This window comes from Mesobacillus sp. S13 (genome assembly GCF_020422885.1).
GTDB lineage: Bacteria > Bacillota > Bacilli > Bacillales > Cytobacillaceae > Mesobacillus > Mesobacillus selenatarsenatis_A.
The window spans coordinates 981,027-1,038,697 of the sequence record NZ_CP084622.1 but is presented as its reverse complement, the minus strand read 5'-3'; the positions used below and the strand labels follow the sequence as shown (position 1 = coordinate 1,038,697).

General features: G+C 44.4%; 59 protein-coding genes and 1 riboswitch (2 of these 60 cut by a window edge). Of the genes, 23 read left to right on the top strand and 36 right to left on the bottom strand.

The window, feature by feature from the left end; genetic code table 11:
* The 4 genes from LGO15_RS05270 to LGO15_RS05255 form a co-directional block, all read right to left on the bottom strand.
* Positions 1 to 712, bottom strand: partial view of an Mrp/NBP35 family ATP-binding protein gene (locus LGO15_RS05270; RefSeq protein WP_167833366.1) — the 5' portion only. The gene continues 29 nt to the left of window position 1, outside the view; 712 of the gene's 741 nt are visible here — the first part of the coding sequence; the start codon lies at positions 710 to 712; the stop codon falls past the left edge of the window.
* A gap of 439 nt (positions 713 to 1,151) precedes the next feature.
* The gene (locus tag LGO15_RS05265; protein ID WP_226087005.1) at positions 1,152 to 1,697 is read right to left on the bottom strand and encodes a 4Fe-4S dicluster domain-containing protein; all 546 of its coding nucleotides are present in this window, start codon (positions 1,695 to 1,697) and stop codon (positions 1,152 to 1,154) included.
* A gap of 14 nt (positions 1,698 to 1,711) precedes the next feature.
* Complete coding sequence (gene fdhF, locus LGO15_RS05260; protein WP_167833365.1) at positions 1,712 to 3,841, bottom strand: formate dehydrogenase subunit alpha; 2,130 nt, start codon at positions 3,839 to 3,841, stop codon at positions 1,712 to 1,714.
* On the bottom strand, positions 3,822 to 4,991 hold the full coding sequence (locus tag LGO15_RS05255) for an MFS transporter (RefSeq protein WP_226087004.1): 1,170 nt from the start codon (positions 4,989 to 4,991) through the stop codon (positions 3,822 to 3,824). The genes fdhF and LGO15_RS05255 overlap by 20 nt, the downstream gene beginning before the upstream one ends.
* Positions 4,992 to 5,372: 381 nt before the next feature.
* Here LGO15_RS05255 and LGO15_RS05250 point away from each other — a divergent pair, with 381 nt between their 5' ends.
* Positions 5,373 to 6,362 (top strand): NADPH:quinone oxidoreductase family protein, encoded by a 990-nt coding sequence (locus LGO15_RS05250; RefSeq protein WP_226087003.1) that lies wholly within the window; start codon positions 5,373 to 5,375, stop codon positions 6,360 to 6,362.
* 54 nt (positions 6,363 to 6,416) lie between these two features.
* Here LGO15_RS05250 and LGO15_RS05245 read toward each other — a convergent pair whose 3' ends face one another.
* From LGO15_RS05245 to LGO15_RS05220, 6 genes are all read right to left on the bottom strand, one after another.
* Positions 6,417 to 7,049 carry a histidine phosphatase family protein gene (locus tag LGO15_RS05245; RefSeq protein WP_226087002.1) on the bottom strand — a complete coding sequence of 211 codons (633 nt, stop codon included), beginning with the start codon at positions 7,047 to 7,049 and terminating at the stop codon, positions 6,417 to 6,419.
* A gap of 108 nt (positions 7,050 to 7,157) precedes the next feature.
* Positions 7,158 to 7,601 carry a threonine/serine exporter family protein gene (locus LGO15_RS05240; RefSeq protein WP_167833362.1) on the bottom strand — a complete coding sequence of 148 codons (444 nt, stop codon included), beginning with the start codon at positions 7,599 to 7,601 and terminating at the stop codon, positions 7,158 to 7,160.
* 15 nt (positions 7,602 to 7,616) lie between these two features.
* A complete protein-coding gene (locus LGO15_RS05235) occupies positions 7,617 to 8,375 on the bottom strand; it encodes a threonine/serine exporter family protein (protein WP_167833361.1) in 759 nt (252 codons plus the stop codon).
* 114 nt (positions 8,376 to 8,489) lie between these two features.
* Positions 8,490 to 9,641, bottom strand: coding sequence for an MFS transporter (locus tag LGO15_RS05230; RefSeq protein ID WP_226087824.1), 1,152 nt, complete (start codon positions 9,639 to 9,641; stop codon positions 8,490 to 8,492).
* A gap of 168 nt (positions 9,642 to 9,809) precedes the next feature.
* Positions 9,810 to 10,409, bottom strand: coding sequence for a DUF421 domain-containing protein (locus tag LGO15_RS05225; RefSeq protein WP_167833360.1), 600 nt, complete (start codon positions 10,407 to 10,409; stop codon positions 9,810 to 9,812).
* Positions 10,410 to 10,509: 100 nt separating this feature from the next.
* Entirely contained in the window at positions 10,510 to 10,965 is a 456-nt protein-coding gene (locus LGO15_RS05220; protein ID WP_226087001.1) for an OsmC family protein, read from the bottom strand.
* A gap of 255 nt (positions 10,966 to 11,220) precedes the next feature.
* Between LGO15_RS05220 and LGO15_RS05215 the strand changes: the two genes are divergently transcribed.
* The 5 genes from LGO15_RS05215 (at position 11,221) to LGO15_RS05195 (ending at position 17,107) form a co-directional block, all read left to right on the top strand.
* Positions 11,221 to 12,873: a M20/M25/M40 family metallo-hydrolase gene (locus LGO15_RS05215; RefSeq protein ID WP_226087000.1), complete on the top strand. Its 1,653-nt coding sequence runs from the start codon at positions 11,221 to 11,223 to the stop codon at positions 12,871 to 12,873.
* 150 nt (positions 12,874 to 13,023) lie between these two features.
* Positions 13,024 to 14,682 (top strand): glutamine--tRNA ligase/YqeY domain fusion protein, encoded by a 1,659-nt coding sequence (locus LGO15_RS05210; RefSeq protein ID WP_226086999.1) that lies wholly within the window; start codon positions 13,024 to 13,026, stop codon positions 14,680 to 14,682.
* Between the two features lie 422 nt (positions 14,683 to 15,104).
* The gene (locus LGO15_RS05205) at positions 15,105 to 15,602 is read left to right on the top strand and encodes a GNAT family N-acetyltransferase (RefSeq protein WP_226086998.1); all 498 of its coding nucleotides are present in this window, start codon (positions 15,105 to 15,107) and stop codon (positions 15,600 to 15,602) included.
* Positions 15,603 to 15,692: 90 nt separating this feature from the next.
* Positions 15,693 to 16,043 (top strand): hypothetical protein, encoded by a 351-nt coding sequence (locus tag LGO15_RS05200; protein ID WP_167833355.1) that lies wholly within the window; start codon positions 15,693 to 15,695, stop codon positions 16,041 to 16,043.
* Positions 16,044 to 16,162: 119 nt separating this feature from the next.
* The gene (locus LGO15_RS05195) at positions 16,163 to 17,107 is read left to right on the top strand and encodes a Gfo/Idh/MocA family protein (RefSeq protein ID WP_226086997.1); all 945 of its coding nucleotides are present in this window, start codon (positions 16,163 to 16,165) and stop codon (positions 17,105 to 17,107) included.
* Positions 17,108 to 17,130: 23 nt separating this feature from the next.
* Here the strand turns inward: LGO15_RS05195 and LGO15_RS05190 are convergent, their stop codons facing one another.
* The gene (locus tag LGO15_RS05190; RefSeq protein WP_226086996.1) at positions 17,131 to 17,940 is read right to left on the bottom strand and encodes an alpha/beta fold hydrolase; all 810 of its coding nucleotides are present in this window, start codon (positions 17,938 to 17,940) and stop codon (positions 17,131 to 17,133) included.
* 4 nt (positions 17,941 to 17,944) lie between these two features.
* On the bottom strand, positions 17,945 to 18,457 hold the full coding sequence (locus LGO15_RS05185; RefSeq protein WP_226086995.1) for an NUDIX hydrolase: 513 nt from the start codon (positions 18,455 to 18,457) through the stop codon (positions 17,945 to 17,947).
* A gap of 155 nt (positions 18,458 to 18,612) precedes the next feature.
* Between LGO15_RS05185 and LGO15_RS05180 the strand changes: the two genes are divergently transcribed.
* Both LGO15_RS05180 and LGO15_RS05175 read left to right on the top strand, forming a co-directional pair.
* A complete protein-coding gene (locus tag LGO15_RS05180; protein WP_226086994.1) occupies positions 18,613 to 18,987 on the top strand; it encodes a coiled-coil domain-containing protein in 375 nt (124 codons plus the stop codon).
* Between the two features lie 170 nt (positions 18,988 to 19,157).
* Positions 19,158 to 20,819 carry a PAS domain-containing sensor histidine kinase gene (locus tag LGO15_RS05175; protein ID WP_226086993.1) on the top strand — a complete coding sequence of 554 codons (1,662 nt, stop codon included), beginning with the start codon at positions 19,158 to 19,160 and terminating at the stop codon, positions 20,817 to 20,819.
* A 74-nt stretch (positions 20,820 to 20,893) separates the two neighbouring features.
* Here LGO15_RS05175 and LGO15_RS05170 read toward each other — a convergent pair whose 3' ends face one another.
* Together LGO15_RS05170 and LGO15_RS05165 are read right to left on the bottom strand one after the other, a co-directional pair.
* Complete coding sequence (locus tag LGO15_RS05170; protein ID WP_226086992.1) at positions 20,894 to 21,124, bottom strand: excisionase family DNA-binding protein; 231 nt, start codon at positions 21,122 to 21,124, stop codon at positions 20,894 to 20,896.
* 6 nt (positions 21,125 to 21,130) lie between these two features.
* Positions 21,131 to 21,715 carry a DUF1836 domain-containing protein gene (locus LGO15_RS05165; protein ID WP_226086991.1) on the bottom strand — a complete coding sequence of 195 codons (585 nt, stop codon included), beginning with the start codon at positions 21,713 to 21,715 and terminating at the stop codon, positions 21,131 to 21,133.
* 131 nt (positions 21,716 to 21,846) lie between these two features.
* On the opposite strand from LGO15_RS05165, the gene trhA reads away from it, so the two are divergent.
* On the top strand, positions 21,847 to 22,494 hold the full coding sequence (gene trhA / locus LGO15_RS05160) for a PAQR family membrane homeostasis protein TrhA (RefSeq protein WP_226086990.1): 648 nt from the start codon (positions 21,847 to 21,849) through the stop codon (positions 22,492 to 22,494).
* Between the two features lie 33 nt (positions 22,495 to 22,527).
* Here the strand turns inward: trhA and LGO15_RS05155 are convergent, their stop codons facing one another.
* The 6 genes from LGO15_RS05155 to LGO15_RS05130 form a co-directional block, all read right to left on the bottom strand.
* Positions 22,528 to 23,142, bottom strand: a complete 615-nt coding sequence (locus tag LGO15_RS05155) for an exonuclease domain-containing protein (RefSeq protein ID WP_226086989.1) — start codon at positions 23,140 to 23,142, stop codon at positions 22,528 to 22,530.
* A 104-nt stretch (positions 23,143 to 23,246) separates the two neighbouring features.
* Positions 23,247 to 23,750, bottom strand: a complete 504-nt coding sequence (gene thiW, locus LGO15_RS05150) for an energy coupling factor transporter S component ThiW (RefSeq protein WP_226086988.1) — start codon at positions 23,748 to 23,750, stop codon at positions 23,247 to 23,249.
* A 3-nt stretch (positions 23,751 to 23,753) separates the two neighbouring features.
* A complete protein-coding gene (gene thiE, locus LGO15_RS05145; RefSeq protein ID WP_226086987.1) occupies positions 23,754 to 24,404 on the bottom strand; it encodes a thiamine phosphate synthase in 651 nt (216 codons plus the stop codon).
* Positions 24,401 to 25,219, bottom strand: a complete 819-nt coding sequence (thiD, locus tag LGO15_RS05140) for a bifunctional hydroxymethylpyrimidine kinase/phosphomethylpyrimidine kinase (protein WP_226086986.1) — start codon at positions 25,217 to 25,219, stop codon at positions 24,401 to 24,403. The genes thiE and thiD overlap by 4 nt, the downstream gene beginning before the upstream one ends.
* A complete protein-coding gene (thiM, locus tag LGO15_RS05135; protein WP_226086985.1) occupies positions 25,220 to 26,029 on the bottom strand; it encodes a hydroxyethylthiazole kinase in 810 nt (269 codons plus the stop codon). It lies immediately after the preceding gene.
* A gap of 223 nt (positions 26,030 to 26,252) precedes the next feature.
* Positions 26,253 to 26,362: riboswitch (TPP riboswitch) on the bottom strand.
* 145 nt (positions 26,363 to 26,507) lie between these two features.
* Complete coding sequence (locus LGO15_RS05130; RefSeq protein WP_226086984.1) at positions 26,508 to 26,645, bottom strand: DUF3951 domain-containing protein; 138 nt, start codon at positions 26,643 to 26,645, stop codon at positions 26,508 to 26,510.
* 126 nt (positions 26,646 to 26,771) lie between these two features.
* On the opposite strand from LGO15_RS05130, the gene pepT reads away from it, so the two are divergent.
* The 7 genes from pepT to LGO15_RS05095 all read left to right on the top strand — a co-directional run bounded on the left by pepT (position 26,772) and on the right by LGO15_RS05095 (position 34,630).
* Complete coding sequence (pepT, locus tag LGO15_RS05125; protein WP_226086983.1) at positions 26,772 to 28,004, top strand: peptidase T; 1,233 nt, start codon at positions 26,772 to 26,774, stop codon at positions 28,002 to 28,004.
* A gap of 231 nt (positions 28,005 to 28,235) precedes the next feature.
* Positions 28,236 to 29,099, top strand: coding sequence for a LiaG family protein (locus tag LGO15_RS05120; RefSeq protein WP_226086982.1), 864 nt, complete (start codon positions 28,236 to 28,238; stop codon positions 29,097 to 29,099).
* Positions 29,100 to 29,395: 296 nt separating this feature from the next.
* Entirely contained in the window at positions 29,396 to 31,129 is a 1,734-nt protein-coding gene (locus tag LGO15_RS05115; RefSeq protein WP_226086981.1) for a sensor histidine kinase, read from the top strand.
* A gap of 3 nt (positions 31,130 to 31,132) precedes the next feature.
* A complete protein-coding gene (locus LGO15_RS05110; protein WP_226086980.1) occupies positions 31,133 to 31,864 on the top strand; it encodes a LytR/AlgR family response regulator transcription factor in 732 nt (243 codons plus the stop codon).
* A gap of 162 nt (positions 31,865 to 32,026) precedes the next feature.
* Complete coding sequence (locus tag LGO15_RS05105; RefSeq protein WP_167833337.1) at positions 32,027 to 33,478, top strand: carbon starvation CstA family protein; 1,452 nt, start codon at positions 32,027 to 32,029, stop codon at positions 33,476 to 33,478.
* Between the two features lie 2 nt (positions 33,479 to 33,480).
* Positions 33,481 to 33,636, top strand: coding sequence for a hypothetical protein (locus LGO15_RS05100; RefSeq protein WP_226086979.1), 156 nt, complete (start codon positions 33,481 to 33,483; stop codon positions 33,634 to 33,636).
* A 67-nt stretch (positions 33,637 to 33,703) separates the two neighbouring features.
* Positions 33,704 to 34,630 (top strand): ketopantoate reductase family protein, encoded by a 927-nt coding sequence (locus tag LGO15_RS05095; protein ID WP_226086978.1) that lies wholly within the window; start codon positions 33,704 to 33,706, stop codon positions 34,628 to 34,630.
* Positions 34,631 to 34,699: 69 nt separating this feature from the next.
* Here the strand turns inward: LGO15_RS05095 and buk are convergent, their stop codons facing one another.
* The 9 genes from buk to LGO15_RS05050 all read right to left on the bottom strand — a co-directional run bounded on the left by buk (position 34,700) and on the right by LGO15_RS05050 (position 45,454).
* Complete coding sequence (gene buk, locus LGO15_RS05090; RefSeq protein WP_226086977.1) at positions 34,700 to 35,761, bottom strand: butyrate kinase; 1,062 nt, start codon at positions 35,759 to 35,761, stop codon at positions 34,700 to 34,702.
* An 11-nt stretch (positions 35,762 to 35,772) separates the two neighbouring features.
* A complete protein-coding gene (locus LGO15_RS05085; protein ID WP_264163886.1) occupies positions 35,773 to 36,693 on the bottom strand; it encodes a bifunctional enoyl-CoA hydratase/phosphate acetyltransferase in 921 nt (306 codons plus the stop codon).
* A gap of 19 nt (positions 36,694 to 36,712) precedes the next feature.
* A complete protein-coding gene (locus LGO15_RS05080) occupies positions 36,713 to 37,765 on the bottom strand; it encodes a Glu/Leu/Phe/Val family dehydrogenase (protein WP_226087823.1) in 1,053 nt (350 codons plus the stop codon).
* A gap of 406 nt (positions 37,766 to 38,171) precedes the next feature.
* The gene (locus tag LGO15_RS05075) at positions 38,172 to 39,296 is read right to left on the bottom strand and encodes an NADH-dependent flavin oxidoreductase (RefSeq protein ID WP_226086975.1); all 1,125 of its coding nucleotides are present in this window, start codon (positions 39,294 to 39,296) and stop codon (positions 38,172 to 38,174) included.
* A gap of 157 nt (positions 39,297 to 39,453) precedes the next feature.
* Positions 39,454 to 39,912, bottom strand: coding sequence for a DUF1259 domain-containing protein (locus LGO15_RS05070; RefSeq protein ID WP_226086974.1), 459 nt, complete (start codon positions 39,910 to 39,912; stop codon positions 39,454 to 39,456).
* A gap of 78 nt (positions 39,913 to 39,990) precedes the next feature.
* Positions 39,991 to 42,231, bottom strand: coding sequence for a GGDEF and EAL domain-containing protein (locus tag LGO15_RS05065; RefSeq protein WP_226086973.1), 2,241 nt, complete (start codon positions 42,229 to 42,231; stop codon positions 39,991 to 39,993).
* Positions 42,232 to 42,399: 168 nt separating this feature from the next.
* Positions 42,400 to 43,704, bottom strand: coding sequence for a DUF2254 domain-containing protein (locus tag LGO15_RS05060; RefSeq protein ID WP_226086972.1), 1,305 nt, complete (start codon positions 43,702 to 43,704; stop codon positions 42,400 to 42,402).
* A gap of 154 nt (positions 43,705 to 43,858) precedes the next feature.
* Positions 43,859 to 44,929 carry a lipocalin-like domain-containing protein gene (locus tag LGO15_RS05055; protein ID WP_226086971.1) on the bottom strand — a complete coding sequence of 357 codons (1,071 nt, stop codon included), beginning with the start codon at positions 44,927 to 44,929 and terminating at the stop codon, positions 43,859 to 43,861.
* A 90-nt stretch (positions 44,930 to 45,019) separates the two neighbouring features.
* Positions 45,020 to 45,454, bottom strand: coding sequence for an SRPBCC family protein (locus LGO15_RS05050; protein ID WP_226086970.1), 435 nt, complete (start codon positions 45,452 to 45,454; stop codon positions 45,020 to 45,022).
* A 164-nt stretch (positions 45,455 to 45,618) separates the two neighbouring features.
* Between LGO15_RS05050 and rluF the strand changes: the two genes are divergently transcribed.
* Complete coding sequence (rluF, locus tag LGO15_RS05045; RefSeq protein WP_413231392.1) at positions 45,619 to 46,326, top strand: 23S rRNA pseudouridine(2604) synthase RluF; 708 nt, start codon at positions 45,619 to 45,621, stop codon at positions 46,324 to 46,326.
* 283 nt (positions 46,327 to 46,609) lie between these two features.
* Here the strand turns inward: rluF and LGO15_RS05040 are convergent, their stop codons facing one another.
* The gene (locus LGO15_RS05040) at positions 46,610 to 47,878 is read right to left on the bottom strand and encodes an MFS transporter (RefSeq protein ID WP_226086969.1); all 1,269 of its coding nucleotides are present in this window, start codon (positions 47,876 to 47,878) and stop codon (positions 46,610 to 46,612) included.
* Positions 47,879 to 48,355, bottom strand: coding sequence for an ArsR/SmtB family transcription factor (locus tag LGO15_RS05035; protein ID WP_226086968.1), 477 nt, complete (start codon positions 48,353 to 48,355; stop codon positions 47,879 to 47,881).
* A gap of 178 nt (positions 48,356 to 48,533) precedes the next feature.
* Between LGO15_RS05035 and LGO15_RS05030 the strand changes: the two genes are divergently transcribed.
* The 4 genes from LGO15_RS05030 (at position 48,534) to LGO15_RS05015 (ending at position 52,191) form a co-directional block, all read left to right on the top strand.
* The gene (locus LGO15_RS05030; protein WP_226086967.1) at positions 48,534 to 49,442 is read left to right on the top strand and encodes an ABC transporter permease subunit; all 909 of its coding nucleotides are present in this window, start codon (positions 48,534 to 48,536) and stop codon (positions 49,440 to 49,442) included.
* A 13-nt stretch (positions 49,443 to 49,455) separates the two neighbouring features.
* Positions 49,456 to 50,352 (top strand): ABC transporter permease subunit, encoded by an 897-nt coding sequence (locus tag LGO15_RS05025; protein ID WP_226086966.1) that lies wholly within the window; start codon positions 49,456 to 49,458, stop codon positions 50,350 to 50,352.
* Between the two features lie 180 nt (positions 50,353 to 50,532).
* Positions 50,533 to 50,979 carry a MarR family winged helix-turn-helix transcriptional regulator gene (locus LGO15_RS05020; RefSeq protein ID WP_167833324.1) on the top strand — a complete coding sequence of 149 codons (447 nt, stop codon included), beginning with the start codon at positions 50,533 to 50,535 and terminating at the stop codon, positions 50,977 to 50,979.
* A 15-nt stretch (positions 50,980 to 50,994) separates the two neighbouring features.
* Entirely contained in the window at positions 50,995 to 52,191 is a 1,197-nt protein-coding gene (locus tag LGO15_RS05015; protein WP_226086965.1) for an MFS transporter, read from the top strand.
* 211 nt (positions 52,192 to 52,402) lie between these two features.
* On the opposite strand, the gene LGO15_RS05010 is transcribed toward LGO15_RS05015, so the two are convergent.
* The 5 genes from LGO15_RS05010 to LGO15_RS04990 all read right to left on the bottom strand — a co-directional run bounded on the left by LGO15_RS05010 (position 52,403) and on the right by LGO15_RS04990 (position 56,209).
* Entirely contained in the window at positions 52,403 to 52,918 is a 516-nt protein-coding gene (locus LGO15_RS05010; RefSeq protein WP_167833322.1) for a CBO0543 family protein, read from the bottom strand.
* Between the two features lie 102 nt (positions 52,919 to 53,020).
* The gene (locus tag LGO15_RS05005) at positions 53,021 to 53,962 is read right to left on the bottom strand and encodes a 5-oxoprolinase subunit C family protein (RefSeq protein ID WP_226086964.1); all 942 of its coding nucleotides are present in this window, start codon (positions 53,960 to 53,962) and stop codon (positions 53,021 to 53,023) included.
* Positions 53,959 to 54,726 (bottom strand): LamB/YcsF family protein, encoded by a 768-nt coding sequence (locus LGO15_RS05000; protein WP_226086963.1) that lies wholly within the window; start codon positions 54,724 to 54,726, stop codon positions 53,959 to 53,961. Before LGO15_RS05000 ends, LGO15_RS05005 begins: the two co-directional genes overlap by 4 nt.
* A 5-nt stretch (positions 54,727 to 54,731) precedes the next feature.
* On the bottom strand, positions 54,732 to 55,448 hold the full coding sequence (gene pxpB, locus LGO15_RS04995) for a 5-oxoprolinase subunit PxpB (protein ID WP_167833319.1): 717 nt from the start codon (positions 55,446 to 55,448) through the stop codon (positions 54,732 to 54,734).
* A gap of 128 nt (positions 55,449 to 55,576) precedes the next feature.
* Positions 55,577 to 56,209, bottom strand: a complete 633-nt coding sequence (locus LGO15_RS04990; RefSeq protein ID WP_226086962.1) for a pyroglutamyl-peptidase I — start codon at positions 56,207 to 56,209, stop codon at positions 55,577 to 55,579.
* 190 nt (positions 56,210 to 56,399) lie between these two features.
* On the opposite strand from LGO15_RS04990, the gene LGO15_RS04985 reads away from it, so the two are divergent.
* Positions 56,400 to 56,792, top strand: coding sequence for a GNAT family N-acetyltransferase (locus LGO15_RS04985; protein WP_167833317.1), 393 nt, complete (start codon positions 56,400 to 56,402; stop codon positions 56,790 to 56,792).
* Positions 56,793 to 56,948: 156 nt separating this feature from the next.
* On the top strand, positions 56,949 to 57,671 hold the 5' portion of the coding sequence (locus LGO15_RS04980; protein WP_226086960.1) for a glycerophosphodiester phosphodiesterase. Its footprint extends 105 nt past the window's final position; only the first 723 of its 828 coding nucleotides appear in the window; it begins with the start codon at positions 56,949 to 56,951; the stop codon falls past the right edge of the window.

Here is a 57,671-nt window from a genome sequence, read left to right as displayed (position 1 = left end):
CTGCCAGGTCTACGTATTCCTTGAATAGCGCAGTATTTTCTGCTGCGATTGCAGGCGTTTCGCTATTCTCATCGGCTTCTTGAATCGGCAGCTGTCCCAGTAAATCTGTGCCAAGCTGTGAAGCCAGTTCCTCGCCGCCGCCTTTTCCAAAAATATAGTACTTCTGATCACTGTCCTCAGGCTTGAAATAGGACATATTCTCGACCACGCCGATGACTTCATGCTTGCTCTTGATTGCCATCGATCCAGCGCGTTCTGCAACGAAAGAAGCTGCCTTATGAGGCGTCGTCACGACGATTTCCTTGCTCTGCGGAATCATCAGGTGCATATCAAGGGCAACATCACCGGTGCCAGGAGGCATATCGAGAATGAAGTAATCCATTTCTCCCCACAGCACATCCTCAGTAAAATGCTGAATCATTTTTCCGAGCATTGGGCCGCGCCAGACGATTGGCTCATTATCCTTGACTAGGAAACCCATGGACATTACCTTAATGCCATTCGCTTCAACCGGAATGATTTTTCCGTTGAACGTCTTTGGCTTGGAATCTATATTCAGGATTTTCGGTACGCTGAATCCGTATATATCAAGGTCGATGATTGCGACAGACTTGCCAAGCTTTTGCAGCGCGAGTGCAAGGTTCACTGATAATGAAGACTTGCCAACTCCGCCTTTTCCACTTGTCACCGCCAGCACATTTCCTTTTAACATTTGAAAGCACCTCTTTTTTGGATGGGTTATTACTCCCTACCTTATCTAAAATTGGTTAAAACCTTAACTGGAAAAAATCGTTTGAAATTTCCAGTTCGCCAATTTATTTTTATTTTCGCCAATAAACATGTGGTTTTCGCCAATAAAATCGAATTATTGCCAATAAACCTGTGAACTTCGCCAATAAAATTGATTTTTCGTCAATATCGTAAAGATCGATTCAAAAATAGAGCCGGCCCTAATGAACTTAGCGCTCTTTTCCGGCCGGCTCGTATGAATTTTCTTGTAAAAATATTTACTCACTTCGAGAATATCCAGCTCCAGCGCCTAGCCCCTCGAGACGCTTCGGTCCGCCCAATGAAGTCAAAGAACGACTTCACCGGTCGGCCCTCCAGCGCTTGTCGGGGCTGACCAAGGCACTTCCGCATTTCAATTATGATTATGAATCAGTATAAACTCCGAAGAACTCAGGTACGTAATCCCATTTATTTCCCTCTTGCGGCTTTTTGCCTTCAACCAGGTTCATCTGGGTACGTTTTCTGCGCAATTGCTGCATTTCATCGAAGTCGATGAAGCGGATCGCGTCACTTGGACAAACAGATGCACACATTGGCGCAATATCATGACGAGTTCTGTCATAGCACATGTCACATTTGTACATTTTATTTGTCTCGAAATCGAATTTCGGGATACCGAATGGGCAGCCGAATGTACAGTTGCGGCATCCGATACATTTCTCTTCCATCGCTGACAGCACGACGCCCTCATCGGTGATCTGGATCGCGTTTGCCGGGCAGACACGAGCACAAGCAGGGTCTTTACATTGCATGCACAGCATCGGGAAGGTCTGGCGTGATTCGGTAAAATCAACATATTCTACATAGTTCCGTTCTTTTGCATCATGGTCTCCGCACTCACGGCAGGCTGCCTGGCAGGCACGGCATCCGATACAGCGTTCAAATTCAAGGTACATTATTTTATTCATAATGGCCGTTCCTCCTATTTAGTCAGTTTTTCAAGTTTTACAGCACAGACTTTAAATTCAGGCATCCGTGAGATTGGGTCCAAAGCTGGACTCGTAAGCTGGTTGATGGACAACTCCTTGCCCCAATGGTAAGGTACGAATAAAGTATCCTTGCGAATCGCTTTCGTGATTTTCACAGGTGCAACCATCTCTCCACGAGGTGTAGAGATTTTGACTCTTTCTCCATTTTCAATCTGGTACTGGCTAGCTAGCTCTGGATGCATTTCGACGAATGGTTCCGGGCACTGTTCCATCAGGAATCCTACACGGCGAGTCTGGTTTCCTGAAAGGTAGTGGAATACAACGCGTCCAGTAGTCAGCCATAGAGGGTACTGAGTATCTGGCACTTCCCCTGGCTCTCTCCAGTCACAGACTGCCAGGTTAGCTTTGCCATCTTCAGTAGCAAACCGCTCTTTGAAAACGTGTGGAGTTCCATTATGATCCTCTGCTGGAGCTGGCCAGAAGACTCCATCCTGTTCATCGATTTTTTCATATGTGACACCGAAATAGTCTGCTTTTCCACCCTTGGAAGCAATTCGCAATTCATCGAAGATTTCACGCGGCTCATTGTAAGGGAAGAAGTTTGCTTTACCCATCCGGTCTGTAATCAACTTAATGATTTCCCAGTCAGGCTTCGACTCACCAATTGGGTCTACAACCTTGCGAATACGGATGACACGGCCTTCTATATTAGTAGTCGTTCCTTCATCCTCAGCCCATGTTGTTGCAGGAAGCACAACATCAGCGAGTTCAGCAGTTTCTGAAAGGAAGAAATCATTCACGACTAAGAAATCCAATTTTTCCAGAGAGTCTTTTACATAGTTAATGTTTGGTGATGATACTACCGGATTCGAGCAGATGACATGCAGTGCACGGATTTGTTTGCTTTGCATTAAATGGAACATTTCATATGCTGAAACGCCTTCTTTTGGCATTTCCTCAGGCTTGATGCCCCATACTCCGGCAACATACTCAACATCCTTAGGGTTTGCGAGCTTGCGGTAGCCTGGAAGTGCGTCTGCCTTTTGTCCGTGCTCACGGCCTCCCTGGCCGTTTCCCTGGCCCGTGAATGTCGCTACACCTGAAGCGAACTTCCCGATTTGACCCCTTAGCAGCGCCATTGATGTATAAAGACTGACATTGTCGACTCCCTTTGTCTGCTGTTCCGCTCCGCGAGCGAACATAACGACTGAGCGAGGCGACTTTCCAAAGATGTGTGCAGCCTTGATGATTTTTTCCACTGCTACACCTGTAATTTTCGATGTATATTCTGGTGTGAACTTTGCTGTCATTTCTTTTAATTCTTCAAAGTTGTTGCAACGCTCCTGTACATATTCGTGATCAACATAATCATGCTTGATCAATAAGTGCATGATTCCGTTCGCGAGAGCTGAATCTGTACCTGGAAGTAAGTCCAGATGCACATCCGCAACACGTGCAGTAGCTGTTTCACGAGGGTCTGCGACGATGAGTTTTGCCCCTTTATCCTTCGCTTTCCAGAACCACTGGATGCTAGTTGGATGGCATTCAGCAGTGTTGGTTCCAGCCATGAAGAATGTATCTGTATGCTCCAACTCTGTCCATGGCAGCGTAGATCCGCGGTCCATTCCAAGTGTCTTGTTAAATCCGCCAGCAGCAGAACTCATGCAATAGCGGCCATTGTAATCGACATAGCGTGTACCAAGTCCTACACGGGCATACTTCCCGACAAGATAGCACTTTTCATTGGTCATCGACACTCCGCCGTATACACCAATTGAATCTTTCCCGTATGTTCCCTGAAGCTCTTTGTATTTTTTTTCAATCAAATCCAGCGCTTCATCCCAGCTGGATTCAACGAATTTACCGTTCTTTTTGATCAAAGGACGTTTAATCCGGTCCGGATGGTCAATCGTCTGGTAAGCCGTAACCCCTTTAGGGCACATTTTCCCTCTTGTTAAAACCCAGTCGTAACGCGGTTCGACACCGACAACCTTGTTGTTCTTTTCATCGACGCGTATGTGCATGCCGCATTGCATCCCACAGTAGCAGCAATGCGTTGTGACTAGCTTTTCACCTTTGCGGATCTGGTTTTTTACGCCTTCTTTAACGAGAAACTGGCTCATCTACTTTTTCCTCCTTTGAATCCTGTTCAAGTCCGTAGAAATCTTCCGAACGTTTTTTGCTGAAGCCTGATATATGAATTCCGTTGTTTGTGTTTACTGGTCCGTATGGGTTGCCTTTTGGCGCTTCAAGATTCATTTGCTTCAATGCTCTCATCCTGCGGCGGCAGCCTGTGCAATAATCTGAAAGATATGAGCCGTCCGCAAGCTGCAGGTCGAAGTTCTGGCTTTTTAAAATGGCCTGGACATCCGCAATCTGGTCATCGTTGCTGTAGACTTGGCCGCAGCTTTTACATGATTTCGTATCCACTTTGACCACCTCTTGATAACTCATTGGAACGGCTGTAGCCAGCGGCCTGATCGGCACGTGGAACAGTTTTCCGAATGGGAAGTACATCAGCATGATGATGACTGTTACCTGATGGATGAGTGACATATAATGATGCATCCAGCCATCAAGGAATGTGTATTGGATTGTCAGGATCAACCCTGTAACGGTGACTGCCAGCAGAATGATCAATGGCAGGATATCAAATTCGAATCGCTGTGTTACTTTTACATCGTAGTCAGTGATGCGTCGGTATAAGGCCATCCCTGCTCCGATCAACACCATGATCGCGCCGATGTTCAGACCGTTATAGACAATCTCGGCGAATATCCCGTGAGCCGCCATCGTGATGGTTGGCATATCGAACACGATGATCTGGTATGTTTCCGGGTCGATCAGATCAAATCTCATCCATCCGAATGTTAATCCGAATGTAATTGCGAAGGAAATGATACAGCCCCATGAAATCATGAAGTGCTGGATTCCGCGGTAGAGCCCGCGCTGGAAAATGAATTTTTGCAAAATGATATTATCAATCAATGTTTTGATGAATGCTTTTGAATTACGTTTCAATCTTTCTTTATTAAAAAGGTTATCAACGCTTCGCTTCGCCACCCTGTTAGTTGCTTTACGCCACATCCAGAAGCTCATCCTGATTGTCAGGCCAATCGCGAAGACCGCTGATGAAATCGCATATCCCAGAAGCGCCATATCAATATGGACAAACTTCGAAGTTGAATACCACATTGAGAAGAACAAGATCATCACAACGACAAAGGAATACATGCTTGTTTTTGAGTAAAAAGATTTCTCGAATTTGTACAACTTTGCTACCTCCCTGTAAATCGTTCCCGATTTCAAAACTCATCTTATCATGGAAAAACAGTCATAATAGGGTGAAATTGTAAACACTTTGTGAATAGTGATAAATTGATTTGATAATGTTTTTAAAGCCCTAACCACCACTGTGTACCTTGCTTACCTAAATCTTAAGGGAGGCAGATTAAAAGATATGTGAAGTCCGTCACACCAAAAGAAGTGGACACAAAATCGTAATAAATTTGTGAGGGGGTTAACTTTTTACAATGAAATCTATAGGGATGAATCCTGAAAGGTAAAAAGAATCCCTGGGTAAGTTAAGTTATTAGAAGTCTGGTACGCCTATGCCCTATACTAAAACTATCAAGCCAGGAAAGGTTGGGAGATATGGAGAATTTCAGAGCTTTTATGGTAAACAAGATTGAGGAAGATTTTTCTGCTGAAATAAAGACGCTCAGGCTGGAGGACTTGCCTGCTGGAGATGTGCTGATCAAGGTGGCCTATTCTAGTGTCAACTATAAGGACGGACTGGCAAGCATCCCGAATGGAAAGATTGTAAGGTCCTATCCTTTCATTCCAGGGATCGACCTTGCCGGGACGGTTGTACGGTCTGATGACAACCGCTTCAAAGAAGGCGACGAAGTTATTGCTACTAGTTATGAGATAGGGGTTTCCCACTATGGTGGATTCAGCGAATTTGCCCATATTCCGAGAGACTGGATTGTCCCATTGCCAGATGGTCTTACATTGAAGGAAGCGATGATTTTCGGGACTGCTGGATTCACAGCAGCCTTGTCCGTCCATCGACTTGAAGAAAACGGCCTTACACCAGAAAAGGGAAAAGTTCTCGTAACTGGAGCAACTGGAGGAGTCGGCAGCGTGGCTGTGGCGATGCTGGCGAAAAGAGGGTATCAAGTTGTTGCAAGCACGGGAAAAGAATCGGAGCACGAATACCTTCGCAAAATAGGAGCAGCAGAAATCATCAGCCGTGAAGAGTTAATCGGTGAAAAAGTGAAGCCGCTGGATAAGCAGCTATGGGCAGCGGCCGTTGATCCGGTTGGCGGCAAGACTTTATCCGCCATCCTTAGCAAGCTCGAGTACAACGGTTCAGTCGCAGTCAGCGGCTTGACTGGCGGAACAGATGTCCCAACAACTGTATTCCCATTCATCCTCAGAGGAATCAATCTCCTTGGCATTGATTCGGTTTACTGCCCGATGGAAACAAGAAGGCTTCTCTGGCAGCGAATGGCTTCAGACTTGAAGCCTGAGGGATTGCTCGAAACCATTCAAAATGAAGTGGAATTAGAAGAACTGCCTAATGTCCTTTCCAGCATCTTAAAAGGCGAAAACCGCGGGCGGACGATTTTGAAGATGTAAAACAAACAGCCCGAACTCAGTCGTCACTGTGTTCGGGCTGTTCTATCATTCAAATTAATTTTGTGCTGCCAGCTGCTCTGAGTCCACTTTCGCCAGATGTCCGCAATCATTCATGAACATTATGACTTTCTGGCTGCCATTAAGTCTTAGCAAGTGGATTCCGGTATCTCCAGTTGGGAAATAGGTATCCGATAACACTGGCAGATTCAAAAATGTCCTCAGCAGATTGGAGATCATTCCGCCATGAGAGACAATCGCAATTCTCTTCTTGCCTGAGCTTTCTGTTAGAATCTTTGAAAATACCGTCTGGGCGCGGAAGCGGAACTCCAGTTCAGACTCCCCTTCCTCTATTGGTTCATGAGGTTTTCTGCCACCCTCTGGCTCCGGATAGCGCAGCTTGGCTTCTGCATAAGGCAAACCTGCCAAAACGCCATTATTGAATTCTCTTAATTTCTCATCCTCAATCACTGCAATCCCTGTTTCCTTGCTGAGTATTTCTGCCGTCTCCCTTGCACGCTTCAATGTGCTGGACCAAATTACTTCCGGCATAAATTTTTCTTTTACGACTTTCGCCATTTCCTTAGCCTGCCTGCGGCCATGTTCCGTTAACAGCAAATCCGCCCGGCCTTCATGGACCTGGAGGATATCCCCCTCCGACTCACCATGCCTGATCAATAATATTTCCATTTCCTCACCCTTTTTTTGTCTTTTTATCTACAATTCTCCGCAGACGGCAAAATCACCTTTTTGACCGAAAAAAAAAGACCCGCAACAGTACGCGAGTCTTCCCAATCATTATTTTACCGGCCCCAGGTTTGACCTTCTGATCACCTGGTTGATTACTTCAGAAAAAACAAGGCCGACCGCAATTGCGCCTGATATCATCGATGCTTTCGCAGCGAGCGAAAGGGCGACACCATAATCATTCTCCACGAAGTTCCTCATTGCATCATATGCCAGTCCGCCCGGAACCAGCGGAATGATTCCAGCGACGCTAAAAATGATGATGGGCGTCCGATATGCCTTCGCGAACACCTGGCTGACAACCGCAATCAAGAAAGAGGCCATCAATGTCGCAAAAATCGTGCCGAACCCATTCGTATCAAGTGCAAAATAGACGATCCAGCCAACCATCCCGGAAATTCCGCATTTGACGAGAGATTCCCTCGGTGCGTTAAAAATGATTCCGAACGCTGCCGAAGCAATAAAACTCGTAATAAGTTGTTCTATATAAACCATCGCCACTTCTCCTGACTACAACAAAGATAAGATTGCCGCAATGCCTGAACCAATCGCAAAAGCGGTCAACAGCGCCTCTGCTCCTTTTGAAAGCCCTGAGACCAAATGGCCGGCCATCAAATCCCGCACCGCATTCGTGATCAGCAGTCCGGGAACAAGCGGCATTACGGAGCCGATAATGATTTTATCCAGTTCCTGTCCAAGTCCCAGTTTTACAAAGAAAAACGAAATCATCCCAATCATAAAAGAGGACAGGAATTCAGCGAAAAATTTCACCGGGACAATCCTGTGAAAATAAACGACCAGAAAGAATCCAATCCCACCTGCAGCCATCGAAGGCAGGAAGTCGAGCCAGCTCCCGAGGAACATGATGGTGAAACAACCGCTCGCAATCGCTGCTGCAAGTATTTGAACCATGAACGAGTAGGTTAAGTTGGCTTCTTCAATTTCTCCGAGGAGCCTGCAAGCCTCCTCAAGCCCTACCTCACCACTGCTGATTCTCCGGGAAACGCTGTTTACCATTGCGACCTTCCGTAAATCTGTCGTCCGCTCGGAGATCCGCACAAGCTTTGTACGTTCCCGGCCCACTCCTTCAACTGAAAAAATAATGCCGGTGGGTGTCACATAGCTGTGCGTCTGGTCAATCCCGAAAGCCGAAGCCATCCGCGACATCGTGTCTTCCACCCGATATGTTTCCGCGCCGCTTTGGAGCATGATTTTTCCGGCAAGCAAACAGGCCCGCATCACTTCAAATGTTTGATCCTGATTATCCATAATGTCCTCACATACCAATCCGTACTCTGTAAATTTCTTTATCAGTTTAAATCATAAGAGTGCTGTTCGCAACCATAGAAAAAGCCAGCCCATATACCAGGCTGGCATCCTGCCTCAGGAAAGAGCTTCCTTTGGCTGTTGTACTTCTTTCGTCTGTCTTCCTTTTACAATGGTCAGGATCAGGGCTAACACAATGAACCCGCTGGAGATCCGGAATAATGTTCCCAAATCGATGAATTGTGCAAGCACCCCGAAAATCAGTCCGCTTAATCCTATTCCCAGGTCGATGGATGAAAAGAACATTCCATTTGCGACACCTCGGCGATTTGGAGGTGTCAGTGACAATGTCCACGATTGCAGGGTCGGGATCAGGGAACCGAATCCGATTCCGAATAATACGCCGGCAATCGCAATCATGATGTTAGAATGGGCGAAGCTCAGCACCCACATCCCCATGATCGTAATAGAGATGGTTAGTATGACAAGCCCGACAGGCCCTTTCTGGTCAAACCATTTTCCGGCAACCGGACGCGACAAGGACGCAAGGATAGCATTGCACAGGTAGAACAGGAAGATTTGGTCAATCCCGCGTTCATCCCCGAAAATCACGATGAAGGTGACAATCGTTCCATAGCCAAGGTTAATGAGCAATGTGAGCATTGCCGGGAACCAGCCGGATTTTTCGACAAGTGACCCTAAATAAGTGAATTTAAGGTCTTCCTTTTTGGTCGTTAACACCTGATTGGGCGTGTTGTACTTAATCGTCCCCAGGAGCACCAATGCAATGACTCCAAGAGCCCCGGAAATGTAAATGAGATTATCGAAAGACGTAACCTGGAACAAGAAAATTCCAAGACTTGGCGCAATAATCATCCCAATAGTGATGGACAAGCCGAAATATCCCATCCCCTCGCCAAGGCGTGAGTTAGGGACAAGGTCAACAGCAGCTGTACCATTAACCGTCGTTGACCATCCCCAGGCAAGGCCATGGATCAGGCGTATTGCCAGGAAAATCACGACTACTTGTGAAAGTGGATATAAGAATGTAATCAATAGGAGCATTACAGCACCAATCAAAACGAGCGGCCCCCGCGCTTTATACTCAAGCATGAAGCCAATGAACGGCCTGCTCAAAACAGCACCGATAGAGAATAGTGCCGTGACCAGCCCGATTTCCGTTCCGCTGGCACCGATTGATTTTATATAAGGCGGCAGAGTCGGAATCAGCATCTGGAAAGACATGAAAATGAATAGATTCCCTACCATCAATTTAATGAACGAAGAGGTCCATAATGGTTCTTTTGGTTGTGACAAAGTATATCTCCCCTTTTTGTTAAAAAAGAAAAAAATCTTCTGCAAAGAAGATTTTTACATGTATTTCGCATTTCTAAATAATAGCATAGGCCACTGGATAAATAAAAGGGAAATTTTGTTTTATTGAAGGTATTTCGGGTTATCTTGCGGATTTGATTTATTAAGTTCTTCAAAGATATCTGGATTTGCTGATTGCGATTTTTCTTCCATTTTCATGAGCATTGCTGGAAGATAGTCATTCAATACCCTTTTAAACTCCCCGACCGTGAGCGGTTTTGCGTCATCCGTGAGCTCATAGCCAAGCTGGCCGTTAGGTTCGATCGTCGCATATTTAACATCTTCCAGCTTCGTAATCCCTTTATTCCTAAGTCTCATCTCCAACTGGTCAACCGTCAGCCGCAGCTTCTTCAAGGTCTTGATATTTAGCTGACCATTCTGAATGATGATCTTTGATTTCCCTGTGATGAATTTCTCGAAGAAATTAAATTTCAGCTGCAAATACTCAAGAATTAAAATGGCAGCGACAAAGATAGCTGCACCGGCGATTGCCTTCCACATGCTTTTTTGCACAATGGGCTGGACGATGATGGTACCAAGTGAAATCATAACGACTGTTTGCGCCAGCGTCATTTGTGAGATTGATTTTCTTCCTGCGATTCTCAACAGCAAAATCCCTGATAGAATCAATAGAGCCGTTTGCCATATAAAAGTGAAATCCATAAGCTGCCTCCTAAAAAATTTTTACCTTTAACTTCCCCATTGCTACAGTTTTTATGAGGCAAAAAAACGGCACCAGATTGGCGCCGTTTGTTGTTCGTCTTTATAATGCAACTGGTTTCTCGATGATGATTTCTGATCTGGTGACATTCACTGGATTTGAGATGGTATCATCCACCGGACAAGTTTTCGCAATGAAATCTGCTAGTGCCCTGATGTTTTCCTCTGGAGATGGGGACTTTATATAGTAGGTATATCGAATATCTGAATAGCCCCGGCGCACATCTGACTTGTTCATGAATCCATCCGTATCAAGATCCCCTTCCAATTCAACCCGGAAATCCTCTAACACCACACCGAATTTTTGGCTGTAGACCCTCGCCACGATTGATTGGCAGGCTCCTAACGCACCAAGAAGCATTTCCACCGGATTCATCCCCTGGTCGGTTCCTCCCAAATTGACAGGCTCGTCAATCGTGATATGGAAACCCCTGGCCTGAACATCAACCTTTACACCCTCCTGCAATGCAGCACTGGCTTTGAAAATTTCTTTTGGCATGATATTCCCTCCTTATCTATTACACCTTTATTTTCAATTATTTTTTCAAAAAAACATACAGTTAAGAGCAATCGTCATAAAAGGTTCTTCATGTTATGTCTGGATTGTGAAATACTTAACAATCTAAACAATGCACACCTTTTTTCAACTATTACAATAGAAGAATTCCCTTAGTCATTTTTTTCTATTGTATTTCACAACGATATACGTTAGCTTGATAGTAAATCCTGAATATTCTGAAAGGGGATGCTTTGGATGCTTAATTGCAGGGATGAGGTTTTATTTTATACGAAGCAGCTTGTGAACATCGGGAGCATTGTCAATACCAATGGAGAAAACGAGATTGCTCAGGCACTTTATACGATGATTTCATCGTTTCCTTATTTTATAGAGAATCCGACACATGTAATCAAACCTCAAACCCAGAATGATGTACTCGAACGATATAATGTCATGGCTTTTGTAAAAGGAACAAAAGGGACCAGCAACCGCACTGTCATTTTGATGGGCCATCTTGATACAGTGGGAATTGATGATTTTACACAGTTGGCCGACCTGGCCTTTGACCCGGACCAGCTGCTTGTTGAGTTAAAAAAAGAAAAGCTGCCTCCACTTGTCAGCGAACAAGCGAGATCCGGAGACTGGATGTTCGGACGCGGGGTCCTTGATATGAAGAGCGGCGTCGCTTCTAATCTTTATCTACTGAAATACTTTTCCGAGCACCCGGAGGAACTTGATGGCAATCTTGTCTTTTTGGCAGAGTGCGATGAAGAGGACAGCTCGTATGGAATCCTCTCTGGTGTCAAGGACCTCAAGACCTGGAAAGAAGAGCATGGTTTTGAATATGTCGCGGCGGTAAACAGCGACTTTGTTTCCCCAAGATATGCCGGAGACAAGAACCGCTATATCTATAAAGGAACTGTCGGAAAGCTGCTGCCTTCATTTTACATCACGGGATCTGAAACCCATGTTGGCTCTGCTTTTGAAGGTCTCGATCCCAACTTGATTGCAGCTGAACTGACCAGACAAATCGACTATAATCCTGAACTCTGCAATGAGGCGTTCGGCGAGACGACGATGCCGCCCGTATCCCTTAAGCAGATGGACCTCAAACCAAACTATACCGTCCAAACGGCACTGGCTGCTTATGTATATTATAATTTTTTCATCCACTCCTGGACTCCAAAGGATGTTTTAGGAAAGCTGAAAGAACAAGCTCATATTGCTTTTGGAAAAGCCTTGAAGTTGTACGAGGAACGTTACCTCCAATTTTGCAAAATCATCGGCGAACCATGCAGGGAACTGCAATGGCAGCCGCGGGTGATGACGTATGAAGAAATGGAAGCCGAACTCATTAAGGCCCATGGATCTGAGTACACCGCCCATATGGTGGAATTCAAGGATGACCTTCTTCTCGATGCCAGCCTCGACCTGAGAATGTATGCTGCAAGAGTCGTTGAGGAAGCCTGGAAGTGGATGCCCGACCAGAGTCCGGCCATCATCGTCTTCTACTCCTCCCTCTACTCACCAAGGATTGAAGTCGCTGGTGATACCGAGGATGAACGAAATCTGATTGAAGCTTTGGACGCTGCTGTTGAAGCGGTTCAGCCTGAATACGAGGAACCGATTGTCGTCCGCAGTTTCTTTCCTTATATATCTGATATGAGCTTTGTCGCATTAAGCGATGATGACGAAGCGCTGGACTCTGCGTCACGGAACAACCCTAGCTGGGGATCGAAATTTTTCGTGGATTACCAGGAAATCCGTGAGTTGAACGTACCAGTCATCAACATAGGGCCATACGGGCTTGACGCCCATAAACGATACGAACGAATGGAAATCGACTACTCTGTTAGAATCGTTCCAAATCTGACATACGAAGTCATTCGGAATCTTTTAGCCAAATAATCTGCAGGTGCCTTGATTCAAGGCACCTTTTTCCTATTTCACCACTTGTTTTTCCGCTTTTTTCTTATTACTATATAGTTCAGTGGAAATATATTATAGTAATCATTAAAATAAAGATAATGAGACTGATCAAAGGAAAGGCTGATTTAATTGGAAGAGAACTCTAATTTTATAAAAACAATCATTAAGGAAGATTTGGAGAGCGGCAAGCGCGATCAAGTCGTGACCCGATTCCCTCCTGAACCAAATGGATACCTACATATCGGTCATGCAAAATCCATCGTCATCAACTTTGGCCTTGCAGATGAATTCGGCGGCAAGACAAACCTGCGATTCGATGACACGAACCCGCTGAAGGAAGACCAGGAATACGTGGATGCCATCAAGGAAGATGTTGAATGGCTGGGCTATGAGTGGGAAGGCTTGTTCTATGCATCTGACTATTTCGATGAAATGTACGACCGAGCTGTCCTGTTGATCAAAAAGGGATTGGCGTATGTCGATGACTTGTCAGCGGATGAAATCCGCGAATACCGCGGGACACTTTCTGAACCGGGAAAAGAAAGTCCATATCGTGATCGTTCGGTAGAAGAGAACCTTGAGCTGTTCGAAAAGATGCGCAATGGTGAATTCGCAAATGGCGAAAAGGTATTGCGTGCGAAAATCGATATGTCATCACCAAATATCAACCTTCGTGACCCTGTCATTTATCGTATTTCTCATGCATCACATCACAACACAGGTGACAAGTGGTGCATCTACCCAATGTACGCTTTTGCCCATCCACTCGAGGATGCGCTGGAAGGTGTTACCCACAGTTTGTGCACGACCGAGTTTGAAGACCAGCGTCCGCTATACGACTGGGTTGTTCGTGAGTGTGAAATGGAAGCAACACCGCAGCAGATCGAATTTGGCCGTCTCAACTTGACGAACACGGTCATGAGCAAGCGCAAACTGAAGCAGCTTGTTGAAGAAGGATATGTCGATGGCTGGGATGACCCTCGCCTGCCGACAATTTCCGGTTTGAGAAGACGCGGCTTCACACCAGAAGCAATCCGTGAATTTGTAAAAGCAGCTGGAGTTTCCAAAGGCTACTCAACTGTTGACGCACAAATGCTTGAGCACTTTGTTCGTGAAGACCTTAAGCTGAAGGCCCCACGTACGATGGGCGTGCTTCGTCCATTGAAAGTCGTCATCACGAATTATCCTGAAGGCGAAGTGGAATGGCTGGACGCAGATATCAACCCGGAAAACCCGGAAATGGGCACACGTAAAATTCCATTCTCACGTGAAATTTATGTTGAGCAGGACGACTTCATGGAAAATCCGCCAGCGAAGTACTTCCGCCTCTTCCCTGGCAATGAAGTCCGTCTGAAGCATGCATATTTCATTAAGTGCAATGACGTCATCAAAGACGAAAATGGTGAAGTCGTCGAGCTTCACTGCACCTATGATGTAGAAACAAAGAGCGGATCCGGCTTTACTGGCCGCAAAGTAAAAGGAACACTGCACTGGGTAGACGCAACGCATGCACTGCCTGCAGAATTCCGCCTGTATGAGCCGCTTATTCTTGATGATGAAGAAGAAAGCGAAAATGAGGCAGAAAAAAAATCATTCCTGGATCAGGTTAATGAAAAATCATTGGAAATCGTGAACGGCTACATCGAGCCAAACATGAAGGACGCCAAACCGCAGGACAAATTCCAGTTCTTCCGCCACGGCTACTTCAACGTCGATCCAAAGCACACAACAGAAGACAAGAAAGTCTTCAACCGCATTGTTTCGCTGAAGAGCTCGTTTAAGCTTTAATATTTTGTGTAACTTTGACCTTCCCGGGTTTGTCGGGAAGGTTTTTGTTTGGTGCTGATTCGGACTTATGACAGCTTTTCTCCTTTTGATGCTGAACCTGTCTTAAGTTTGCTCTTCTTTTGACAGCTTTTTGTGCTTTTCCTCCAAACCTGTCTTAAGTTAGCTCTTCTTTTGACAGCTTTTCTCCTTTTGATGTCATACCTGTCTTAAGTTTACTCATCTTGTGACAGCTTTTCTCCTTTTGATGGTGAACCTATCTAAATTTCTCACATCTTTTGACAGCTTTTCCAAGCTCGCCTCCAAACTATCACACGAAGGATCCCTGCAATTCACTCTCTCCTAAATACAAATTCTCTTTTTTAAAGGAAATTGGTAATAAATCTCGAACTCTATACATCAACAATTTTACAGAGGTGAGCATAATGGAAATTCGACGATTAAATGGCGGGGATGCTGAAGGTTATCGGGTCCTGCGCCATGAGGCTTTGCTTCAGAACCCTGAGGCATTCAGCTCGAGTTATGAGGATGAGATGTATTATGAAGCATCAGATTACAAGCAAAGGCTAGATAGTAAATTCACTTATACATTTGGCGCGTTTGACGAAAACCTACTGGTCGGGGTCGTGACACTTGTTCCAGAAGGAAAAGTGAAGCTGAAGCACCGGGCGTATATCTTTGCCATGTATGTGACCTCCTCACAACGTGGTCGGGGTCTTGGACGGGAACTTGTAAAAACAGCCATTAAACAAGCGGCAGAATTAAGCAGCGTGAAACAGATTCACCTCACAGTGACCTCAAGCAATGAGCCTGCAAAGAAACTTTATGCTTCTCTAGGCTTCGAACCATATGGAGTCGAAAAGAATGCTTTGCGGATTGATGGAACTTATTATGATGAAGATTTAATGGTGTTGTTTATGTAAAAGGCCTGAATTGGCCTTTTTTTCATGTTTATTTTTTGCTGAAAAAGGAAGTAGGTAAAGGATGAGTTTTTTATTGAAAGGAGATTGCTCATGTTTTTAGATGCTTATGTTAACCAGAAGGTCCAGATTAAACTTAAAAATTTTCCCGATAGCATGATTGGCGATATTACGGGAATTTACCAGCCAGATGAATGGTATCTTGTAAAAATTGTACATGCTGAGAATATGGGGATTTGGGTCGAGAACCCTTGCTATAAGCGGACTCCAGTCCAGAAGGAAGATGGAACCGCGATTCCTGACGAAGACCAGGTGGAGGAAACCTGTATCACCCACATGTTCTTGCGATGGGACTATATCGCATCCGTGATTACCTTCCCAGACGCAGATCCTAAAGCTGATAAAAAGGCCAAGTTGATCGGGTTCCAACCTGATATTGATTAACAATGAATAGGAACGCTGCCGAAAACTGGCAGCGTTTTTTATTGCTTCGACTCACTAAACTATTTAATAATTAAAATTATCTGTATAATAGTTTTCAAATGAATTATTGGAGGTCCCTCATGATAAAAGTTGGAGTAATCGGCCTTGGAGCAATTGGCCAGCGTTTGATTAAAGGTTTTCAAGAACACCCGGAGATGGATATTGCGGCTGTCTGTGACGCGGCTGAAGATAGAGTGAAGGAAACGGCAGCCGAACTTGGTGGGGTTCCGGCATTCACGAACCATCAAGAAATGCTTGAGAACTCGCAGTTGGATCTTGTTTATGTTGCTGTTCCCCCTAAGTTCCACCATGCCGTAGCATCTGATGTAATTGCGAAAGGAATACATATTCTTTGCGAGAAGCCGCTGGCAAACTCTGTAGAGGAAGCTGAAAGTCTATTAAAACAGGCGCAGGATGCAGGTGTCCTTCATGCGATGAACTTCCCGTTGAACTATAGCGCTGGCAGCAAGACGTTCGAAAAATTAATTAAGAGTAACTATGTTGGCAACCTGAGAAGGGTTCAATTGAAGATGCACTTCCCGCAATGGCCACGTCCATGGCAGCAGAATGCATGGGTTGCGAGCAAGGAACAGGGTGGCTATGTTCTTGAGGTTGGCGTCCATTTCATCCAGCAGCTGCAAAAGATTTTCGGATCGGTAGAGGTAAAGGATGTCCAGATTCAATTCCCTGATGATCCGCACGCGAGTGAAAGTGCAATCCTAGCAATCTTGAAGCTGGCAGACGGGACTCCGGTTCTGATTGATGGCATGAGTCAAATTGCCGGCAAAGAGGAAATTGCGTTCACAGCTTATGGTGATGAAGGAACATTATCACTCCTAAACTGGGGGCAACTCGAAGGCGGCAGACTTGGCGAGGAAATCCTGCCATTGGAAGCTGACCACTCCCTGACAGATTCATTGGTTGATAATCTTGTAAAAGCAATCAAAGGCGAAGAAGCGACAATCATTGATTTTGCCGCCGGTTATGAAGCACAAATTATTTTGGAACAACTCCGGAAAGGTTGAGAGCGCATATTCGCGCTCTCTTTTTAATGACTGCCACTCAACCAATCCGCCATTAAATTCTGAACAACTTCACGCTTCTCAATTTGCAGCATATGCCCTGCCCGATCCAATACAGCCAGTGTGGAATTCGGGAACTTTTCTAGTAAAAACAAATGATCTTTATAGCCGCAAATATAATCCTGCTTCCCGAGAATAAACAACGCAGAATTTGGAAGAGTCTGCACATTGTGAAAAGGTTCCTCATCCAGGTAATAGCGTTTTGCCTTCCAATCCGAAGCAAGGAATTCACGATTGGCTAAAAGCCTGCCAGGCTGGATTTCCTTCATGAAGGCAGTTAATGCCGCTTCATTTTGATAGATGAATAGAGTCTCGAATGCAGCCCGGATATCAGGCTCAAGACTGGAAAGTAAGTCTTCATCCCTCTCTAAAATGACTCTTTCAGGTACATCCCTCTTCTTTAGGTGAAGTGCCGGTGCCAATAGACAAATCCCTTTTACCTGGGACCTCCTGTCATGAAAAATCCCTTGAGCTAAATATCCGCCAAACGATACACCGACAAGTGAAAATTCTCTCTCCCCAAAAGTATCATCAATAAAATCAAGCAGGTTTTCGAGCATGTCATCGGTCGATTTCACATGATCGTCAATAGCACTTCTACCATGCGCTGGTACATCAATATATACTCTTTGAAAACCTTCGACTTTATTAAAAACAGGTTCCAGCCAGGCTTTCATGGAACGATGGTCCGTACCCATAGCATGCAGGACCAGCAAGGGAAATCCTTCCCCAATGACTTCATAATGAATAGTGCCCTTTCTTACTTTGCAATCCACAACTTCATCTCCCCCGGCCTTGAAGGCTCCTCATCCATCCATCGTCCCACTGGAACTCAGTCTTTTCACTATCACTTTTCACAAAAATGCTCTCAGGATAAGGCAGTGCCAATTCTGGCTTATTTTCCGAACTGAAGTAACGTAGTTCCGCAGTTTCGCTGTCGATGGGATTATGCTCTCCCCCAACGGGTTTGCAATCGAATACGAACACCACATACTCAACTTTGTGGCCATTCGGATATTCATAACGGAACTCTTTCCCGCCAAAGACACCGAGTAATTTTTCTGGTAAAATATGAAGCCCTGTTTCCTCCCAGACTTCACGGACAACGGCTTCAGCCGGTGCTTCTCCTAGTTCGATCGCTCCTGCAGGCAAGCTCCATTTTTCACCATTCCCTTTGTTCTGGAATAAGATTTCTCCAGCTTCATTCCTGACGATCCCTGCCACACTCGGCATAAAAATAAGGTCACTTCCCACTTTATCCCTAAGATTCTGATAGTAATTCGACATTTCCATAATTTGTGCACACCCCCTGGTTATCCATTCGGCGTAACACCAGTTTTTTCCTTCTTTAGGCAAATGCCTATCACTCTCCGCTTTCACCTACATACTTTATAGAGAATTTATCGCCAGCTCTCAGGCAGATTTTTTACAAAAAGGAGTGTGCCCGCATGTATCAACAACACTATGGCTACAACCCGAATCAATTTGATCCTTATACTCATTATGATTTTAACTATTATGCGCATCAGCAGGATCCGTATGATTACGAAAGACAGCCTGCTCTCGAGCGAAGAGTGAATCAGCTTGAAAGGCAATTACAAGTTCAAAAGACAGAGCTGGATAGGCAGAATAAAGAAATTGGCCGCCAAAACAGAGAGATTTCCCGGCTTAACAGAGAGATTGGCCGTTTGAACAATGAAATTACCCGATTAAATCAGAACGATGAACGTCATACACGCCGTTTAAACCGTTTGAACCAGAGGCTGCGCACTGTTGAAAACCGTTTGAATATTCCTTTTCAAGCAACTGATGGAGATTTTTAAGAAATCCCCAAAGGATCGGATTCGATTTCGGTCCTTTGTATAATTTTCCAATTAGAACAGAAGATATATTGAAAATAATCCTAATTTTATAGAACAAAATTGTGCTACTATAGAAAAGTAACACTAATTTCAAAATGCGTGAGCTTGATGCTTACTTTAGGAGTCAAGAGATGAAGAAAAAGCAATATGTCCTAATCTTTTTCATAATGAGCCTGGCCTGGATTTTTGGTACAAACTATTTGCTGAATTTATACGCTCCTTCTGAATTTGTTGCCGTTATCGAACATACGAAGGAAGTCCTATATGTATTGCTGGCAGGTTGGTTTTTCTATTTTTTCATCTCGAAGATGGAGGAATTGAGTGCCTCCAAAGAAGAAGAAGAGCGTTTATCCACATTGATCAATTCAATGGTCGATTTCGTCAACTTCAAGGATGGCGAAGGCCGGTGGATTCAAGCCAATGATTTTGGCTTGAAATTGTTTGATATCGAAAATGTTGATTATAGAGGAAAGAAAGACTCGGAGCTTGCGGAGTATAGCAATTATTTCAGCGATGCATTGAGATATTGTGAGATCTCCGATGAAGAAGCATGGAAAGCAGGAGGAATCATCCGTGTCGAAGAGGTACTTCCGCAGCCTGATGGAACGACTAAGACGTTCGATACGATTAAAGTTCCTCTTTTTAATGAAGATGGAAGCCGACAAGGACTTGTCATCATCGGCCGGGATATTACCGAACGAAAAAATGTTGAAACTCTTCTCGAAGAGAGCAGGCAGCAATACCGATCATTATTCGAGTACAGTCTGGATATTGTTTCTATGCTCGACTTAAATGGAACAATTACCAACCTGAATCCTCAGTTCGAAAGAATTACTGGGTTCAGCAAGGAAGAGTTTATCGGAAGGAACCTGGCAGACTTGCTTCCTGACTCCCAAAGACAGATGATCTTAGAAAAGGTAGCCAGCGTGGTGGAAAATCATCGTCCACAAATGTTTGAGCTCGAATTACTTCACAAGAACGGTAAGCCATTGATTTTCCAAAGCACGTCCCTGCCGATCATTGTAAATGACAAAATTGCCGGAATCATTTGCAACTCAAGGGATATTACCGAGCTTCGCCAAACAGAGGAGCGCCTGCGAAGAACGGACAAGCTATCCGTAGTGGGTGAACTATCCGCGAGCGTGGCACATGAAATCCGTAACCCGCTCACTTCCCTGAAGGGCCTTGTCCAGCTGTTGCAGATGGAAGATGAAAAGCACCAGCTGTATTATCAGATCATGATCGACGAACTGAACAGGATCAATCATATCGTCAGCGAATTGCTGTTGTTGGCCAAGCCGCAGCAAATCAAATATACGGAAGCCGATATGCAGGTCATTTTGCATGATGTTATCTCTCTTTTAAAATCAGAAGCGAGCCTGCATAATATCCAAATCGAATTCCATGTCCAAAGTCATCCTGTCATGATTGAATGTGAGCCAAATCAGCTCAAGCAATTGTTCATCAACATCGTAAAGAATGCAATTGAAGCATCTTCAGCCGGAGATGTTGTCACAATCTCACTTCAAAACCATGACAACATGGTAACGGTTATGGTCAAAGACCAGGGAGTAGGAATATCGAAAGAGCTTCTCGAAAGAATCGGTGAACCTTTTTATTCATCCAAGGAAAAAGGTACTGGCCTCGGTATGACAGTCAGCTTCAAAATCGTTCAGTCCCATAATGGCACAATTAAGTTCAAAAGCGAACCTGATATAGGGACAGAAGTGGTCGTTCAATTGCCAATCAAGCATGAAGATAAAGTGACCGGGCTACAAGGCAATAAAAGCTAAAGCTCATTGGTTAGCCAGAAAATTAACCCATAAAGCACAAAAAAACGCGAAAGGATCAGTCCTTTCGCGTTTTTTTAATCCTCATCTTTAATGTCGATATCCTCCGGCACAGGTTCATTCATTATTTCCTCAACAAGCTTTTTATACTTCTCTACCTGTTTCAAATGGGTGTTGAATTGATCCTTGTAGATTAAATATTGTTCTCCATCGTGAATGGCTCTTATTTTTCTTTGGAAAATCATATTTTCCACCTGTTTCTCCGGAATCGATAAGTATTCTGCTGCTTCAATTACTGTCAAATACACCCTTGTTCAGTCCTTTTTCTTTTTTTCAGCTGCAAGTCTGTCAACAAGCTTTTCCGCTGTCCTTCTGTAAAAGTTGCTTATATTAATGAGCGATGCAATCAGAAGGATCGTTTCAAGCTCGTCTGGTTCCTCTGCCTCAAGGCTCTTCACTTCTCGTTTCACTTCATGCTGAGTTTTAAGAACATCCTCATTAAAAATCTCTATGTTTTTCTCATGCAGATTCAAGAAACTTTTATAAAAAGGGCCAAGTGGAATTTCACCCGACAAAGCCTTCTCATTGATCCCTTCGAGAGTCTGCTTAATATCCTGTATGGACAAACCGCCCTTCAGCTGATAAATCAGGCTGATCAGGATCAAGTGTTCCTTCGAATACTTTTTATTCTTGATTGGAAAAAACAGCTTCCCCTTCGCGTAATTATTGATCATTGTTTTCGTGAGGACCTTTTCATCCTCATTTCTCGTGGAACTGCCGAAGTTCTTTTCGAATAGCTGGATAACCTGATCCATATACAAATCGATCTCCGGAATGTCTTCAAGCGAGATATTATTTTCAAGATTGAGTTCAGTTAACAACTGTTCTAAATTATCCACTATAAACTCCTCATGTTTTTATATTATTATAATGCAAAAGAACAAAGACGTAAATATTGACTACATATCGTTATGCATATATTATTATATATAGTTATTAAAACTACATTTAATGATATGGAGGTTTAAAAATGAACAGCTACATCCGCGAACCAATCAACGGCCTCACCCATCTGGCTGGTGCCTTATTATCCTTTGCAGGACTCCTTGCCCTCGTGATCAAAGCTTCGATCAAGACAGGTTCGGCACTCGCTATTACTTCCGTCACGATTTTTGGTATCAGCATGATCCTTCTCTATACGGCATCCGCTACCTATCATATGGTCATCAGCAAAGATAGCGTCATCGCCTTCCTTAGGAAAATTGACCATTCGATGATTTTCGTCCTGATTGCCGGTACCTATACTCCATTTTGCCTGATCAGTCTCAATGGAGTGACAGGCTGGACATTATTCGGCATCATCACTTTCGCTGCACTATGCGGAATTCTTTTTAAGATGATTTGGTTCAGGAGTCCGAGATGGCTGTCGACCTCTATCTATATTGTCATGGGCTGGATGGTTATTTTCGTCGTTTCTCCCCTCTCCTCTGTGCTCAGCAAAGGAGGAATTTCCTTGCTGGTAATCGGGGGGATCATGTACACGATTGGCGGCGTCATTTATGCTTTGAAGCCTGATTTCCTTCGATCCAAACACCTGGGCTTCCATGAAATCTTCCATATCTTCATCATGCTCGGAAGCACCGCCCATTTTCTGAGCGTATATGTGTATGTCCTATAAATAGTGAAAAGGTGCCTGAATCAGGCACCTTTCCTAGTAAAACATTCTTCTTCTCTGTTTTTGGGCAGGCTGGTATTTGCGCATCGGGCCATATTCCAGCACTTCTTTTAAATAATAATCACCGTTCGGATTTTGCTGTTTCAAGAGTTCCGTCAAATATGTAATATCATCCATCGCTCTGTGTGTCTGGAATTTTGAAATATTATGCGCCTGCAATAAAGTGAGCAGCTTGCTATTAGGGAAGCCATGATTCTTCCATTGGACATTCTTCATCGTGCAATACCACTTCATCTCATTGACTTCCGGATACATCCTGAATAAAAAGCTTCTGTCAAAGGAAGCATTATGCGCAAAAATCGCATCGGTGCGATTGAAGAAATCCATAATCTTCTCATCGTAAAATGTTTTTCCGCGGACCATATCATAATGGATTCCATGAATTCGGTACGCCCTGTCATAGTTTCTCTGTGCCGTTGTCGACAGTGGCTCCCTCAAATATGAATCTTCATCTACTATATCAATAATTTTCCCTGTCTCTTCATGAAAAGAAAACAGCTTAAGCGCTAATTCTATGATTTCATCCGAATCCGGACCCAGTCCAGTTGTCTCAACGTCCACTACCAATCCAAGCTTGTTCTCTGTGCTCAAGAATTGTCACCCTTTTCAGCTGGTATATATGAATCTATTTATAATCATATAGCAGGAGTTCTCCGTTTTCCAGCTAAAGGCTACAGGATGAAATCATTTCCAGACTACATCCTGTTGGTCATCTCCAATCTTCCTGCTGCATTTTTCATGAAAACTTTCAGAAGAGCGAAGCCAATTGCCGCACCTGCAAGCGAGCTGGCAAAGAATACCGGTACCATTCCAAATAAAGCTGCTTCTTTACCAAGGAACAATGTAGCAATCGGATAGCTGGCAATCGCTCCAATAATACCGGTGCCGACTACTTCTCCCGCAAAAGCAAACTCCATTTTCTTTGTCTTTTTATACAAATAGGCAGCCAGAAGAGCACCGATCATGCTGCCAGGAAAAGCGAAAACTGAACCTGTGCCCATCATATTCCTTAGTAAAGAGATGCCAAATGCCTGGGCAACAGCGTAATAAGGTCCAAGCAGCACGGCTGACAAAACATTGATAAAATGCTGCACCGGGAATATCTTGACGATTCCGAGCGGGATGAATAACATATGGCTGGTCAATGTACCTATCGCCATCAACATGGCGGTGAGGGTAAGCTTTTGTGTCTGTCTCATTTTCTACCTCCGTAGTACTTTTTCCTTAAGTCTGACTGCTGCTTCTTTGACATCTTCAGCTTGGCTGATCGCTGTGATCACTGATACTCCATCCGCACCGGCAGCCATTACGGCCCCTGAATTGTCCGCGTTGATACCGCCGATCCCGACAATCGGTACGCCAAAGTTTTTTAGCTGCTCTAGAAATACTGTTCCCTGCACTGCTCTTGTATCCTTCTTTGTTGCAGTTGGAAAAATCGGCCCAACCCCAAAATAATCCGCACCTGCAAGCTTTGCTTTTTCAGCTTCCTCCAGATTGTGTACAGAAACTCCAAGTATCTTATTTCCAATTTTTCTGCGGACCTGAGCAGTGTCCTCATCCTCCTGGCCGATATGAACACCATCCGCATCAAGCTCGAGGGCAAGTTCAATATCATCGTTCACAATGAAGGGAATGCCATTGCCCTGGCAGAGTCTTTGTAATTTCTTGCCCAGCTCCAGCTTTTCAATTTTCTCTAGACAGCCTTCTCCTTTTTCACGGTACTGAAAAATCGTGATGCCCCCGCGAATCGCTTCTTCAAGCACTTTAACAGGATCCTTAAAACAATTCGTGCTGCCAGCAATAAAATAAAGCTTCAGCATGCTTCTCATTTGTTCAGGACTGATTCTTGTCATGAGCTGACCCCACTTTCCATTTGCATATTGTAGGCCCAATGGTTGGTAGGTCCATGTCCATTCCCGATAGGCAGCGGGTTGGCGATGGCAGCCTGGATGAACTCCTTTGCCACAGAAACTCCTTCTTGAACCGAAGCCCCTTTCGCCAGCTGTGCCGTAATCGCAGCGGAAAAAGTACAACCCGTACCATGGGTGTTTTTCGTACTGATTCTTGGAGAGGAAAAAAAGGTGAAATCCCTGCCGTCGAACAGGACATCAACAGATTGAACCGCCTCCTCATCATGTCCGCCTTTTATCACCACATTTTTCGCGCCAAGCTCATGGATTCGTTTTGCGGCTTCTTTTTTCTCATCCATGCTGTTAATTGACATGCCTGTTAAAACTTCAGCTTCAGGAATATTCGGAGTGATGATGAGACAGAGTGGAAGCAAATGTTTTTTCAGAGCTGAAACAGCCTGCTGCTGAAGCAGTGAAGCTCCACCTTTTGCGATCATGACTGGATCGATCACGACCCTTTCCCAGCGGAACTCCTTTATTTTTCCAGCGACCGCTTCAATGATTTCCGCGTTAAAAAGCATCCCTGTCTTTATGGCATCTGTCCCAATGTCCTCTCCAACCGATTGGATTTGTTTCGCCACAGCCTCTGCGGTCATTGGAAAAACTCCCTGCACACCAAGAGTGTTTTGCGCTGTTACTGCTGTCAATGCGGACATTCCGTATACACCCAGCTCCTGGAACGTTTTCAGGTCTGCCTGGATTCCGGCTCCTCCTCCGCTGTCCGATCCTGCGATTGTCAATGCTTTGTTCATCTTCATTTACCTCCTTTTATCAAAAGAACACTTATTGTAAATTTCCTCAGCATCCAAAAGGTACAGCTGATTCAGGAGCTCCACTTGAAATCTTCCCGGTCCAAGCATGGCGCTTTTATCAGCGGCAGCCTCGGCTGCTACTCCATATATGACCAGTGCAGCAGTTGCTGCTTTGAGAAAATCCTTTTCCACTGCTGTGAATGCCCCAATAACTGATGTCAGCAGACATCCAGTGCCTGTCACCTTCGTAAGGATGGGGTGTCCATTGTGGACGACAAACGTTGATTTCCCATCTGTAATAACATCTTCTTTCCCTGTCAAAGCCACAATCGTGTTCAATTTTTGAGCAGCTGATTCAGCCAGTTCGATTACATCCCTATCTGATTCTCCGGCATCAACACCTCGTATGCTCCAGGTTTCACCGGCAACATTCGCTATTTCCGCAGCATTTCCCCTGATAATCGAAATCTTTAATTCTTGCATCAGCCTTCTTGCTGTTTCGGTCCGATAAGCAGTCGCCCCCGCGCCCACTGGGTCAAGAATGACTGGTACTCCATGTTTATTTGCGGCACTCCCTGCAAGCAGCATCGACTCTACAACTTCCGGGCGCAATGTTCCGATGTTCAGTACAAGGCTCCCCGCCATGCCTGCCATATCGGCAACTTCCTCGTGTGCATAGGCCATCACGGGAGATGCGCCTAACGCCAGCAGTCCATTAGCCGTAAAATTGGTGACCACAACATTGGTGATATTATGTACAAGCGGATTCTCACTCCTGACTTTTTCTAGCAAGCCAGCAATCTCTCTTTTTTCCATCCTGATCCCTCCTTGAAATAACACGCAAGCGCCTTGGTCAGCCCCGACAAGCGCTGGAGGGGCGACCGGTGAAGTCGTTCTTTGACTTCATTGGGCGGACCGAAGCGACTCGAGGGGCTAGGCGCTGGAGCTGGACAATTCTCGAAGTAGAAAATATACTTTCTTATCTCAAAATAAAAAGCCAGATCCATAAATGGACCTGGCTTAAAAGCAAAGTAAGAAAACTTCTCTCACACTACTTTCCTACGCTGGTATTACCCAGATCAGGTCCGAAGGGTTAAAAGACTTAGCGTCTTCCTCTCAGCCCGCAGCAGGGCACCCCTAGTAGTACATCGATATTCATTTGTCTTTATCCTAGCCTTAACTCTTATATATGTAAAGTGAAAAGTACATATTCAGCCATTTTTCCAGTCTGATTGATTTTTCAGAGAAGCTTGAGATATTTTTGATTGTGATTGACTCTTTCACATAAACAGGATCAATCCTCTTTCTTTTTCCCTTCCGTGAGGTCGTCAAATGGGGTGTAGTTATTGCTTGGCATTTTCCCTGACCGTATCATTTTAAAAATCGAATAAAACACCACAAACAGCACAATAGCCGTAAACACGTAACCCATCTTTCCCAGCCTCCTTTTCTATATATTATACTCACAAAAAATGGAATTTTCATTCTTTTTAAAATGGTGTTCCAGTCGATCTGTGCTAATATGAAAATATACATAGTAAATAGGAGATGACAGGAAATGAAAAACGAGATTATCGAAAGATTTACCTCATATGTAAAAGTGGATACTCAATCGGATGAAAGCAGTGAAACCACCCCATCGACAGCAGGACAGCTAACGCTTGCCAATATGCTGGTCGAAGAGTTGAAAACAATCGGCATGGAGGAAGTCAGTATTGACGACCATGGTTATGTGATGGCCACCCTTCCTGCCAATACGGATAAAAATGTGCCAACGATCGGTTTCCTCGCTCATGTTGATACAGCAACTGATTTTACCGGCAAAAATGTAAATCCACAGATTGTTGAAAACTTCGATGGCAATCAGATTGTCCTGAACATGGAACAGAATATCATCCTGTCTCCTGCTGATTTTCCGGAGCTGCCTCAGTATAAAGGACATACCCTGATCACCACTGACGGAACGACGCTGCTTGGAGCTGACAATAAAGCTGGAATCGCCGAAATCATGACAGCGATGGCTTATTTGATTCAGCATCCGGAAATCAAGCATGGTAAGATTCGTGTTGCATTCACACCAGATGAGGAAATTGGCAGAGGCCCTCATAAGTTCGATGTTGAAGCTTTCAATGCGAAGTTCGCTTATACTATCGATGGCGGACCGCTTGGCGAGCTGGAGTATGAAAGCTTTAACGCAGCAAGCGCGAAGGTGACTTTTAAAGGCAAGAACGTCCACCCGGGAACAGCAAAAGGAAAAATGGTGAACTCAGCCAAAATCGCCATGGATTTCAACAGCAAGATTCCTGCAGAAGAAGCACCGGAACACACCGAGGGATATGAAGGCTTTTTCCATCTTAGCTCGATCAACGGTGATGTCGAGGAAACAACGCTTCACTATATCATCCGAGATTTTGACGGTGACAGCTTCCAGGCACGCAAGGACTTGATGCAGAAGATCACCAATGAATTGAGACTGACTTATGGCGAGACCCGCATTGATCTTGAAATGAGTGACCAGTATTACAATATGAAGGATAAAATCGAACCGGTGAAGGAAATTGTCGATATCGCCTATGAAGCAATGGAAAACCTCGGCATCAAACCGATCGTCAAACCGATCCGCGGCGGTACAGACGGTTCACAGCTAAGCTATATGGGACTGCCAACACCGAATATTTTTACAGGCGGAGAAAACTTCCATGGAAGGTTCGAATATATCTCTGTTGATAACATGATGAAATCAGTCGAAACCATTGTAGAAATAGCTAAACTTTTTGAAGCAAAGTCCTAACCTTAAATCAACCAGAAGTCAGATTCCCAAGCAGTACGGAATCCGGCTTCTTTGTTCATGCTCATTTGGCTTTCTTAATCTAATTTTTTCTGAAGTCTTCTCGAAAAGAGAAGCGGCCTATTCTAAAATACGCCTCAGGTCCTATCGAGATTTAAATCGGAGGTGCATTGGGGTTCAGAGCGAATCCCCTTATTCTGGATATAGAAGGAAACTTGAGAGGAGTTTTTATAAATGAAACGGATTTTAGTTATTTTCCTGGTGATTACCGGGGCCTATATTGGATGGAATTATTTGTTCGATGGGAGCGGATTGAACTTTGCACAAGCGGAAGATGCTGTGAAGGTAACCAATGATACGGATAAAATCAGTATTGATGTATCAAGCGTCGAGACGGTGATTGTGCCAGAGGACCGCGATGATGTCCGCGCCGAGTTGGAAGGGGAAGGAACGGTCAAAGTTCAGGAACACGGTGATGAAATAAAGGTTTCTGTTAAACGGAAAGGCTTTTTCTGGTTCAACTGGTTTGAGATGGATAAGACGACTATGACAGTTTATATCCCTGAAGATTATGAAAAGGATATGGACATCGAGCTCGGTTCAGGGAAGATTGTTTTTAAAGGTGAATCTGCCGACAACCCTATGAAGCTAAGAGATCTTTCACTCAATATCGGTTCGGGAAGGGCCACATTGGAGAATTTCGATGTTGAAACATTGGTAAACCAGAGCTCATCAGGCGAGGTTGAAATGAACTCGATCGAGGCTCAATCCGGTTCATTTGATGTCAGCTCCGGAAGCGTTAATGTCAAAAACTATTCTGGCAAGGTTGATGCTGATGTTTCATCTGGCAAGCTGGAAATCCAGATGGACCAGTTGTTGGATGATGTCAGCCTGGACGTCAGCTCCGGCTATATCGGATTGGATCTGCCTGAAGATGCAGGCTTTACATTGAATGGAAAAGTAAGCAGCGGGAACATATCAAGCGATTTTCCGCTTCAGAACAAAGAACAATCTGACAACCGCCTGCGCGGCAAACACGGAAGCGGCAAATTCGAAATCAATGCTGATGTATCTAGCGGGAATATTAATATAAAGTAGAACTTTATAGAGGTGGCGAACTGGAAAAAACAAGCTTGAATTTCCAGTTCGCTATATTAATAAAAAAGTCGCTATAATAATCAGAAAGTCGCTATAAAAATCAAAAACTCGCTATAAAAATAAGTTCTTCGCTATAATTCACTTTCTTCCACCCTATTGGTAGAAGCGAAATGGGGATTCCAAAGCCTGGCAGCAACATGCCAGGCTTATTTTCATATAAAACTCAGACAATGTGTCTTTGTTTTTCATGATCATTCATTTAAAATAAGTGCAAACACTTCCTGAGGAGCAATATTATGTTCGAATTACTCATTACGATGCTGGAGCGGCTTGGCATCATCGTGACGATTGCTTTCATTTTAACGAGGTTCCGTTTCTTCAGGGGATTGATTTACCATGATTCCCTGAACCGGCGCCAGCAATATTTTGCCATTCTATTCTTTGGTTTTTTCGGGATTATTGGTACATATTCCGGGATGAGTTTTTCAACGGATAATCTCCAGTTCAACCCCTGGGCAGCTGATTTGGCTTCGGATGAAGCCATTGCTAATTCCCGTGTCATCGGGATTGTAATTGCCGGGATGCTTGGCGGCTACAAGGTTGGTATTGGTGCCGGCCTTATTGCGGGTCTGCATCGGTTCACGCTCGGCGGATTCACTGCTCTTGCGTGCGGACTTGCGGCAATCGTGGCTGGAATCATCGCGGGCCGTTTTCAGAAGAAGAAAAATAATATCAACCTAAGAACCGCCTTCCTGGTCGGGGCGATTGCCGAAAGTGTTCAAATGCTGATTATCCTATTGATTGCCAAGCCTTATGTACAAGCTCAAACTCTCGTTGAAATAATCGGTGTTCCGATGATCATCGCAAATGGGCTGGGGTCTGCTCTATTTTTAATGGTAATCAAGAATGTGGTTTCCGAGGAGGAAAAGACTGGAGCGATGCTAGCGCAAAAAACGCTGAGGATTGCCGACCAGACACTCGCCTACTTGCGCAAGGGCATCAATCAGGATTCAGCGCAGGCAGTATGCCAGATTTTACACAACGAAGTACAGACTAGCGCGGTGGCAATCACCAACCAATATGAAATCCTTGCCCATATTGGTCTTGCTGATGACCATCACCGCTCAACAAGCCCTATCCAGACCCAGATTACAAGGGATGTGCTGAAAAGCGGAAAACTGGTCGTCGCCAATGATGAAACGATCCACTGCCGCGAGCAAAGCTGTCCGCTTGGCGCAGCAGTGATTGCTCCATTGAAACTGCGCGAGGAAAATATAGGCACGCTGAAGTTTTATTTTAAATCGGAAAAGGAAATTACCGATGTCGTCATTGAACTGATATCCGGGCTCAGCAATCTGCTCAGCAACCAGCTCGAAATCGCTGAAGCCGATAAGGCCTATCAGCTTGCAAAGGAAGCTGAGGTTAAGGCCCTTCAGGCTCAGATCAGTCCTCATTTTTTATTCAATACAATGAATGTCATCACCTCACTGATCAGGATTGATCCGGCAAAAGCACGGATGCTTCTTGTCTCTCTATCTCATTTCCTGAGACAAAATTTAAATGCAACTACCGTGTCAATGACGACTCTTGAGCAGGAATTGGCTCACGTGAAAGCCTATCTATCCATTGAAGAGACGCGGTTTGTAGAAAAGCTGCGGGTTACCTACGATATAGAGGAGGACGCTTTGCCTGTAAAAATCCCGCCGCTGACGCTGCAGCCAATAGTAGAAAATGCCGTAAAACATGGAATTAAGGATATGGATCATGACTGCCAAATTCATATAGCCATTCGTAAAGGGATTAAAAGCACGATTGTAACAGTGAACGATAATGGGCAGGGAATGAACCAGGAACGGATTAATCTGCTAGGCAAACAAATAATAGATTCTGAAACAGGAAGCGGAATCGCGCTTTTTAATGTAAATAGAAGACTTACGATGAACTTTGGGGAAGATGCCTCATTGCGGATTGATAGTGAGCCTGGAAAAGGCACGAAGGTTTCCTTTACGATTCCACAAGCGGAGGAATGATTGATGGATAAGATGATACGTACTCTGATCGTTGATGATGAATTATACAGCCGGGATGAACTGAAGCATTTATTGCAATCCTTCCCCTCCATCCAGGTTGTTGGAGAAGCGGAGTCAGGTGAAGCTGCAGTCATGAAAGCTTTGCAGTTTTATCCTGATGTCGTCTTCCTGGATGTTGAAATGCCAAAAATGAATGGAATGGAAGCGGCGAAAGCGTTGATGGAATTCAAAAAAACGCCGCTGATTGTGTTTGCAACGGCCTATCCGCAATTTGCTGCCGAGGCTTTCAGATATGAAGCTGTCGATTACTTGCTTAAACCGTATGACGAGAATCAGCTGAAAGAAACGATCCTTAGGATTGAGAAACATTTTCTGATGCCAGCTGAACAAGAGTCTGCCAAGCAGACTGGCAAGCTTGCCGTTGAAGGGGATGGCGAGATTTTTTATCTGGATCCGAAGGATATCCTCTACATATCGAGAGAAGAAAAATACTCAAAAATCATCACGAAAACAAAGGAATACGAAACAAGGATTCCTTTAAAAGATCTGGAAGCCCGGCTTACAGCATACTCCTTTTTCCGGATTCATAAAAGCTATATTGTGAATCTGGATTATGTCACCCGCCTTACACCATGGTTCAATGGCGCCTATCAACTGGAAATTGAAGGCAGGGAGGAAATGCTGTCAGTCAGCCGGAATTATGTAAAGTCACTGAGGACTCAGCTGGAATTATAAGTACTCATTAAAGCATCTTAAGGGTGCTTTTTTGCATTTCAATCGACATATTTTGCACTTCAGGCTCATTTTCCTGCATCTTGTTCACAAAACAGCCACAATTCCACCTTCTCTATTATACTTAATGAAAACGCATACAATTTTCTTTTGAGGAGGTTTCATATGTATACCTTTCTAGCTGGTATTGCACTTTTAATTGTTGGTTATTTTACGTATGGAAAGTTTGTTGAAAAGGTTTTTGGAGTGAACGAAGGTCGTAACACTCCGGCTTATACACATAAGGATGACGTTGACTATGTGCCAATGTCCACAGCAAAGAACTCTTTGATCCAGCTTCTTAATATCGCTGGTGTTGGACCTATTTTCGGGCCGATCATGGGAGCACTTTACGGACCGGTTGCTTTCCTTTGGATCGTTCTTGGCGCTATCTTCGCTGGTGCTGTCCACGATTACCTTACAGGTATGATTTCAATCCGTAACCGAGGCGCACACCTTCCTGAACTTGCAGGAAAATTCCTGGGTAAATTCATGAAGCATGTCGTTAATGCATTTGCGATTCTTCTTTTATTATTAGTTGGAACCGTTTTCGTCACAGCTCCGGCTGGCTTGCTTCATACATTGATGGACGGAAAGGTAACAATGGGAATCATCATTGCAGCAATCTTTGTTTACTATATTTTAGCGACATTGCTTCCTGTTGATAAAATCATTGGCCGCTTCTACCCGATCTTTGGGGCATTGCTGTTGATCAGTGCAGTCGGAGTAGGTGCAATGCTTGTTATCACGGGAGCACCGATTCCTGAATTATCACTAACGAATTTCCATCCTGGTAATGCAGCGATTTTCCCGCTATTGTTCTTAACAATTTCTTGCGGTGCGCTGTCAGGTTTCCATGCAACACAAACGCCGATCATTTCACGTACAACGCAAAATGAAAAGAATGGCCGCAAAATTTTCTACGGCATGATGATCGCTGAAGGTGTCATCGCAATGATCTGGGCTGCTGCGGCAATGAGCTTATTCGATGGCTACAACGGCTTGAACGACATGCTTGCTAACGGCGGACCTGCTGCAATAGTAAGTGAAGCTTCAACATTGATGCTTGGTGCAATCGGCGGTACACTTGCTGTACTTGGTGTAATCGTACTTCCGATCACTTCTGGTGATACTGCTTTCCGAAGCGCGCGTATGATCATCGCTGATTACTTCAATTTTTCACAGAAGAAAATCACTAGCCGTCTTTGGATTGCTGTTCCATTATTCGTGATCTCTTTCGCTTTGACAAAAATTGATTTCACGCTTCTCTGGAGATACTTCTCCTGGGCTAACCAATCAACAGCGGTCATCGCGCTTTGGGTCGGTGCCATGTACCTGTTCATCGCCAAGAAGAACTACTGGATCGCGATGATTCCTGGTATGTTCATGACAGCAGCTACAACTTCCTATATCCTTAATGCCCAAATCGGATTCGGCCAATCACTGACAGTATCCAATATCGGAGCATTAATTGTCACAGCTGTCATCACGGTCATTTTCTTCAACGCTGCCAAGAAAGCTCGGGCAAAAAATATCCCGCTTGAAGAGGATATCTCCAGCTATAACCAGGTGGCGTAACGATGAGCGGATGCTGCAGTCCGGAATACCGCAAATCAGTCAATGAGAAGGAAAGCCAGGTTAATGAAAAAGGGAAAGAGCAGCTTCCCTTTTTCACAAAAATTATCATTGTCCTTATTACAGCAGGCGGGTTTTTAGCAGCCTTCCTGGCATATTAATAAGACAATACCAGGTGCACGCTTGATTCCAGGCGTGCGCTTTTACATAGTCAAGGAGGTTATGGATATGAAAATATTGATCGTAGGTGCAGGTGCAATTGGCGGCTACTTTGGCGGCCGCCTCTTGGAAAAAGGAGAAGATGTCACGTTTTTGGTGCGTGAAAAGCGCCAGCAGCAGCTTCGTGCAAATGGGCTGGTGGTGGAAAGCATTCACGGAGATATGCATGTCCCTGAACCTAAAACGGTTTTGGCGGGAGAAAATGCTGAACCATATGATGTTATTCTTGTCTCTACAAAGTCCTACCATTTGGAAGGCGCCATTGAGGACATCCGGCATTATGTAGGAGAAGAGACGATGGTCCTCCCATTATTGAACGGAATGGCTCATCTTGATGTGCTGATCAAGGCATTCGGGACAGAAAAGGTCATTGGAGGCCTATGCTTTATCGAGACCACCCTGGCTCAGGATGGTAAAATCATTCAAACAAGCCCGATCCATGACCTTGTTTTCGGTGAGCGGACTGGCGAAAAAACAGTACGGATTTTACAGCTGGAGAATGTATTCAGCGGTACGAAGGCAAGCTTTCGTCTTTCTGAAAAAATCCAGCAGGAAATGTGGCACAAGTACTTATTCATCACTTCATTAAGCGGGATCACCTCCCTGTTCAGGTCACCAATCGGCCCTATTCGCGATCAAGAGCATGGCTGGCATACAATTCATAAACTGGTCCATGAAGCTGCGGAAATCATGGAGAGACTCGATGCACCACTCGCTGAAGGAGCGATCGAGGCCACTCTTGGAAAAATGAATGAAATCGGACATGGTATGAAGTCCTCCCTGCAGCGGGATATGGAGAAATCACTCCTGACCGAAGCGGATCACCTTTTTGGCTATTTGCTGGAGAATGCCAAGAAATCAGGTTTGGAGGCTCCAATTTTATCTGCCATCTATGCAAATGTTAAAGTCTATGAAAGTCAGCTTGCTTCTGAATAAATCTGTGGTCATACCAGACCTAATAAAAAGGCATGAGCCCCATTTTCATCACATGGGCCCATGCCTTTTTCAATAGATTTTCGCGTCTTCGATTCCTCCCATCACTCGTAAAGCACCTGCTGCCAATGCTTCCATTTCCGCTTCACCTGGCAGGACGAAAACTTTCCCTAGAAAGCTGATTTTCTTTCTAATTAAAGCTACAATCCTATCTGAATGGGCGATTCCCCCAGTTAGGATGATTCCGTCCATCTCACCTTCAAGTACGGTGGCCATCGCGCCAATCTCTTTTACGATTTGATGTACCATTGCCTTCAAAACCATGGCAGCCTCTAGGTCACCCTCAGCGGCCCAATCCTCAACTTCCATGAGATTCTTAGTCCCTAGATAGGAAAACACCCCACCCTGCTTTGTCATTTTTTGAAGCAAATCTTTTTCAGTGTATTTCCCTGAAAAACAAAGCTGTACGAGCTGTTTTGCCGGCAGTCCGCCTGCTCTTTCGGGTGAAAATGGACCTTCATTTTCAGCATTATTGACGTCGATGATTTGTCCATTCCGTACCGCTGCAACCGATATGCCGCCTCCAAGATGGGCAACAACGAAACTGGTATCTTCTAAAACCTTTCCAAGATGTACAGCAATTTTACGAGAAACACCCTTAATATTCAGTGCATGGACATGGCTTTTCCTTTCTATATCAGCCAGGCCCGAAATCCTTGCTTCCACAACCAGTTCATCTACACATACTGGGTCAACGATATAGGCGGGTATTTGTTGAGAGTCAGCTATTTCAGCTGCGATTATTGATCCCAGGTTTGAAGCGTGATTGCCATATTTCCCAGAGCGGGCGTCATTCAGCAGATTTTCATCAACAAGATACGTCCCACTGTCCATCGGCTTCAGCATTCCACCCCGGCCAACGACTGCGTCCAGGTGTGAAGGATTGAAGCCCTGCGACCGTAAAGCTTCCACGATGGACTCAAGCCTGTACGGCAACTGGTCATCTAGTTCCGGAAGCTTCATGATTTCATCATCAGGATGGCGGATGGTCTGTTCAAAAAGTAAATCTTCATTTTCATACACTGCTAGCTTGGTAGAAGTGGAGCCTGGATTTACCGCTAGGATTTTCATCATACCTCTCCTATCTAAACGCTGACCGTTGTGTTGGATGCCGCTAAGACAGCGAGTGCAATCGAAGCCAATTTTGCTTCTGCTGTATCTGACCGTGAGTTCAATACGAGCGGCACTTTCGCACCGAGCACGATTCCTGCCATAGTCCCTTTCGCAAAATAGGTAATCGCCTTGCCAAGGAAGTTTCCTGCCTCAATACTTGGAACGATAAGCAGATCCGCTGCTCCCTCAAGCTCGCTGTCCAACCCTTTATGGAGAAGCGATTCCCGGCTAATGGCAAGGTCGAGCGGAAGCGGTCCTTCTATCAACAGCTCTCTGCTCGCTTCATTTTTCATCAGCATAGCCAGATGGTCGGCTTCCACTGTCACTGGCATCTTCTCACTGACTCTTTCGTTGGCTGCTAAAATCGCAACCCGCGGTGAGTCGATTCCAATTCTGTTGAGGAAATCGACGGCATTAAGGATGATTTGCTTTTTCTGCTGAAAATCTGGCGCTATATTGATACCGCCATCACTCATGCTGATCAGCCGATCTGCACCCGGAATATCGAAAACGGAGATATGGCTGATGACTGTGCCAGTTTTTAATTTCAGTTCTTTATGCAGCACCCCTTGTAAAAATGGCGTGCTATTCACGAAGCCTTTCATGATAATCTGCACATGTCCCTCGCTAGCCAATTTTGCGGCAACAAACGCATTTTCCTTTTCTGTATAGGCAGGATAAACTGGATATTCCCCCACAAAAAAGTCAATATCCCTCGCCAGTGCAAATATTTTTTGCGGATCACCGACTAGATAAGGTTCGATGATTCCGATTTCTACAGCTTCCTTCACAGCTTGAAGCACATCCCGGTCGTGTGCTGCGGCGACGCTCATTTTTACAGGCGGCCTAGTCCGTGCGAGATTAATGACATCTGTAAAGCTTTTATAGCGCATGCTTTTCACCTCCTGATGTTTAACCTGTATACTTGCTCTGAATCCTGCTGATCTTTACAATTTTCTCTTCTACTAATATATTTGCGGCTTTATATGTTGGAATATCGTGAGTTTTGGAGATTTTGTAGATTTTTTCTAAAATGTCATAAATCATGCTTGCATTCCTGAACGCCCGGTCCTTGCTGTACTCATGCAATTCATCCGCTACCTGAATCAAGCCGCCTGCATTCGCCACGTAGTCCGGTGCGTAGAGGATACCTTTCTGGTGAAGCATATCGCCGTGCCGTTCTTCTGCGAGCACATTATTCGCTGCTCCGGCAACAGCCAGGCACTTGAGTTTCGGTATTGTGAGGTCATTGATGACGGCCCCCAATGCATTTGGTGAAAAGATATCGCATTCTACGCTGTAAATCTCGAGAGAATCAACTGTTTCAATATCCGGGAATTGCTCCTTGATTTCTTTTACATTCTCTTCAAAAATATCGGTGACGATCAGCTTCGCTCCTTCTTCATGTAGGTGGCCGACGAGAAAGCGGCCTACCTTCCCAAGACCCTGGACAGCAATTCGCCGGCCTAGCAGTGAATCATTGCCAAAAATCTCTTTCGCCGTTGCCTTGATTGCTTTCCACACACCGAAGGCCGTAATAACAGCTGAATTGCCGCTGCCGCCATATTCTTCAGGCAAGCCAACAAGGTAGGATGTTTGCTTTGAGGCAGAAACGAAATCCATGCCGACCGTTCCGACATCCGTTCCTGTGTAAAAGCGTCCCTTCAAAGTTTCGATGAATGAGCCGAAAGCCTGAAAAAGTTCATCCGATTTTTCTGACTTGGGATCACCAATAATGACCGCTTTCCCGCCTCCATAAGTCACACCCGAAACCCCGCATTTATAGGTCATTCCTTTCGAAAGCCGCAGAACATCACGCAGCGCTTCTTCAGTCGATTCGTAATCCCACATCCGGCATCCCCCAAGCGCCGGGCCGAGCGTCGTATCATGGATGGCGACAATCGACTTCAATCCAGTTGCCTTGTCATAATTGAATATGACCTGTTCATGTCCCTGGTTTTTCATTTCTTCAAAAATATCGAGCAACAACTTCTGTTCTTCCGTTAGCAACACATACATCCCCTCCCGTAATCGGTCCTGGCAAAGCTGCGTCAGTCAAGGTAGATTCAGGTTATTTAAATAAATGTAAGCCCTTACATATTTTCATTATAAAGACTTCAGCTGCTGCTTACGGTGATATATCTTACACTTTCATGGCAATTCGAACTGGAAAAAAACGATGATAATTTCCAGTTCGCCAATAAATTTAGATTTTCGCCAATAAATGGAGTGGTTTCGCCAATAAAATGAAATTATCGCCAATAAAGTTGTGAACTTCGCCAATAAACCACTCTGCTAAGAGAAGCCCCCATTAAATTCCACGATAAAAAGAACCAAAGCAGCAGCTTTGGTTCTTTTAAAGCAACTTTTATTATTGAATTCCCGGAAACCAGCCTGGTGTATTGATGATTGCCTGCCATAATGGGTCAGGAACGACAAGCCGGGCTTGGGCACCTGTATCAATCTTTGTTTCAATTTCATTTTCACGGCCAGTTTCAACTTTTTCTACCCAATCCGGGTCAATGATCAGTTCACGGCCTAACGCGAGCAATGGTACTCCCGTCTCAAATGCTTTGATGACATCATCTGCGCTATAAAGCGAGCCGACTCCTATGACAGGAACCTTGCCGCCGACTCGTTCGTGGATAATTTCCATTCTCGAACGATCATCGTCGACACCCCTTCTTGGCTTTGACCAGAAATCATTTAACGAAACATGCAAGTAGTCCAGATTTTTTTCGGCGAGGGCATCAATCAGCTGCAGGGTGTCAGCCATCGTGATTCCAGGCTCTTCCGGTTCTTCCGGTGAAAATCTGTATCCGACAATGAACGGTTCCTTTGCATGCTTAGCGGCTACTTTTTTCACTTCATCAACAACTGCCAGCGGGAATGCCATCCTTTTTTCCAGGGAGCCTCCCCATTGATCATCACGTCTGTTTGAATGAGGAGAAAAGAATTGCTGGATCAAATAGCCGTTGGCTCCGTGGATTTCGACGCCATCAAAGCCTGCTTCTATCGCCCGGCGGGTTGTCTCGCCAAACGCGGCAATGATGTGTTGTACTTCCTCTTCGGTCAATGCTCGCGGTGCCTTTGCACTATTACGCTCTGATTGAACATCGCTTGCACTGACGATCTCCTCGTTAGGTACAAGCTCTGGAGGACACTCGCGGCCGCCATGGAAAATTTGCAGCACCGCTTTAGCACCTTCAGCTTTAATTGCTGTTGCCAGCTTTTTCAGGCTTGGGATCATTTCATCAGTATCGGCTCCGAATTCACCATGAAATCCTTTCCCATTGCGGGTTACATATGTACACGCAGTTATCACCATGCTAACGCCCTTCGAACGGCGGACGTAATAATCCACCTCTGCGTCCGTTACCGTTCCATCCTCGTTAGACGAAAAATTGGTCATCGGCGCCATCACAAGTCTATTTTTCAGGTTAATGCCATTCTTGAACGTAAATGAATCAAATAATGGTTTGTATTTATCATTCACAGAAGTTATCCTCCTTCTTTAGTATACGAAAGTGTAATAGCCTAAACGGACTTCTGTTAAACATCCTTGTTTATTATTTGTAATCCAATCGAAAAAAAACAGCGAAAATATTCCGCTGTTGCTACTGAGTTCGTTTCTCGCTGAAAAAAGGCGTATTTTATTTACTCGTCTTATCGATCGCTGCTTTAATCGCTTTTGCCTGCTGTTCCAAATTGCCGAGATCCTGGAAGTGGACATACATAATTCTTGGCTCTTCAAACATCATATGGTTGTGCAAGGCGGTTACTTCGAGTTCTCCTTTACGCAACTCGTCCAAAACTGGGTTCACCTCTTCCTGCAGCAAGGCGAGTTCGCCTATGACAGCAGTCTGTCCATCCTTATGCTCAAAGCTGAAATGGAAGGCAAGTTCCATCATTTCTGGAGAGAGTTTTTTCCCCATATTCGTCGGTTTGATGCTTTGACGGTGTATTTCTACTTTACAAACACCATTTTTGGTCTCCACACTTGTATTGAACATTTTCTCTAATTTTTCACATTCAGCATTTCCCTGCGCCTCCACTGCACCAGCTAAAAAGAGAGTAAAAACCAGTGTTGCCAACATGATTATCCTATTCATTTCCACCACTCCTTTTTAGCCTTAGCGTCTCTCATTCAGGCTTCGCTATACGGCGGGAAAATAAATAAAGACATTCCGCTATTGCAGAATGCCTTCATGTTTCACATTGTTAAGAAGCAATTCTTCCATTTGCTCAACCGGAAGCGGCTTGCTGAAATGATAGCCTTGTCCGACCATGCAGCCATTTTTGAGCAAAAATGCAACCTGCTCTTTTTCCTCGACGCCTTCAGCAATAACCCCGAATTGCAGATTATGTCCCATGTCGATGATGGTCTTGACCATCGCTCCATGGTTGGAATGGTGAATGATGTCATCGACGAAAGATTTGTCAATTTTGATTTTATCAATCGGAAAATGCTTCAGTAAGCTTAACGATGAATACCCGGTACCAAAATCATCAATTGCAAGTGTAATGCCCAGCTCCTTCAGTTGATCAAGTATCAACGCTGTCTTCTCACTGTTCTGCATGACGCTTTCTGTGATCTCAAAATCAAGAAACTTTGGAGCCAGCTGCGTATCGGCCAGTACTTGTTTTACACTATCAATGAAATGATCCTCCTGGAGCTGGCGTACAGAAATGTTCACTGACATCGGGATTGGTCTGTAGCCTTGCTCCTGCCAGGCTTTGTTTTGGGCAGCCGCCTTTTCCAGCACCCATTTCCCAAGCGGGACAATCAATCCCGTTTCCTCAGCAAGGGGAATGAATTCAGCCGGTGAAATGAGGCCATTCTCCGGATGGATCCAGCGCACAAGTGCTTCCACACCAATGATTTCTCCAGTTTCCAGATTAACTTGCGGTTGATAATGAAGCGTGAGCTGATTTTGCTCCAGCGCTTTCCTCAAGCCATTCTCCAGCTCCATTTTTCTTGAGGAAAGACCGTGCAGCTGGTTGGTGTAAAACTGGTAATTATTCTTCCCGCGATCCTTTGCGAGATACATTGCGGTATCCGCATGCTTGATCAGTGTTTCCTCATCTTGGCCGTCTTCTGGTGCCATGCTGATGCCAATACTTGGAGTCACAAAGAACTCCTGGCCTTCGATTGTAATCCCCGTACCGAATTCTTCAAGAATCCTATCAGCAATTTCGCTGACTTGATCTTTCCCAAGACCTTTAAGGACAATGATGAATTCATCACCGCCCTGACGCGAAACCAGCCCCTGCTCTTTGACTGCATTTTTCAGCCTGCTGGCGACGACTTTTAACAGTAAGTCACCAAAACGGTGGCCCTTCGTGTCATTGATAATTTTGAAACGGTCGAGGTCAAGGAACAGAATTGCGAGCCTTTCATTCCCTTTAGATAGCGAATCTTTCAGGTGCTTCCGGACCATATTACGATTCGGCAGGCCGGTAAGCACGTCATAATAGGCCATATATTTGATCGTTCTTTCCGCTTTTTTGCGCTGAGTCAAATCCCGGCCGACAATTTGTTCAGCCATTCTTCCTTCATATAAAATCGGCATTGCCGACATCTCAACCACGATTTCAGTCCCATCTAACTGAACTGCCTTAAATTCAAACCATAATTTTTCCTCAAAATCCTCACCTATTGCCAGTTCACGATTTTTTATATGAGCCAGTACATCAGGCGGAATCAGCCTGGAGATGGGCTGACCGATCAAATCTACCGGGCTTTCCGCCTTAAAAAGCTTGCATCCGGCTTCATTGATATATTCCAGCTTTCCTCTGCTGTACACTGCAATCAAATCGGGGGACATTTCCACAAGGCTGCGATATCGGCCTTCGCTTTCCTGCCGGTTGGTGATATCGAAAAGCACACTAGTAAAATCAATGAAGTTTCCATTCTCATCTATGACAGGGATGCCTCTATCCTGAATCCAGCGCACCTCTCCATCAGGCCGGATGATCCGGTATATACTGGTGACTGCTTCCCCTCTTGATAACCCAGCTTCCCTTTCGGTTAATATGTGCAGGTCATCAGGATGAATGACTTTTTTCCAGAGAGTGTTGTCTTGGTAAAATTCTTCAGATGAATGGCCGTATAATTTTTCGATACCAGAGGTAATTAGCAATGTATCTGTTTTCAGGTCATGTGACCAGATTGCGACATCGAGGGTATCAAAAATGCTTTTAAGTCTTTTTTTATGCCCATTCAAATCCTCTGCTGCATTTTTAAGTCCCTTAATTACGAAGAAGACCACTGCGATGTAAATGAAGGATACAGCCAAATCAACCAAAAAGCCCTCTTTTTCACTTATGGAAAAATAAAACGATGTCAGCCAATCCATCAGCTCTGCTAACAGAAGAAAAATAATTATCGATAAACCGGTGAATCGTGTGATCTTCCCTTTATTGCCCATTAAAATTTATCCTCCTGTGCCACGCCGCATGAATGTCTGTTGTAATATATTGGTGCAGTTCTTCTACTAAAATAACAAAGAACACTGGTCAGGCACAATGAGATTATTCCATATGACCCACAAAATTGAGGTTTTTTGTCAATTTCTGTATTAAAACACCAATGGACACTAAAGGGCGATCCCCAGAACCGTTGACAGTTCTCTCTTTTTTTCATTCAAATAGATTTGGTCTAACTCCTCCAATTCGTTAGAATCGAATTTTTCCATGCTGTATATATACAGCTCCCATACGCTCTTCTTCAAGGATTCATCCTCCGTTTTTCCGATCAGCAGGTACGCGTCGATCAAAGCAGTCAGAATGGAAAAGTCCTGGCTTCCATAATGAACAATCTGATAAAAAGATAAATATAGGATATCCATCGTGCGTTTTTGCTTCCCGATAATCCTTGGCTGCATATCTTCATCATAATAAGCTATATACCGTCCGTTTGAACGGACTCGGCATAAGTGGGACAGAGCCATGCCTAAATAGGAGATACAGACCCTAGCCGTATTCGGATCATTAATTCCCGGAGAGATGGCCCTCAAGGCAACTTCCACAATCTTCTGGAGTGCAAATTCAGGATCCTGGATTGATGACCGTTCTTTTCCGAGTCTTAAGAAATGATTCAAGGCAGCATCAATATCCTTATCAAATTCGCCACTATGATGGACCCTGAAAGCAATGCTGTTTTCTGTCATGAAATCACCATTCAGGAAGTTGGCTTCAACCCCAATTTCGTTTTCAGATGCATATTCCAATAGTCCCTGATAATCAGTCAGCTGGACATAACCGAACCCCCTGCATTTTACATCCCGCACAAATTCATAGGTGAAACCAGCATCCTTCCTGTCATCAATCACATTCGTGTATTCACTTTCCAATGTATCCTCCTGACTTTTAATCACCTTCAGAGCACCTTCCGTGATCTCCCTAATCAATGTGCTGACCTGGACGGAGGTGGCGACATTATGGATAAAATAGGCGAAGAAGGCGAGACAGATGAACGCAATGACAACTCCAACCGTAGCCGAAATGACCTCGCTCTCATACCACGTTTCGCTCATGAACAGCAGCGACAGGATCGAGTAGACAAAGCCTCCCATGAAGATTCCGAGCACACGCAATGTAACAGGATCCTCGACGAAGTTACTCAAAGTCCTCGGAGAAAATTGAGATGAATATGTAGTCAGGACGACCATGATCGTTGAAAAAGTAATCGTCGTCATCGTCAGCAGAGCACCGGAAATAGAACCTAGAATCGTCTGTGCCAAATCTACATTTGTCAGCAGGAACGAAGGCACTATTCCCTGGGCGAGTTCATTATGATCGATATATATCACGGCCAATGCCAGCAGGAATGCAAGTACACTATATATAACTGGCTTTAGCCACATGCTTTGCCTTATTCGTAAAGCAATCTTTTTCAACAAATATAACAGCCCCTTAAGTTACCAACTCTTTCCTTACTTATTTAGACCATTTTCGGGGTGTTTAATCCTTTATTGAATGATTCCATTGCTATTCTCCCTATAAAACTCTTCTTAATCGAAAAAAACCTTGCTAACCGCAACAAGGTTCCCCCTTTCAGTTCGCATATCCCACAAGCTCCATAAAGCCTCTTCCTTTTAGTGACCTGCTCTTTCCATTTGCCAGCTTTTCACTGCCAGTTACTTTACATACCCCTTCCCAAATGGCCTGAATGGGGCCAATGATCAACATTTCCTGGTTTGGGAATTCCGCTTCAACATGAAGCTCGATTCCAAGTTCGGGAATGCGAATCTCCCATTCTACTGGATACCTGGCATTTGTTTTCAGGCTTTTCCAGTACTTTTCCTTTTGAAAAGTTATGTTTCTCGTAAAATGGATCCTGCCATCCTCTTCAATAAGGTTTGCCATCGGCTTTCCGGAGGGCATTTGATTAAGCAGCAGCTCACGCCCGTCGCTAAGCTGAAGCCCAAACCAGTCCCAGCCTGCCCCTTTAACCAAGGAATAATTCCGTCCCCATTGATGATCAAACCAGCCAGTACCGCTTACACTTTCCGTTTTCGAATCCGTCTTTATCATTCCACTCACAGAATTCCTCGTAGTAGAGTAATAGTACAAATCATCCGGCTTCCCGTCACCGCCGATCAGTGCGGTTGGCTTCATTGGTGTGAATTCAAGCTCAACTTCTGAATTTGTCTCTTTCAAAAGCACCTCAAAGCCAACTGCCTCTTCCCCTATGAAGTTCATCATGTGGCTCCCATAAATCAACTCAATGGGATTCCGATTGATTTTCGCAGTCTTCAACATTTTATGTGGAGCAGGTGTCTCGCCCTTAAGCAACTGTTTATAGAGTCTCCAAATCCTCCTATCTGTTGGGTGGAGCAAAAGGTAGAAAGGCAAATATATGGCGAGCATCGCAAGCTTAACCCTTGTATCGAAACTTGAAAAATTGTAGCGTTTTTTCCTGTTCAGGTCGATCAAAGTATGGATGATATAATGCCCTTTGCCAACCTCAAGCTCGTCTACACGAAAAAATGATGCCATAACCGCATACCGGCCGCCCTTGTCTCCATTCAAAAAAGCGAAAAAGTACCACCATTCGATATTGGCATCTCCATGCGGCCCTGCATCCTTTGGCAGTGAAATCTTGTCTAACCGTCCTTCATTCATCCCAGCACACACCTTCTGTTTTTTTAGTAAAGTATGCAAGGGACAATAAAAAAGCATCAAAGAAGCCATTCCCTTCTTTGATGCTTTTCCTTATCCTTCGATTATTTCTTTTATTTTTCTCAGGTCCTTCCTATTTGCCTTTTTCATCATAGAAGCCATAAAAGGCGAAATTAGTTTGGAGAATCCAGACGGTTCACCCTGATTCCTCAAAGTCATCCGTGTTGTTTTTGAATCTATCGCTTTCCAGATGTATGTAGTCTTCATTGGAAATGGCCCTTCTGAGGTTTGCATCACCATTTTCATTCCTGGGACATACTCCACGATTTCATATATATAAGCCAGTTCCCGGCCAAGGAATTTTGCTTTAAAAGCAATCTTTGAACCAATTTTCAAAGGTTTTTCAGTGATCCATTCAGCAGAATCAATGTTCACATACCATTCCGGAGCGTTGTCAGGATTGGATGCATATCGAGAAACCTCATCAACTGGTGACTTTATATCTATTTCTGTCAGGACATCTACCAATATAATTCCTCCACATTTAAAGCGTTTTTGAACATTATAATATAAGTTGAGCCAGAATCGACAATTTGCTTGCCGTTTTTATTGCCGACTGCTGGAAAGCTTGAAAATAAATCTACAGTGGAATATCCTTAAATGTATACTTCATATTTAAGGATGGGATTACCCTGCGTATCAATAAATTCATCAGCGAAACAGGAAAAACGTCGAGACGCGGAGCTGACCGTCTCGTTGAGGAAGGCCGCGTGACCATCAACGGAAAAGTGGCGAAAATCGGCAGCCAGGTTGAACCTGGCGATGTCGTCAAGCTAAATGGCGAAGAAATCAGGGTGGCACAAAACTATGTATATATAGCTTTGAATAAACCAGTCGGAATTACCTCCACAACGGAGAGGCATGTGAAAGGCAATATCATCGACCTTGTCAATCACCCGCTAAGGATTTTCAATATCGGACGCCTCGACAAGGATTCAGAAGGCCTAATCCTGCTCACGAATGACGGAGACATCGTCAACGAAATCCTGAGAGCCGAAAACAAGCATGAAAAAGAGTACATTGTTTCAGTGGACAAGCCGATCACGCCTGAATTCGTCAAGGCGATGTCAGAAGGTGTTAGGATCCTTGGGACCAAAACACTGCCTGCAAAAGTCGTCCAGCTTTCCAAATATGAGTTCAATATCATCCTTACACAAGGATTGAACAGGCAAATTCGCCGCATGTGCGAAACCCTTGGATATCAAGTTGTCAGATTGCAGCGCATCCGAATCATGAACATCCATCTCGGGACCCTGCCTATCGGACAATGGCGGGACTTGAATAAGAAAGAAAAAAGGCAGCTTTTCAGCGACTTGAATTACGAACCTAAGGAATGGTAAAAGGATGAGCGCACCCGCTTATCCTTTTCTTTTTGTCTGTTATCATTCTTCGTGTAGCATGAGATTCTTAAACGGAGAATTTCCGGCTATTGTATATAGAGGACGCTTTTGTAGCAGAAATAAGCGGAGAGTTTCCGGTTAGTTGCTATAAATAAGTCAATATTGAACGATTTTAATGAAATAAACGGAAATACTCCCCTTATTTTTAAAAAAATTTAGGGGAGTTTCCAATTTAAACGGAATTTTTCCGTTTATTTTCAAACACTGTGAAATCTACTTTCATTTAGATAGATGCCGCTTTAGGCTGATCTTCTTCCCGCAGTAATGTGAGGAACACCTTTTCGCGGTAAAGATAGAATACGACCGCAAACAAACTCAATCCGCATACACCCAACAACAGCCACACAGGCAATTTTTCCAGTAAAAACCCAAACAAGATGAATCCAGCAGGAGTCATGGCGCTTGAACCTGTTTCGAGCAGGGCCATGACCCTTCCACGATACTCGTCAGGTGTGTTTTTTTGCAAAAGGACGCTTACAGGTGTGTTGATGAACATGATGGATGCAGAGAGAATCAGGACCATACCGATCAAGAATCCGAAGACGGCTGCATTTGGCAGGCTCAGGAAACCTGGCAGCGCTGGAAGACCAATCATCATCAAGGTCGCTGAAAGCAACACCATCCCCCCTGTGATGGATCGCTCCTTCCTTCTGATTTCCTTCCGCGCTGACAGGATGATGGCCATGATCATCATGCCAACGGAGAAGGCTCCTTCTATGAAACCCAGCTGAATGGAGGACATTTTTTTGACTGTCAGAACTAAATACGGCATGGCGACCGGAAAGACCGCAAACCAAAAGTTCAGCCAGACGCTCAGGATGACAAGATGGAGGAGAAATGGCTGCCCCTTTATATAGGCTACTCCTTCCCTCAAGTCTTCTGATACACGTGATGTTTTTTTACATTGAGTTTTCTTAGAAAATAAATTGTATTCTATGAGGATGCTTGCAAAAGCTGCGATGAGATAAGTAAGTATGTTCAATGCCATGAAGAGATGGATTTGAATCAGACCAAAGAATACTCCGCCAAGCACCGGACCCAGGATAGCAGAGAGGGAAATGGCCGCCTGATTCAAGGACATCGCTCTTTGCAGATGATCCGGCCCGACCATGTTGTAAATCGAAGAGGTAACGGCGATGGAATAAAAAGTACTGATGATGCTCAATCCGGTCGTTGCGACATACAAAATCCAGATTTCCTGTGTAAAAAATAGAAAGGATACCAGAATCACTCCAAGCCAGAAAGCACTTGTAAAGTTCGAGAAAATGATGATTTTCTTGCGGTCGAGACGGTCGCTCAATGTCCCCGCAACCGGTGCAAGCAGAATCCGCGGCAGCATGCTGAGCACAAGCGTGAACGCAAAATTGAGGCTTGAACCTGTTTCCGCCAGGATATACAGTCCGATGGCAAATGCATAAATCGATGACCCAAGTACGGAAGTCACCTTTCCAACCAGGAACAAGACAAGGTTTTTCTTAATGGCACTTTCCACTTATTTTTCCTCCTCCACTTCTCTCTTCAATGAGATATTAATCTCATATGAAGTTTTCTCCTGATCACTTTTCACTGCAGATTTTTTAACGTATTTTAAAAAAAGCGAATCGATATCGTTCTGCAGCTCCTTCCTGTCTTCCTCTGTCAAAGTAAGATAGGTGGACTGGCTTATAATTTTTTCTGAAACGGGCTTCCCGTCCTCATTCTTCAGGTTGAAATGGGTGGCTTTTGAGCGGTAGTATTTCTCGATGATCCCCCTGTTTTCCTTCGTCTCCTCCAATTCGAGAATCCCGCCATTATACAGCTGCTGGATATGGTAATGGATGCTTCCTGCAGACTTCCCCAGCTCATCTGCAACCTGCTTTGCCGTCATCGCTTGAGTTGCGAGCAAATAAATGATTTTTACCCGCAGCGGGCTCGAGATCAACTTTTGCTGTTCTAGATTCACGTCCATTGTCTTCTTTATATAATCCACTGAAATCACCTTCCAATATATTCATGTGTTCTAATGTTATTGTACGTTCTAACTTTTTAGAATGCAATAAAATTTTAGAATAATTCTGTCATTAAGCTTTAATGTATAAGTACTTTTTTACACATTTAAAAAATAGAATTGGGAAACAAACGGATTTTCTGGAAGAGGTGAATAAGGGTTGAAAAAGATTTTATACAAAGTGGGCTTCTTCGTCATTGTGAGCGTCTGCCTGATATTGATTGCTTTGTTCCCGAGAGAAGCAATGGTGACTGGAGAAGGACGGGCAGTAACAGTTGTGTATACCTACGACTTTTCCTGGAAGGAGTACAAAAACAATATCACAGCTTTCACCAAAGGATTGTTTAAGGAAGGCACCTTTGGCGAAACTCGATATCGTAAGCCAGTTGAGGAGGAAGTTTTCCTCCACTTTTCCCGCAGTTTAAAAATCATCATTCCTGCTTTTATCCTCAGTTTGGCTGCAGGTGTCCTTAAAGGGATTTTTGATTCCAAAAACTCCAATAAACGAAGGAAACTTTTCGGAAATTGGACGACTTGGCTATTCATCTCCATTCCCGATTTCTTCATCATCCTGCTAGTCCAGTGGATCATCATCTTTTATGTCAATTGGATTGATATCTTCGGGCATGAGCAATGGTTCAATTTCTTCATTCCTTCAATGCTCGCAGCAATCTATCCTGCGATGTATATCAGCAAGATTACGGCAGCAGCTGTTTCCAGCGAAGCAGGTAAGCAATATGTCCAGGTGGCGAAAGCTAAAGGACTCACTGAAAAGCTCATTATTCATCATCATATCTTGAAAAACTGTGCGGGTACGATCCTGAATAATGTGTCAACCATGATGATTTACATACTATCGAATCTGCTGTTTCTGGAGTACCTGCTCGATTATAAGGGAGCGGCGTACCGCCTCTGGCTGGCTCTCGACTTTGAGCCGCGGATTTTCATAGGGAGGGAATCACTCTATGAACCTAGCGTGGTCATTTCGTTTGGGATTTGCTTCATGGCAATCGTATTATTTGTCCAAATTTGCAGTCATCTGATCAGCACACGGCTTGATCCCCGGTAGGAGGTTTTTGACTTTGAGAAACTGGCATTTAATTATCGGTACGATTTTATTATCCATCCTTTTAATAGGAACAATAGTTGGGGCAGATTTACCCTATATTAAAGATGGCCTAAAGGAAAATAGGATGGTAATGGAAGATGGTAAGTTCGAGAGGGCACCCTTTCCCCCTTCATCCAGGCATCTGCTTGGGACCGACCATGATGGACGCGATTTATTAAGCATTCTCATAACCGGGGCAAAAGGTACGATTCTCTTAATCTTTGCTATCACCATCATCCGATATGGATTATCACTGATTTTGGTTTTATTATCATTCATCTGGAAAAATCCGTTCACCTGGCTGATTAACTGGTGGAATCATCTATCTTCAGGCCTGCCGATCATTTTCGCAGCCATCCTTTTCATCACCCTCCCCATTTTCACATTCAGCCCCAATCGTATGATCTGGGTGGTCATCATCCTGGCGCTCATCGAATTGGGAAGAGTCAGCTATATCATGCAGCAGAAAATACTCTCAATCTCCAAAACTCCTTTTGTCGAGGCGGGGATTACAATTGGAAGCGGACCGTTCCGTTTTTTCAAAAATTACTATGTCCCTAATCTATTGCCGGATCTCATCGTAAATTTTTGCGTCGATTTAGGCAGGGTTGCCCTGTTGCTTGGCCAGCTGGGAATATTCAGCATCTTTGTCACCCAAGTATTTGTCCAGACCAGCTACGGATTTGGTGAATTAAGAAATACAAGCCTCAATTGGCCGACACTTTTAGGAAACGCCCGAGGAGACTTGTTAAAAGCATTCTGGATACCATTTTTCACCGCAAGTGCGATCACCTACTTAATCCTGACATTCAATATACTTGGTGAAGGGCTGAGGCGGTATTTTGAAAAGGGAGGAGTTTCGAACTTGTAATGTATCAAATTCTGTCCAGTACTGGCTCAATAAGAAAGTCATGGAGGAATGTACGACGATTATACCTGGTTTAATTACCAGGTATCTTTTTTTATAAAATATAGTTTGTATACGAACTATATTTACACGAACTAACTCAATATGTTATGATTTTTAAAGGCCAATAAGGAGGACTTACTTATGGATCTTTCGATGGATAAAGCGGTCGGCTCTGTTTCGGTTCGTTTGAGCAAGAGGCTGACGCGAATCATCAACTTATACTTAAAACCTTATCAAATTACTACGGAGCAATGGAGTGTGCTGCGCACTTTGAGCGAATACGATGAGATTTCCCAGAAAGAATTATCGCTTCGTTCCGATAAGGATCAGGCAACTTTGACAAAGATTTTGGATTTGCTGGTTAAGCAAGAGAATGTTGAGAGAACCGCCAACCCTCTGGACCGGAGATCTTTCCTGGTGAAAATTACGCCAAAGGGCGCCAAAATCGCTGCGGAAGTGACTCCTTATCTTGAGGAGGTTTTCACGAAGATTACACATGGAATTGATGAGGAACGCCTTGAGATATTCAGGGATGTTTCACTCACCCTCGAATTCAATATCGAAAAACTTTTGGAGGAAAACAAATAGAAAGAAGGCAATAAAATGAATACATCCAGGTTATGGACAGCACAGTTTACGGCCATTGTCATAATGGCTTTTTTATTTTTCCTATGCCTGCAGCTTTTGACTGCCGGCTTCCCCGCTTTCATCACGGACATTAAAAATAATCCTGCCCAGGGAGGCTTGATGACAACTGTCTTTATGGTTTCCGCCATTGCAATCCGACCTTTTGTCCCTTCCTTGATGCAGAAGATGGACAATAAGAAATTAAGCGTTATTTCTCTTGGCTTTATTGCTATTTCTGTAGCCTTAAGCTTTGGTCAGGATTCAGTGGCTCTGCTGCTCCTGCTTCGTATTTTCCATGGCATTGGTTTTGGGATCATCACGACGATTTTCTCGACGATGGCAACGAATATCATCCCTGCCCACCGATTGGGCGAGGGAATTGGCTATTACGGAATGGCCACCAGTGTCGGGACAAGTCTTGGACCGGTGCTGGCGCTTGCTTTGCTGCAGGTGTTTTCTTTTAACCTGCTTATCGTTCTTTCGGTAGGTTTGACTCTCCTAACCTTACTTTTGAACCTTTTCATTAAAGGTCCGCGGAAACCAGCTAAGATGTCGACAATCCAGAAAGGCTATTTCAGGGAGCATGCCTTTGACCGTCATGCCTTTACACCTGCAATCCTTACAGCATTTTTCTCTATTACGCTTGGCGGAGTGGTTAGCTTCCTGCGGGAATTAGGCAAAGAAGCTGGCCTGGGGGCAACGATTTCACTGTTCTTTCTTGTCCTGACGATTGTAATGGTTATCATACGGCCGTTCTCCGGAAGGATATATGATCGATTCGGACACAAATTCATCATCTACCCTGCTGTGGTCTCGGGAATCATTGGGCTGACACTTTTGGCCATCACTCAAAATACCATGACCCTTTTAGTCGCCGCCGTTTTTTACGGGCTGGCTTACGGAACAGTAGCCCCGACTCTTCAAGCACTTGCGGTGGGCGCGGTACAAAAGGAGAAACAAGGAACAGCAAATGCGATGTATTTTTCCTCCATGGACCTGGGAATGGCTCTCGGGTCTGCCGGACTGGGATTGCTTGCTTCCTATACGAGCTACCACTTCATATACGGGTTCTCGGTCATCTTCCTCGTTGGATTGATGCTTGCCTATACCTTTGTCTTCGTCTTGAAAAAAAAGCCACAAGAACGATTTATGAAAAAATCGATCGAAGCATAAAAAACACGGTCAAGCCTTTCCACCGTGTTTCTTTTAATGTTTATCATTATTACCCCGCCTGACTTCATGCCTGGTGATATACATCCACATGGCGATATAGGTGAGGAAAAGCAAGACTAGAAACACCGGTGCGGATAATACATTCTGTATCAACAAGTTAAGCCACCTCTTTTATTTGGCTGCTTTCTTAATATCAATGTGATCATAGCCTTTATTTTAGGCTGTCCAGCGGAAACGGAAATAATAAATAAAAGATGACGGCAAGCGGGACTGAAATGATCCATGCCAGGACTGGTTTACGATAGTGGATCCATAAAACCACGAATAATATCAGGTTCAGCCAAATATTGTGCCAGCTGTTCCAGCCATTGTCATATACGAACATTCCTCTGTGAGCGAATAATGCTTCAATGATGGTATAGAAGGTCACCCAGGTCCCTACATAGATCAGCTGATTTTTTCTGTTTGCCGGAAAACGCTGAAGGTAGATGACCAGTCCGACCGGGCAGATAAAAAAAGTGAAGGCGATATTGATGATGGAGTGATTCAGCCAGTCAGCCGTAATTCCCCTGAAAGCCCATAGAGTATGGTTATAATAAAGCGTGTTATAGAGAAGGTTCACCATCATGAAAAAAAGAATCGTTGAGTATTGCCTTTTCAATTGTGACCAATCAACAAATTTATAAGCGAAAAAAGTCCATACTGCTATCACCAACAAAAGATACATGCTTCTCTCTCCCCGAAAGTACTGATTTCATCAGTTATTTCCCGGAGGTGAGTATTTATACATAAAAAGAGACCTGTTTGTCAGGTCTCTTTGAGAATGGTATTAATGAGCAACAACAGAAAGAGCTTGGAGAAGTTTTTTCCGCTTCAGGTAAAGCTTTTGAGCTTCTTTTACGGTGATTTTCACGAAGCGGACTTTAGTTCCTGGCATTGCCTGGGCGAGGATCGGCAGGTCAACGGATATCACAGTGGCAATCCTTGCATATCCCCCGGTCGTCTGTCTTTCTGCCATCAGGATGATGGGCTGTCCGTTAGATGGCACCTGGATTCCTCCTGCGGGAATGGCATCTGAGATGATATCTGCGCCGCCAATATGGCTAAGCTCTGGGCCTTCAAGACGAAAACCCATTCTGTTTGATTGTGGCGAAACCATGTAGTCTCCTGATAAAAACTGTTCAATCGCATTTGAAGTGAATTTTTCAAGATGAGGGCCAAGGATCACCCGGATTTCAAGCTGGGTTTTATATTCAGGAATAAAGTCTTTATGTAAAAATCGATTTCTTCGGACAAATGGATTGCCATGTAAACTATCCCCCTGTTCCAGCTGCCGTCCATCCAAGCCGCCCATGGCTCCATTTATGAAGGTGGACTTGCTGCCCAGCACAAGAGGGACATCAATTCCTCCGGCAAAGCTAATATACGCTCTTGCCCCGTTCCCTCCTTTGCCAAATGACAATACATCCCCTTTTTTAAACACAAAGCATCTCCACATCGGCACTTCCTCATTATTCACCATCGGCTTCAGGTCACCTCCGCAGATCGCGATTGACACATCGGCCATGGCTTCTAGACGCGGGCCGATTATGGTGACTTCCAGCCCGGATTCGCCAAGAGGGTTCCCAACAAGGATATTGGCCATTTGCAAGGCATAAGCGTCCATCGCTCCCGAAGGACTGATGCCAAACCGCTGATAGCCTTTCCTCCCTAAATCCTGTACGGTTGTTTGCAAGCCAGCTTTGAGGACTTTAATCAAAGGTACATTCATTTTGCATCAAAGCCTCTGCCTACTTCTATCCCTTCAGCTTTCAATGCCCCTTTTAACGCAACCGCAAAGTCGAGTGCCTGCGGTTCATCTCCATGGATGCAGACTGTATCTGCCTTTATGGCAATGTCCGTCCCATCAACTGCCTCAACTTTCCCTTCACGTACCATCCGGACTACTCTGCTGATGGCCAATTCAGAATCGTGAATCATCGCGTTTGATTGAGAACGCGGCGTCAGCGAACCATCAGGCTGATACGATCGGTCGGCAAACACTTCCTGTGCCACCGACAATCCCCTTTCCATCCCCGCTTTCACTAGCGAGCTGCCTGCAAGCCCGAACAAGACAAGAGACGGATCGACATCCGCCACTGCTTTGGCAATGGCTTCAGCTATTCCTTCTTCTTTTGCAGCCATATTGTACAGCGCGCCATGCGGCTTTACATGATTCACCTTTGTCCCACATGCCTTCGCAATCGCAACAAGAGCGCCAATCTGGTAAACCGTCATATTATAAATTTCCTCATTGCTTACTTTCATTTCTCTCCTGCCGAATCCATGCAAGTCTGGAAAGCCGGGATGTGCGCCAATCTTCACTCCATACGCTTTTGCCATTTTCACTGTTTCCATCATTACATTATGGTCGCCTCCATGATAGCCGCAGGCGATGTTGGCAGAAGTGATATGCTTCAACACTTCTTTATCATTGCCAATTTTAAATAATCCGTAGCTTTCAGCTAAATCACAGTTAAGATCAACGAATAACACTTTCCTCACCTCTTTTCATACCTGGTAACCCGGTATGCTTCTCCCATTTGTTTTATATGTAAAAATTGCTCCTCATTAATTGGCACAAATTTTATATAATGTCCGGAACTGAACAGGAACGGTTCCTCCTTCTCCGGTGAAAATAAGGTCACAGGAGTGGTGCCAATAATCCTCCAGCCTGAGGGAACATCAACAGGATAAATCCCGGTCTGACTCCCGCCAATTCCGACAGCACCACACTTCACATTCTGTCTCGGCCGCTCAAGCCTTGGCACCGCCAGCTTTTCCGGCAAGCCTCCGAGGTACGGAAATCCAGGCATGAATCCCATCATATAAATGAGATATTCTCTATTTGCATGGAGGCTGATGACTTCCTGCTCGTCCAAGCCATGATAATCAGCGACATAAGCTAAATCCTGGCCCCAGTCTCCGCCGTAGCAGACCGGAATTTCATAGACAAGCGGACTATCTGGAAGGGATTGACCCGGAGACCGACTGACTCGATCAAGCTCGGCTTTTAGCGATTCATAGGCTAACATTTCAGGTTGATAATAAATCATCAGAGTCGTATAGGCAGGCACCCATTCAACGATGCCTTTAATTTTTTCTCTTTCCAGCTTGCTAATGAAAAGCTGGATTTGTCTGTTCGTCTTTTCATTGATTTCATTGCCGAATGACAAAAGTACCGCCAAATCACCCAGCGGCGAGATCTCATACTCCATCCTTTCTCTCCTTTCAGAAAAGCCCAAGCGCATTGATCAGCCCCGACCTTTTCGGAAGCTGGACATTATTCTTTGTACAAAATTTTATAAGTGGAAAATGCCAGACATATCTCATCTGGCATCCTCTCTTATTGACGCACTCCAGCCATGGCACAGGTTTCAACAATGACCTTCAGCCCTTGAGCCATTGTTTCCTGGGGCAGTGAAGGCAGCGAAGGATTGAGTGCAGACATTTTCGTCGATGCAGGAAAATGGATAAACCCAGCCTTGACCGGCAAGTTATTTTTTCGAATATGATTTAACACTGCGTATAAGGTGTTATTGCAGATAAAAGTACCGGCGCTGTTCGACACCGCAGCAGGAATGTCCATCTCCTTGAGATTCTTCTCAATCAGGCGGTTGGGCAAAGTGGCGAACAAGCCGTCCGGTCCCTCCTCATCGATCATTTCATCTGTTGGGATATTGCCCTTATTATCAGGATAAGGGTCACCAGAACCTGTATCCTTTACATTAATTCCGATTCGCTCTGGAGTAATGGCCGTCCTTCCTGCTGCCAGTCCACAGGAAATCACAACATCTGGCTGGATTTCTTCCATCTTTTTAATCAACTCGTCCGCACACTCATCATAATTAACCGGCAAAAGGATTGTTGAGATCTCCACATTTTCAATCTCAAACCTTTCAGCTTCCAGCAACAATTCCTCAGTAGGGTTAATTTTCATTTTTCCAAACGGCTCAAAGCCGGAGATAAGAACTTTCATCAAGAAGACCTCGTTTCTCGGTTTTATATGTAATTGGATGTATTAAAAATTCTACTATAGTTAACTATGGATATATACCTTTTAAACTCGTAAAATTGGGTTTAATTCAAATATTCCAATAAATATAGGTGATCAAATGGAAATAGAATACGGTAAAGCAAATGGACCCGAATTACAGGAGATTTTTAGCATGGCGGGTGTTAATAGAGCAGAGGCTACAGGGATACAGGCTGATAATCACAAAGAAGAGATGATATCAACTTATAAAGATTCCCTGGAACATGGAGCTTATTTCCTTGTGGCCAGAACCCAGGAGTCATTGATTGGCTGGGTTCTGGTGGATCGAAGCCTGGATTGGTTCACGAAAAGGGAAATCGGCTGGATCAGTGATGTTTATGTAAAAAAAGACTACAGGCAAAACGGAGTTGCCAAATCCTTGATCGAGCAAAGCCTCGTAGAGTTCAAGCACCTTGGCTATAATGATGTCCGTCTGAATGTCTTTTCATTTAACGAGAAAGCCATTCACTTATACGAAAAGCTGGGATTCAAAGAAGTCAGCAAATTTATGAAGATTGATATATAAGGAATAATTACTCATCCTAATGTAAATAAAACTATGAAAATTTAACTGAATAAATTAATAATTCCATTACTCTCTTCATACAGAAACAACATAGTCTCTAAACATTCCTCAGCTAAACTAGCATTGTTACATACATTATGCGGAGGAGATGGAGAAATGAAAAAAACATTAATCGGAACAGGTTTTGCACTAACCCTAATGCTGAGTCCATTCCAACAGGCACTCGCTGCCGAACCTACAACAGGTGAATTAAGGCAGTTCGACACTGTCGCCCACCGCGGCGCTGCAGGTTATGCACCAGAAAACACAATCGCCGCATTTGATAAGGGATTGGAAATGAAGGCTGATTACATTGAAATCGATGTTCAGCGCAGCAAGGATGGCGAATTGGTCGTGATCCATGACACTACTGTAGATCGGACAACAGATGGCACTGGCAAAGTTGGCGAGCTGACACTTGAAGAACTACGCAGCCTTGATGCCGGGAGCTTCAAAGGGGAACAATTTGCCGGTGAAAAGATTCCTACCTTTGAAGAAATACTCGAACGCTATCAAGGAAAGATTGGCATATTAATAGAATTGAAAGCACCTGAGCTTTATCCTGGAATTGAAGAAGCAGTGGCGCAGGAATTGAAGGAAAGAAATCTGGACAAGCCGCAAAATGACAAAATCATCATCCAATCTTTTAACTTTGAGTCCATGAAAAAGATGGATGTATTGCTTCCAAAAGTACCGATTGGTGTCTTAACCTATTCAAGTCTCCATACAACGGATGCTGCGCTTCAGGAATTCGCCAAATACGCTGATTTGTTCAACCCAAGTTATGGACTCGTTTCCAAGGAACTTGTCGATAAAGTCCACAGTCTTGGAATGGAAATC

Bases quoted from the DNA above. Each gene is read 5' to 3' on its own strand.
- LGO15_RS05185 (WP_226086995.1), bottom strand. From the start codon at position 18,457: ATGGAAATGTCGAATTACTATCAGAATCTTAGGGATAAAGTGGGAAGT.
- LGO15_RS05175 (WP_226086993.1), top strand. From the start codon at position 19,158: ATGAAGAAAAAGCAATATGTCCTAATCTTTTTCATAATGAGCCTGGCC.
- LGO15_RS05080 (WP_226087823.1), bottom strand. From the start codon at position 37,765: ATGAAAAACCAGGGACATGAACAGGTCATATTCAATTATGACAAGGCA.
- LGO15_RS04985 (WP_167833317.1), top strand. From the start codon at position 56,400: ATGGCGGGTGTTAATAGAGCAGAGGCTACAGGGATACAGGCTGATAAT.
- LGO15_RS05100 (WP_226086979.1), top strand. From the start codon at position 33,481: ATGAGCGGATGCTGCAGTCCGGAATACCGCAAATCAGTCAATGAGAAG.
- fdhF (WP_167833365.1), bottom strand. From the start codon at position 3,841: ATGAGCCAGTTTCTCGTTAAAGAAGGCGTAAAAAACCAGATCCGCAAA.
- LGO15_RS05115 (WP_226086981.1), top strand. From the start codon at position 29,396: ATGTTCGAATTACTCATTACGATGCTGGAGCGGCTTGGCATCATCGTG.
- LGO15_RS05055 (WP_226086971.1), bottom strand. From the start codon at position 44,929: ATGAATGAAGGACGGTTAGACAAGATTTCACTGCCAAAGGATGCAGGG.
- LGO15_RS05195 (WP_226086997.1), top strand. From the start codon at position 16,163: ATGATAAAAGTTGGAGTAATCGGCCTTGGAGCAATTGGCCAGCGTTTG.
- LGO15_RS04990 (WP_226086962.1), bottom strand. From the start codon at position 56,209: ATGAAAGTTCTTATCTCCGGCTTTGAGCCGTTTGGAAAAATGAAAATT.
- LGO15_RS05250 (WP_226087003.1), top strand. From the start codon at position 5,373: ATGGAGAATTTCAGAGCTTTTATGGTAAACAAGATTGAGGAAGATTTT.
- LGO15_RS05120 (WP_226086982.1), top strand. From the start codon at position 28,236: ATGAAACGGATTTTAGTTATTTTCCTGGTGATTACCGGGGCCTATATT.
- LGO15_RS05245 (WP_226087002.1), bottom strand. From the start codon at position 7,049: ATGGAAATATTATTGATCAGGCATGGTGAGTCGGAGGGGGATATCCTC.
- LGO15_RS05225 (WP_167833360.1), bottom strand. From the start codon at position 10,409: ATGGATTTCACTTTTATATGGCAAACGGCTCTATTGATTCTATCAGGG.
- LGO15_RS05015 (WP_226086965.1), top strand. From the start codon at position 50,995: ATGAATACATCCAGGTTATGGACAGCACAGTTTACGGCCATTGTCATA.
- LGO15_RS05130 (WP_226086984.1), bottom strand. From the start codon at position 26,645: ATGGGTTACGTGTTTACGGCTATTGTGCTGTTTGTGGTGTTTTATTCG.
- LGO15_RS05020 (WP_167833324.1), top strand. From the start codon at position 50,533: ATGGATCTTTCGATGGATAAAGCGGTCGGCTCTGTTTCGGTTCGTTTG.
- LGO15_RS05180 (WP_226086994.1), top strand. From the start codon at position 18,613: ATGTATCAACAACACTATGGCTACAACCCGAATCAATTTGATCCTTAT.
- thiE (WP_226086987.1), bottom strand. From the start codon at position 24,404: ATGACAAGAATCAGTCCTGAACAAATGAGAAGCATGCTGAAGCTTTAT.
- LGO15_RS05200 (WP_167833355.1), top strand. From the start codon at position 15,693: ATGTTTTTAGATGCTTATGTTAACCAGAAGGTCCAGATTAAACTTAAA.
- LGO15_RS05070 (WP_226086974.1), bottom strand. From the start codon at position 39,912: ATGAATAGGATAATCATGTTGGCAACACTGGTTTTTACTCTCTTTTTA.
- trhA (WP_226086990.1), top strand. From the start codon at position 21,847: ATGAACAGCTACATCCGCGAACCAATCAACGGCCTCACCCATCTGGCT.
- LGO15_RS05010 (WP_167833322.1), bottom strand. From the start codon at position 52,918: ATGTATCTTTTGTTGGTGATAGCAGTATGGACTTTTTTCGCTTATAAA.
- thiD (WP_226086986.1), bottom strand. From the start codon at position 25,219: ATGAAGATGAACAAAGCATTGACAATCGCAGGATCGGACAGCGGAGGA.
- LGO15_RS05110 (WP_226086980.1), top strand. From the start codon at position 31,133: ATGGATAAGATGATACGTACTCTGATCGTTGATGATGAATTATACAGC.
- LGO15_RS05230 (WP_226087824.1), bottom strand. From the start codon at position 9,641: ATGGTAGGGAATCTATTCATTTTCATGTCTTTCCAGATGCTGATTCCG.
- thiW (WP_226086988.1), bottom strand. From the start codon at position 23,750: ATGAGACAGACACAAAAGCTTACCCTCACCGCCATGTTGATGGCGATA.
- LGO15_RS05095 (WP_226086978.1), top strand. From the start codon at position 33,704: ATGAAAATATTGATCGTAGGTGCAGGTGCAATTGGCGGCTACTTTGGC.
- LGO15_RS05220 (WP_226087001.1), bottom strand. From the start codon at position 10,965: ATGCCAAAAGAAATTTTCAAAGCCAGTGCTGCATTGCAGGAGGGTGTA.
- LGO15_RS05085 (WP_264163886.1), bottom strand. From the start codon at position 36,693: ATGCGCTATAAAAGCTTTACAGATGTCATTAATCTCGCACGGACTAGG.
- LGO15_RS05215 (WP_226087000.1), top strand. From the start codon at position 11,221: ATGCTTAATTGCAGGGATGAGGTTTTATTTTATACGAAGCAGCTTGTG.
- pepT (WP_226086983.1), top strand. From the start codon at position 26,772: ATGAAAAACGAGATTATCGAAAGATTTACCTCATATGTAAAAGTGGAT.
- thiM (WP_226086985.1), bottom strand. From the start codon at position 26,029: ATGGAAAAAAGAGAGATTGCTGGCTTGCTAGAAAAAGTCAGGAGTGAG.
- LGO15_RS05235 (WP_167833361.1), bottom strand. From the start codon at position 8,375: ATGGATAATCAGGATCAAACATTTGAAGTGATGCGGGCCTGTTTGCTT.
- buk (WP_226086977.1), bottom strand. From the start codon at position 35,761: ATGATGAAAATCCTAGCGGTAAATCCAGGCTCCACTTCTACCAAGCTA.
- pxpB (WP_167833319.1), bottom strand. From the start codon at position 55,448: ATGGAGTATGAGATCTCGCCGCTGGGTGATTTGGCGGTACTTTTGTCA.
- LGO15_RS05265 (WP_226087005.1), bottom strand. From the start codon at position 1,697: ATGAATAAAATAATGTACCTTGAATTTGAACGCTGTATCGGATGCCGT.
- LGO15_RS05005 (WP_226086964.1), bottom strand. From the start codon at position 53,962: ATGAATGTACCTTTGATTAAAGTCCTCAAAGCTGGCTTGCAAACAACC.
- LGO15_RS05205 (WP_226086998.1), top strand. From the start codon at position 15,105: ATGGAAATTCGACGATTAAATGGCGGGGATGCTGAAGGTTATCGGGTC.
- LGO15_RS05240 (WP_167833362.1), bottom strand. From the start codon at position 7,601: ATGGTTTATATAGAACAACTTATTACGAGTTTTATTGCTTCGGCAGCG.
- LGO15_RS05105 (WP_167833337.1), top strand. From the start codon at position 32,027: ATGTATACCTTTCTAGCTGGTATTGCACTTTTAATTGTTGGTTATTTT.
- LGO15_RS05065 (WP_226086973.1), bottom strand. From the start codon at position 42,231: ATGGGCAATAAAGGGAAGATCACACGATTCACCGGTTTATCGATAATT.